This window comes from Arthrobacter sp. Y3224198, assembly GCF_059090025.1.
Genome location: NZ_JBNHFG010000004.1, coordinates 113,147 through 166,184, shown reverse-complemented (window position 1 = coordinate 166,184; position 53,038 = coordinate 113,147). Strand labels below are relative to the sequence as shown.

General features: G+C 65.9%; 60 protein-coding genes (1 of these 60 only partly in view). 33 read left to right on the top strand and 27 right to left on the bottom strand.

All coding sequences use genetic code 11. The annotated features are described in order from the left end of the window. The first annotated feature begins 420 nt into the window (after positions 1-420). Entirely contained in the window at positions 421-1,461 is a 1,041-nt protein-coding gene (locus AC5RUF_RS04080; protein ID WP_494129799.1) for a DUF2776 family protein, read from the top strand. A gap of 16 nt (positions 1,462-1,477) precedes the next feature. Here the strand turns inward: AC5RUF_RS04080 and AC5RUF_RS04075 are convergent, their stop codons facing one another. The 4 genes from AC5RUF_RS04075 to AC5RUF_RS04060 are packed head-to-tail and all read right to left on the bottom strand — an operon-like array spanning position 1,478 to position 4,011. Beyond that, positions 1,478-2,245, bottom strand: coding sequence for a tyrosine-protein phosphatase (locus tag AC5RUF_RS04075; RefSeq protein ID WP_494129798.1), 768 nt, complete (start codon positions 2,243-2,245; stop codon positions 1,478-1,480). Beyond that, entirely contained in the window at positions 2,238-2,813 is a 576-nt protein-coding gene (locus tag AC5RUF_RS04070; RefSeq protein WP_494129797.1) for a DUF2087 domain-containing protein, read from the bottom strand. Before AC5RUF_RS04070 ends, AC5RUF_RS04075 begins: the two co-directional genes overlap by 8 nt. Next, on the bottom strand, positions 2,800-3,645 hold the full coding sequence (locus AC5RUF_RS04065; protein WP_494129796.1) for a hypothetical protein: 846 nt from the start codon (positions 3,643-3,645) through the stop codon (positions 2,800-2,802). The genes AC5RUF_RS04070 and AC5RUF_RS04065 overlap by 14 nt, the downstream gene beginning before the upstream one ends. Before the next feature lie 27 nt (positions 3,646-3,672). Next, positions 3,673-4,011 (bottom strand): chorismate mutase, encoded by a 339-nt coding sequence (locus AC5RUF_RS04060; RefSeq protein WP_493998568.1) that lies wholly within the window; start codon positions 4,009-4,011, stop codon positions 3,673-3,675. A gap of 118 nt (positions 4,012-4,129) precedes the next feature. On the opposite strand from AC5RUF_RS04060, the gene AC5RUF_RS04055 reads away from it, so the two are divergent. Further along, a complete protein-coding gene (locus AC5RUF_RS04055) occupies positions 4,130-4,606 on the top strand; it encodes a VOC family protein (RefSeq protein WP_494129795.1) in 477 nt (158 codons plus the stop codon). 12 nt (positions 4,607-4,618) lie between these two features. Here AC5RUF_RS04055 and AC5RUF_RS04050 read toward each other — a convergent pair whose 3' ends face one another. Continuing rightward, the gene (locus AC5RUF_RS04050; RefSeq protein WP_494129794.1) at positions 4,619-5,383 is read right to left on the bottom strand and encodes an SOS response-associated peptidase; all 765 of its coding nucleotides are present in this window, start codon (positions 5,381-5,383) and stop codon (positions 4,619-4,621) included. A gap of 133 nt (positions 5,384-5,516) precedes the next feature. Between AC5RUF_RS04050 and AC5RUF_RS04045 the strand changes: the two genes are divergently transcribed. Next, positions 5,517-5,741: a mycoredoxin gene (locus AC5RUF_RS04045; RefSeq protein ID WP_493998718.1), complete on the top strand. Its 225-nt coding sequence runs from the start codon at positions 5,517-5,519 to the stop codon at positions 5,739-5,741. Positions 5,742-5,752: 11 nt separating this feature from the next. Here AC5RUF_RS04045 and AC5RUF_RS04040 read toward each other — a convergent pair whose 3' ends face one another. Then, entirely contained in the window at positions 5,753-8,005 is a 2,253-nt protein-coding gene (locus tag AC5RUF_RS04040) for an MMPL family transporter (RefSeq protein WP_494129793.1), read from the bottom strand. 206 nt (positions 8,006-8,211) lie between these two features. Between AC5RUF_RS04040 and AC5RUF_RS04035 the strand changes: the two genes are divergently transcribed. The 5 genes from AC5RUF_RS04035 (at position 8,212) to AC5RUF_RS04015 (ending at position 11,435) form a co-directional block, all read left to right on the top strand. Continuing rightward, positions 8,212-9,297 carry an S-(hydroxymethyl)mycothiol dehydrogenase gene (locus AC5RUF_RS04035; RefSeq protein WP_494129792.1) on the top strand — a complete coding sequence of 362 codons (1,086 nt, stop codon included), beginning with the start codon at positions 8,212-8,214 and terminating at the stop codon, positions 9,295-9,297. Next, positions 9,297-9,938: an MBL fold metallo-hydrolase gene (locus AC5RUF_RS04030; protein WP_493996346.1), complete on the top strand. Its 642-nt coding sequence runs from the start codon at positions 9,297-9,299 to the stop codon at positions 9,936-9,938. The genes AC5RUF_RS04035 and AC5RUF_RS04030 overlap by 1 nt, the downstream gene beginning before the upstream one ends. Positions 9,939-9,991: 53 nt before the next feature. After that, positions 9,992-10,543, top strand: coding sequence for a hypothetical protein (locus AC5RUF_RS04025; protein ID WP_494129791.1), 552 nt, complete (start codon positions 9,992-9,994; stop codon positions 10,541-10,543). Between the two features lie 64 nt (positions 10,544-10,607). Beyond that, the gene (locus tag AC5RUF_RS04020) at positions 10,608-11,135 is read left to right on the top strand and encodes a DUF427 domain-containing protein (RefSeq protein ID WP_494129790.1); all 528 of its coding nucleotides are present in this window, start codon (positions 10,608-10,610) and stop codon (positions 11,133-11,135) included. Between the two features lie 12 nt (positions 11,136-11,147). Then, on the top strand, positions 11,148-11,435 hold the full coding sequence (locus AC5RUF_RS04015) for a DUF427 domain-containing protein (protein WP_494129801.1): 288 nt from the start codon (positions 11,148-11,150) through the stop codon (positions 11,433-11,435). 13 nt (positions 11,436-11,448) lie between these two features. Here AC5RUF_RS04015 and AC5RUF_RS04010 read toward each other — a convergent pair whose 3' ends face one another. Beyond that, complete coding sequence (locus AC5RUF_RS04010; RefSeq protein WP_494129789.1) at positions 11,449-11,853, bottom strand: hypothetical protein; 405 nt, start codon at positions 11,851-11,853, stop codon at positions 11,449-11,451. A 169-nt stretch (positions 11,854-12,022) separates the two neighbouring features. On the opposite strand from AC5RUF_RS04010, the gene AC5RUF_RS04005 reads away from it, so the two are divergent. Both AC5RUF_RS04005 and AC5RUF_RS04000 read left to right on the top strand, forming a co-directional pair. Then, entirely contained in the window at positions 12,023-12,874 is an 852-nt protein-coding gene (locus AC5RUF_RS04005; protein WP_494129788.1) for an isocitrate lyase/PEP mutase family protein, read from the top strand. Continuing rightward, positions 12,871-14,496 (top strand): AlkA N-terminal domain-containing protein, encoded by a 1,626-nt coding sequence (locus AC5RUF_RS04000; RefSeq protein WP_494129787.1) that lies wholly within the window; start codon positions 12,871-12,873, stop codon positions 14,494-14,496. The genes AC5RUF_RS04005 and AC5RUF_RS04000 overlap by 4 nt, the downstream gene beginning before the upstream one ends. 71 nt (positions 14,497-14,567) lie before the next feature. On the opposite strand, the gene AC5RUF_RS03995 is transcribed toward AC5RUF_RS04000, so the two are convergent. Next, entirely contained in the window at positions 14,568-14,876 is a 309-nt protein-coding gene (locus AC5RUF_RS03995; protein ID WP_494129786.1) for an immunity protein CdiI family protein, read from the bottom strand. A 185-nt stretch (positions 14,877-15,061) separates the two neighbouring features. Between AC5RUF_RS03995 and AC5RUF_RS03990 the strand changes: the two genes are divergently transcribed. From AC5RUF_RS03990 to AC5RUF_RS03980, 3 genes are all read left to right on the top strand, one after another. Further along, entirely contained in the window at positions 15,062-15,913 is an 852-nt protein-coding gene (locus AC5RUF_RS03990; protein ID WP_494129785.1) for a phosphotransferase family protein, read from the top strand. 269 nt (positions 15,914-16,182) lie between these two features. Next, entirely contained in the window at positions 16,183-16,941 is a 759-nt protein-coding gene (locus AC5RUF_RS03985; RefSeq protein ID WP_494129784.1) for an ABC transporter ATP-binding protein, read from the top strand. Positions 16,942-16,943: 2 nt separating this feature from the next. Then, a complete protein-coding gene (locus tag AC5RUF_RS03980; protein ID WP_494129800.1) occupies positions 16,944-18,308 on the top strand; it encodes an FtsX-like permease family protein in 1,365 nt (454 codons plus the stop codon). Between the two features lie 267 nt (positions 18,309-18,575). Here AC5RUF_RS03980 and AC5RUF_RS03975 read toward each other — a convergent pair whose 3' ends face one another. Both AC5RUF_RS03975 and AC5RUF_RS03970 read right to left on the bottom strand, forming a co-directional pair. Continuing rightward, positions 18,576-18,965, bottom strand: coding sequence for a VOC family protein (locus tag AC5RUF_RS03975; protein WP_494129783.1), 390 nt, complete (start codon positions 18,963-18,965; stop codon positions 18,576-18,578). Between the two features lie 121 nt (positions 18,966-19,086). Then, on the bottom strand, positions 19,087-19,893 hold the full coding sequence (locus tag AC5RUF_RS03970) for a PIG-L deacetylase family protein (protein WP_494129782.1): 807 nt from the start codon (positions 19,891-19,893) through the stop codon (positions 19,087-19,089). 127 nt (positions 19,894-20,020) lie between these two features. Between AC5RUF_RS03970 and AC5RUF_RS03965 the strand changes: the two genes are divergently transcribed. Then, positions 20,021-21,451 carry a lipase maturation factor family protein gene (locus AC5RUF_RS03965; protein ID WP_494129781.1) on the top strand — a complete coding sequence of 477 codons (1,431 nt, stop codon included), beginning with the start codon at positions 20,021-20,023 and terminating at the stop codon, positions 21,449-21,451. On the opposite strand, the gene AC5RUF_RS03960 is transcribed toward AC5RUF_RS03965, so the two are convergent. The 3 genes from AC5RUF_RS03960 to AC5RUF_RS03950 form a co-directional block, all read right to left on the bottom strand. Further along, a complete protein-coding gene (locus AC5RUF_RS03960; RefSeq protein ID WP_494129780.1) occupies positions 21,448-22,239 on the bottom strand; it encodes a pullulanase X25 domain-containing protein in 792 nt (263 codons plus the stop codon). The two genes, AC5RUF_RS03965 and AC5RUF_RS03960, sit on opposite strands and share 4 nt — an antisense overlap. Positions 22,240-22,329: 90 nt before the next feature. Further along, positions 22,330-23,070 carry a lipoate--protein ligase family protein gene (locus AC5RUF_RS03955; RefSeq protein WP_494129779.1) on the bottom strand — a complete coding sequence of 247 codons (741 nt, stop codon included), beginning with the start codon at positions 23,068-23,070 and terminating at the stop codon, positions 22,330-22,332. 3 nt (positions 23,071-23,073) lie between these two features. Beyond that, complete coding sequence (locus AC5RUF_RS03950; protein WP_494129778.1) at positions 23,074-23,859, bottom strand: thioesterase family protein; 786 nt, start codon at positions 23,857-23,859, stop codon at positions 23,074-23,076. Positions 23,860-23,957: 98 nt separating this feature from the next. Here AC5RUF_RS03950 and AC5RUF_RS03945 point away from each other — a divergent pair, with 98 nt between their 5' ends. Beyond that, positions 23,958-24,932: an aldo/keto reductase gene (locus AC5RUF_RS03945; RefSeq protein WP_494129777.1), complete on the top strand. Its 975-nt coding sequence runs from the start codon at positions 23,958-23,960 to the stop codon at positions 24,930-24,932. 11 nt (positions 24,933-24,943) lie between these two features. Here the strand turns inward: AC5RUF_RS03945 and AC5RUF_RS03940 are convergent, their stop codons facing one another. Continuing rightward, positions 24,944-25,648: an SOS response-associated peptidase gene (locus AC5RUF_RS03940; RefSeq protein ID WP_494129776.1), complete on the bottom strand. Its 705-nt coding sequence runs from the start codon at positions 25,646-25,648 to the stop codon at positions 24,944-24,946. 98 nt (positions 25,649-25,746) lie between these two features. Between AC5RUF_RS03940 and AC5RUF_RS03935 the strand changes: the two genes are divergently transcribed. Beyond that, complete coding sequence (locus tag AC5RUF_RS03935) at positions 25,747-26,085, top strand: hypothetical protein (protein WP_494129775.1); 339 nt, start codon at positions 25,747-25,749, stop codon at positions 26,083-26,085. On the opposite strand, the gene AC5RUF_RS03930 is transcribed toward AC5RUF_RS03935, so the two are convergent. Next, on the bottom strand, positions 26,082-26,927 hold the full coding sequence (locus AC5RUF_RS03930; RefSeq protein ID WP_494129774.1) for an aldo/keto reductase: 846 nt from the start codon (positions 26,925-26,927) through the stop codon (positions 26,082-26,084). The two genes, AC5RUF_RS03935 and AC5RUF_RS03930, sit on opposite strands and share 4 nt — an antisense overlap. Positions 26,928-27,066: 139 nt before the next feature. Between AC5RUF_RS03930 and AC5RUF_RS03925 the strand changes: the two genes are divergently transcribed. Together AC5RUF_RS03925 and AC5RUF_RS03920 are read left to right on the top strand one after the other, a co-directional pair. Next, positions 27,067-28,062, top strand: a complete 996-nt coding sequence (locus AC5RUF_RS03925) for an NAD-dependent epimerase/dehydratase family protein (RefSeq protein ID WP_494129773.1) — start codon at positions 27,067-27,069, stop codon at positions 28,060-28,062. A gap of 182 nt (positions 28,063-28,244) precedes the next feature. Beyond that, positions 28,245-28,844 carry a TM2 domain-containing protein gene (locus tag AC5RUF_RS03920; protein WP_494129772.1) on the top strand — a complete coding sequence of 200 codons (600 nt, stop codon included), beginning with the start codon at positions 28,245-28,247 and terminating at the stop codon, positions 28,842-28,844. Between the two features lie 21 nt (positions 28,845-28,865). Here AC5RUF_RS03920 and AC5RUF_RS03915 read toward each other — a convergent pair whose 3' ends face one another. Both AC5RUF_RS03915 and AC5RUF_RS03910 read right to left on the bottom strand, forming a co-directional pair. Next, complete coding sequence (locus AC5RUF_RS03915; protein ID WP_493997660.1) at positions 28,866-29,012, bottom strand: hypothetical protein; 147 nt, start codon at positions 29,010-29,012, stop codon at positions 28,866-28,868. A gap of 161 nt (positions 29,013-29,173) precedes the next feature. After that, positions 29,174-29,452: a hypothetical protein gene (locus tag AC5RUF_RS03910; RefSeq protein ID WP_494129771.1), complete on the bottom strand. Its 279-nt coding sequence runs from the start codon at positions 29,450-29,452 to the stop codon at positions 29,174-29,176. A gap of 173 nt (positions 29,453-29,625) precedes the next feature. Here AC5RUF_RS03910 and AC5RUF_RS03905 point away from each other — a divergent pair, with 173 nt between their 5' ends. The 4 genes from AC5RUF_RS03905 to arfB all read left to right on the top strand — a co-directional run bounded on the left by AC5RUF_RS03905 (position 29,626) and on the right by arfB (position 32,387). Further along, complete coding sequence (locus tag AC5RUF_RS03905) at positions 29,626-30,042, top strand: LexA family protein (protein ID WP_493997662.1); 417 nt, start codon at positions 29,626-29,628, stop codon at positions 30,040-30,042. Then, the gene (locus AC5RUF_RS03900; RefSeq protein ID WP_494129770.1) at positions 30,035-31,348 is read left to right on the top strand and encodes a Y-family DNA polymerase; all 1,314 of its coding nucleotides are present in this window, start codon (positions 30,035-30,037) and stop codon (positions 31,346-31,348) included. Before AC5RUF_RS03905 ends, AC5RUF_RS03900 begins: the two co-directional genes overlap by 8 nt. A gap of 131 nt (positions 31,349-31,479) precedes the next feature. Next, positions 31,480-31,920: a hypothetical protein gene (locus AC5RUF_RS03895; RefSeq protein WP_493997664.1), complete on the top strand. Its 441-nt coding sequence runs from the start codon at positions 31,480-31,482 to the stop codon at positions 31,918-31,920. Positions 31,921-31,964: 44 nt separating this feature from the next. After that, the gene (arfB, locus tag AC5RUF_RS03890; protein WP_494129769.1) at positions 31,965-32,387 is read left to right on the top strand and encodes an alternative ribosome rescue aminoacyl-tRNA hydrolase ArfB; all 423 of its coding nucleotides are present in this window, start codon (positions 31,965-31,967) and stop codon (positions 32,385-32,387) included. Positions 32,388-32,389: 2 nt separating this feature from the next. Here the strand turns inward: arfB and AC5RUF_RS03885 are convergent, their stop codons facing one another. Then, complete coding sequence (locus AC5RUF_RS03885; RefSeq protein WP_494129768.1) at positions 32,390-33,766, bottom strand: CoA transferase; 1,377 nt, start codon at positions 33,764-33,766, stop codon at positions 32,390-32,392. A gap of 145 nt (positions 33,767-33,911) precedes the next feature. On the opposite strand from AC5RUF_RS03885, the gene AC5RUF_RS03880 reads away from it, so the two are divergent. Next, positions 33,912-34,745: an SDR family oxidoreductase gene (locus AC5RUF_RS03880; RefSeq protein ID WP_494129767.1), complete on the top strand. Its 834-nt coding sequence runs from the start codon at positions 33,912-33,914 to the stop codon at positions 34,743-34,745. Between the two features lie 56 nt (positions 34,746-34,801). After that, positions 34,802-35,347, top strand: coding sequence for a DUF1697 domain-containing protein (locus tag AC5RUF_RS03875; protein WP_494129766.1), 546 nt, complete (start codon positions 34,802-34,804; stop codon positions 35,345-35,347). A 53-nt stretch (positions 35,348-35,400) separates the two neighbouring features. Here AC5RUF_RS03875 and AC5RUF_RS03870 read toward each other — a convergent pair whose 3' ends face one another. Both AC5RUF_RS03870 and AC5RUF_RS03865 read right to left on the bottom strand, forming a co-directional pair. Continuing rightward, positions 35,401-36,066 carry a M15 family metallopeptidase gene (locus tag AC5RUF_RS03870; RefSeq protein ID WP_494129765.1) on the bottom strand — a complete coding sequence of 222 codons (666 nt, stop codon included), beginning with the start codon at positions 36,064-36,066 and terminating at the stop codon, positions 35,401-35,403. A 95-nt stretch (positions 36,067-36,161) separates the two neighbouring features. After that, positions 36,162-37,313, bottom strand: coding sequence for an epoxide hydrolase family protein (locus AC5RUF_RS03865; RefSeq protein WP_494129764.1), 1,152 nt, complete (start codon positions 37,311-37,313; stop codon positions 36,162-36,164). A gap of 91 nt (positions 37,314-37,404) precedes the next feature. Here AC5RUF_RS03865 and AC5RUF_RS03860 point away from each other — a divergent pair, with 91 nt between their 5' ends. From AC5RUF_RS03860 to AC5RUF_RS03840, 5 genes are all read left to right on the top strand, one after another. After that, the gene (locus AC5RUF_RS03860) at positions 37,405-37,971 is read left to right on the top strand and encodes an MOSC domain-containing protein (protein ID WP_494129763.1); all 567 of its coding nucleotides are present in this window, start codon (positions 37,405-37,407) and stop codon (positions 37,969-37,971) included. A gap of 61 nt (positions 37,972-38,032) precedes the next feature. Next, entirely contained in the window at positions 38,033-38,404 is a 372-nt protein-coding gene (locus tag AC5RUF_RS03855) for a DUF6507 family protein (protein ID WP_493996674.1), read from the top strand. Between the two features lie 2 nt (positions 38,405-38,406). After that, positions 38,407-40,569 (top strand): alpha/beta hydrolase, encoded by a 2,163-nt coding sequence (locus AC5RUF_RS03850; protein ID WP_493996673.1) that lies wholly within the window; start codon positions 38,407-38,409, stop codon positions 40,567-40,569. 55 nt (positions 40,570-40,624) lie between these two features. Beyond that, complete coding sequence (locus AC5RUF_RS03845; protein ID WP_493996672.1) at positions 40,625-41,137, top strand: hypothetical protein; 513 nt, start codon at positions 40,625-40,627, stop codon at positions 41,135-41,137. A 436-nt stretch (positions 41,138-41,573) separates the two neighbouring features. Further along, entirely contained in the window at positions 41,574-41,747 is a 174-nt protein-coding gene (locus AC5RUF_RS03840) for a hypothetical protein (RefSeq protein WP_493996671.1), read from the top strand. Here the strand turns inward: AC5RUF_RS03840 and AC5RUF_RS03835 are convergent. The 5 genes from AC5RUF_RS03835 to nrdH form a co-directional block, all read right to left on the bottom strand. After that, entirely contained in the window at positions 41,744-42,274 is a 531-nt protein-coding gene (locus AC5RUF_RS03835) for a DivIVA domain-containing protein (protein ID WP_494129762.1), read from the bottom strand. The genes AC5RUF_RS03840 and AC5RUF_RS03835 overlap by 4 nt on opposite strands. Positions 42,275-42,436: 162 nt before the next feature. Further along, complete coding sequence (gene nrdF, locus AC5RUF_RS03830; RefSeq protein ID WP_493996669.1) at positions 42,437-43,411, bottom strand: class 1b ribonucleoside-diphosphate reductase subunit beta; 975 nt, start codon at positions 43,409-43,411, stop codon at positions 42,437-42,439. 54 nt (positions 43,412-43,465) lie between these two features. Beyond that, on the bottom strand, positions 43,466-45,607 hold the full coding sequence (gene nrdE / locus AC5RUF_RS03825) for a class 1b ribonucleoside-diphosphate reductase subunit alpha (RefSeq protein ID WP_493996675.1): 2,142 nt from the start codon (positions 45,605-45,607) through the stop codon (positions 43,466-43,468). Then, positions 45,604-46,113: a class Ib ribonucleoside-diphosphate reductase assembly flavoprotein NrdI gene (gene nrdI, locus AC5RUF_RS03820; RefSeq protein WP_493996668.1), complete on the bottom strand. Its 510-nt coding sequence runs from the start codon at positions 46,111-46,113 to the stop codon at positions 45,604-45,606. The genes nrdE and nrdI overlap by 4 nt, the downstream gene beginning before the upstream one ends. A 105-nt stretch (positions 46,114-46,218) precedes the next feature. Beyond that, positions 46,219-46,464 (bottom strand): glutaredoxin-like protein NrdH, encoded by a 246-nt coding sequence (gene nrdH, locus AC5RUF_RS03815; protein WP_146361766.1) that lies wholly within the window; start codon positions 46,462-46,464, stop codon positions 46,219-46,221. 376 nt (positions 46,465-46,840) lie between these two features. Here nrdH and AC5RUF_RS03810 point away from each other — a divergent pair, with 376 nt between their 5' ends. Both AC5RUF_RS03810 and AC5RUF_RS03805 read left to right on the top strand, forming a co-directional pair. Beyond that, entirely contained in the window at positions 46,841-47,779 is a 939-nt protein-coding gene (locus AC5RUF_RS03810) for a LysR family transcriptional regulator (protein ID WP_494129761.1), read from the top strand. 40 nt (positions 47,780-47,819) lie between these two features. Continuing rightward, entirely contained in the window at positions 47,820-48,923 is a 1,104-nt protein-coding gene (locus AC5RUF_RS03805; protein ID WP_494129760.1) for an FUSC family protein, read from the top strand. Between the two features lie 44 nt (positions 48,924-48,967). Here AC5RUF_RS03805 and AC5RUF_RS03800 read toward each other — a convergent pair whose 3' ends face one another. Next, complete coding sequence (locus tag AC5RUF_RS03800) at positions 48,968-50,050, bottom strand: App1 family protein phosphatidate phosphatase (protein ID WP_494129759.1); 1,083 nt, start codon at positions 50,048-50,050, stop codon at positions 48,968-48,970. A 53-nt stretch (positions 50,051-50,103) separates the two neighbouring features. Beyond that, positions 50,104-51,246 carry a fatty acid desaturase family protein gene (locus AC5RUF_RS03795; RefSeq protein WP_493998374.1) on the bottom strand — a complete coding sequence of 381 codons (1,143 nt, stop codon included), beginning with the start codon at positions 51,244-51,246 and terminating at the stop codon, positions 50,104-50,106. Between the two features lie 205 nt (positions 51,247-51,451). Between AC5RUF_RS03795 and AC5RUF_RS03790 the strand changes: the two genes are divergently transcribed. Continuing rightward, positions 51,452-52,738 carry an alanine racemase gene (locus AC5RUF_RS03790; protein WP_494129758.1) on the top strand — a complete coding sequence of 429 codons (1,287 nt, stop codon included), beginning with the start codon at positions 51,452-51,454 and terminating at the stop codon, positions 52,736-52,738. Beyond that, positions 52,735-53,038, top strand: the 5' portion of a protein-coding gene (locus AC5RUF_RS03785) for a D-arabinono-1,4-lactone oxidase (protein WP_494129757.1). 1,016 nt of this gene lie beyond the right edge of the window; 304 of the gene's 1,320 nt are visible here — the first part of the coding sequence; it begins with the start codon at positions 52,735-52,737; its stop codon lies off the right edge, out of view. The genes AC5RUF_RS03790 and AC5RUF_RS03785 overlap by 4 nt, the downstream gene beginning before the upstream one ends.

The following is a 53,038-nucleotide window of genomic DNA, read 5'->3' as shown; positions in this document are numbered from 1 at the left end:
GGCGACCACCGGGCCGGCATTTCCAGGGGCGGCAGCCACCGGCGCGCCCGAACGGGCCGCCAAGGAGACGGTACTGACCGGGGCACCCATGGCCCCGGTCATGCCGGCGGCGGGGTGGGCTGCTGTTGTGCCACGGGCGGTGAAACGCTCTGCCATGCGCATCTCCTTGGAGATTCCGCCGGATGATGCAAGTGGACACTGCATCTTCCATTCGACGCCCGCTGTCCTGCCAAGTCAACGGTCGGGCTGCGGCTGCTCAGGGCGCTAAGTCTCTTCGGCAGGGGGCTGCTCCCCGCCCCTCCGTTGTTCCACGGGAGGGACAGATGTTCCATGGTTGGGACAGACGCAAACCGGCACTGACCGCAGACCGGACATGATGTCGAAGCCGCCCGGGATCCACGACTTTTTTCGGAGTACGCCATGAACCGTACGATGAGTATCGTTTTCCGCGCCATCCCGCTCCTGATGGGCGCGGTTTGCCTGTCCTACGGTCTCTACATCCTGGCCGGGCCGGACGATGCCGGACACTTTGTCGCCGGACACGTCAACGTCGGGCTGACCGCCATCTGCTATGCGCTGTTCACGACGGCGGCCACCATCATCAGGCAGCTCATCGACCGCTACGGGCGCGGGTGGAGTATCGCCCTGCCGCTCTCCGGCTACGTGGTTGCCGCCGCCGCCATCGCCTGGGGCATCGTCCTGGCCAACCTGGACAACACCGCGGAGAACCTCACGGCAGGCTTCGTGGTCATCGGCATCGGTTTCGTCGCCGCATGCGTCAGCACCGTTGCGGCCGCGTCCACGAAATTCACGCTGATCCAGTCGGCACAGCTCCTCGACCCCCTGGGCGGTCCGCCGCCCGGTGCCCACTCCCGCACCCTGGGCGCCGTGATGATCGCGGTTCCGGCTGTGGCCGCCGTCGTCGGTTTCTCCCTGGCGACCGGCCTGCTGGTGCGCGGAGACACTCCCGGATTCGTTGCCGGCCACGTCATGATCGGCCTGTCGGCGATCTGCGCGTCACTGATCGCCCTGGTCGCGAGCATCGTGCGCCAGGTCCGCAATGAATTCAGCGACGGCGAGCGCTTCGCCTGGGCCTGGCTCGTTGCTGCCGCGGGCACAGTCAACCTGCTGCTCGGCCTGTTCGTGCTGTTCAGCTCGGACGAGCCCTACCGGCTGGCCCCGGGATGCGTGCTGCTTGGCCTCGGGCTGATCTGCTTCAGCATCCTCTCGAAAGTGCTGTTGCTCGCCCTTGTCTGGCGCCGCACGTTTGCCCTGGCCAACCGCATCCCGCTTATGCCGATCGGCACAGCGCTCACCTGCCTGTTCTTCGCCGCGTTCCTCTTTGAGGCCGCAGGCACGGACCCGGCGTTCTTTGTCGGCGCGCACGTGCTGGTCGGACTGGGCGCCGTCTGCTTTACGCTCTTCTCCATCGTGTCGATCCTGGAAGAGGGAACGTCGTAGCAGCGGACCGGCCGCGTCAAGGCGTGCCGGACACTGCTCCCCGCCAGGTGCGGATGACGGTGCGGACAGCTTCCGGCAGCCCGGCGTCGTCAAACAGCTTTTCCACGTCCAGTCCGTCCACCGCCGCACGGAAGGCGCCGTCCATGCTGGTTCCGTGCTCGGCGCACAGCGTCTCGGACGCAGCTTCCGGGTTGGGCCGCCCCGATGCAGCCGCAAAGGCGTCGGCGTTGCGGACGGTTTCGAAGTAGTCCGCCCGGATTTCCTCCGGCTCCGCGTCCACGGCCGCGAGCAGGACCATCGCCGTCATTCCGGTACGGTCGCGTCCCGCCATGCAGTGGAACAGCACCCCGCCCTCAGGCGCGCCGGCCAGGGCGGTGAGCACGGCGCCCATGCGGTCCGGCAGCCGGGTGAGGTGCGGAAGGTAGTACAGCGGCGTGCCCATCAGCCCGTTCTCCCAGTACCCCGACCAGAAATCCGGGTTCTCGGCCAGTCCGTCCAGGTCCACGGGGATGGTGGTGAGCCAGTCCGGGCGGGTCCCGGCGTCCCGGGCGCGCTCGCCGGGCTGGCGGAGGTCGACGACGGTGCGGACCCCCAGCGCATACAGCCGGTCCCAGCCTTCGGGACGCACCCAGTCGACGGACTCGGAGCGGTAGAACACACCCTGCGGGGTGTACGAGCCGTCGCGCCGGCGCCGGCCGCCCAGGTCCCGGAAGTTCACCAACCCCGGGATGCCGGTCCCTGCCCGGTCAGCGACTAAATCCGGAGATTCCGTTGAGTCAGGCAAATTCAATTCCTTCCGCCGGGCGGGGCCGGACAAGCCAGTACTGGCTGCCGGCCGGGTCCCGCGCCACAATACCTTCATCCACCAGGTAGCGGCGGATGGCCACGGGATCGCCGGTGAAGGCGGACAGCCGTTCGGTCAGCTCCTTTTCCGCCAGGACCGGCCGCAGTCCCGGCTCCGGTGGCCGGGCATGTTCGAAGACCTCACCGGCCAGAAAATGGAGCAGCTCCAGCCGGTCGGAGCGTTTGCGCGGGTAGGCTTCGACTTTGCCGTTGGCCAGGAAGCGGCGGGCCGAGGTGTCGGGTGGGCGGACACCGGCGGCCAGCAGATCGGCGAAGACGGACGGCACGGGTTCCACTCCGCGCTCGCCGACACGGACCAGGCCGGCGTTCTGCAGCACGGCCAACGACTTGGCTTCCGCAGCGGTGAGGTCTCCCGGGTCCAGGCCTGCGCCGCCGTCGTCGGCTGCCAGCACCGTACGGGCGTACAGGTGCAGGCGGCGGCGGTCTGCGAGCGCTGCCGCCACCGGGCGCCAGCGGTTCCCCTCAGGTGTCCGGTCAGTATCCCCCATGGTGATCCTCTCCCTCGGCTTCGCCGTCATCGGCCGGGTCCCCGAAGACCTGCACATCAGGTACCTGGTGAAGCATTCCCATGGTCTCCAGCTCCTCATACAGATCCGCCACGGCAGCGGCCGTCCAGTCCTTCACGGAGATCAGTGTCCCTTCCGGCTCCTCCCTGACTACTGCATCGAGCGGGAAGGGGATCCGGCCGTAGCCGGTGAGCGAGAGCCAGTTCAGATAGCCGACGGACGGAGCGTAAACAGAGCGGTGCTCCAAGCCCAGCCGCTTTTCTTTTTCACGGCAGGAATCCATGGTTTCCGGGGTTGTCAGGCAGGCTGTTTCCGGCTGCCAGATCCGGACCAGTCCGCCGAACCAGTCCCGGGCCTCTTCGGGGGAACCAATAACGAAATCCGCGGGCGGCCGCAGCGGGATTCGGTTGGCCGGTGTACGCCAGACAGAACTGTGGCCGGCAGATATGTCGAACACAAAGAGTCCGTTGCCCGGATCCCCTGCCGCAGTCAGCGAAAACTTTGCCGTGAGGGTCCCGGTGTCCACATGGGAGTCCGAGACATCGCGCTGGCGGGGACTTTGAATCAACGCGCCCAGCTCTTCGGGCCCGTCGGGGATATCGGCCCATGGGGCTTTCCGGCCGAAAATGGTTTCCACCGACATCTGCCAGCGGGCATCATCAGCCTCCGGAAACCTGGCCCTGAACAGGGAAAGCGTCGGCAATATCCGTTCGGCCACCTGCACAGGAGTCTCCTTGCGTGATCCCCACTCCAGGGAAAGCCACGCATGGACCCGGCCGGTCAGCGGAAAGAGTTCACCCACGGTCTGTGCCATGGGTCACAACCTACCCGACTGCCCCGCCTAGCTGTTGCTGAAGGCATCCAGCTTCCGTTGGTTCTCGGCCTGGTGCCGGATCTTGAGTTCGTAGTCGATGAAGGCTTCGATCATGGCCTTGTAGGTCCGCTCCACCACGTTGCAGTCGCTCTCCTGCTCCTCGGCGGCCTGGCGGACATGGGCAATCACTTCCTCCATGCGCTTGGGCGAGCGGACCGCGGCGTCGCTCTCCTTGAGTCCCCCGGCAAGGCGGACCAGCCGCTCCCGCCGCCAGATCAGCGCCACGATTTCCTCATCGATCTCGTCAATGGCTGTCCGGACATCATCTAGCTGTCCCGAAACGGATTTCTGCTCAGCTGTTTCCATGCTTTAAGAGTATCCAGCACCGGCGGGCGGACCCCCCGCAATTGGCCTCCACCGGCGGGGCCTGCGGGATTTGGCGACACAATCGCCATACCCGTGCCTCCGGTGGCAGGATCAGGGCATGACCCCCCACGTATCCGTGGTCACCGTAGGCGTACGGGACCTCGAAATGACTTACGCGTTCTACGTTTCCCGACTGGGCTGGACCCCGCTGCAGTACGTCCCGGAGGAAGTGCTGTTTTTCCAGGTGAACCACGGCCTGGTGCTGTCCTTCTTCCGCGCGGACCATCTGGCAGCCGAGGCCGGAGCAGCCGGCGACATCCGCGATGCGCCCTTCACCCTGGGCCATAACGTGGGCTCCCCGGCGGAGGTGGATGCCCTCCTGGCCCGCGCCGCAGACGCAGGCGGGGACATCACCGCGCCGGGAACGCAGATGAGCTGGGGCGGGTACTCGGGCTACTTTACCGATCCCGGCGGCGTCCGCTGGGAGGCCTGCTTTAATCCCGGGCTCTCCGTGGACGACGCCGGCCGGGTCACCCTTACGGTCCTGGACACGGAATCTCCGGCCGGGCCCGCACTGGACTCACAGCGCCGCTAGGGCACATTCCCGCTAGAAAAGCGCCTCTTCAACGGGTGCTGGTTCCGGATGCAGCAGGTACGCGCCGTCGTTACGCACGTTCCCCACGCCCTGGTGGGCCGGCGCCAGCACCCAGTCCGTCGCGGCTGCATAGGCCTGGCCGGTTGCCAGGGCCACCAGCGGGGCAGCATCCGTCGCAACCGGGTCCAGCCACCGGGCCATCGCTTCCGGGGCCAGCGGCACCGGCAGCCGGTCATGCAGGGCGGCCAGTTCCCTCAGTACCGGCTCGGTGCTGTCCGGCGGCGGTGAGGCGACGGTGAGGATCGACGTCGAGAGCAGCCACCGGCCCGGGTCTCCGGGGGCTTTGGCCGGATCCCGCCACCACTCGTACAGGCCGGCGAAAAAGATCGGCCGCCCGTCGGCGCGGGAGACGTGGAACGGCCGGCGGGTTCCGCCGGGGCCGGCTTTCCATTCGTAATATCCGTCCACCGGCACCGCGCACCGGCGGGCGGCCACGGCATCGCGGAAGGTCGGCTTGTCCAGCACGGTCTCGCTGCGTGCATTGAACGCCCGCACGCCCACCGAGGGATCCGGCGCCCACCCCGGCACCAGACCCCACCGGGCCACGTGCACCTGCCGCACGCGCCGCCCGTCCACCAACCGCTCCAACACCACCGGCACGTCCGACGTCGGCGCCACGTTCCAGGACGCGCGCAGCTCAAGGTTCGCATCCGCCTCGGCCTCGGCCTCTGCCACGAGGTCGCCCACGGAGCGGGCCATCACGTATCTTCCACACATGCCTCCAGTCTGTCACCGGGAATGGGAGTGGCCCGGATACGGTTATACCGAGGCAACCAACCACTTCCCTGAAGGAGCATCAGCCGTGACTGCCACTGCCGAAGCGTTTACCCCCGCCACCGGAACCATCACCATGTTCTCCACCACCTGGTGCGGTTACTGCCGCCGGCTGAAGTCCCAGCTGGACGCCTCCGGCATCGGCTACACGGAAGTCAACATCGAAGAGGTTGAAGGGACCGCGGAGCTGGTCGAAGCCCTCAACGGCGGCAACCAGACCGTTCCCACCGTGATTTTCCCGGACGGTTCCTCCGCCACCAACCCGTCGGCGTCGGAAGTGAAGTCCCGGCTGGGACTGTAAGCCTTCCGCCGTCAGCGCGTGTCCGCCAGCACGGCCGGCCCGGACCCGTTCCGGGCCAGCCGCGACGGCCACCAGACCCGGCGTCCGATGTCGTAGGTCAGTGCCGGCACCAGCAGTGAACGCACCACCAGGGTGTCCAGCAGCACGCCGAAGGCCACGATAAAGGCCAGCTGCGCCAGGAAAAGCACGGGAATCACACCCAAGGCGGCGAAGGTGGCGGCCAGCACGATGCCGGCGCTGGTAATGACGCTGCCGGTGATCATCAGCCCGCGGATCACCCCTTCCCGGGTGCCGTGCACAATGCTCTCCTCCCGCACCCGGGTCATCAGGAAGATGTTGTAGTCCACGCCCAGTGCCACCAGGAAGATGAAGCCGTACAGCGGCACGGCCGGGTCCGCCCCCGGGAATCGGAAGACGTGGTTGAACACCACGGCCGAAACGCCCATGGTGGCCCCGAAGGACAGCAGCACCGTCAGGATCAGCAGGAACGGGGCCAGCAGGGCCCGCAGCAGGAGCATCAGCAGGAACAGGATCACCACCAAAACCACCGGGATGATCAGGTTCCGGTCATGGGCCGCCGCCGCGTTGGTGTCGATGGTGGTGGCGGTGACCCCGCCGACGAGGACATCCCCGATCCCGGCCACCTTGTCCCGCATTTGCCTCACCGTCTGTTCCGCGGAATCCGACTCGGCCGATTCCTTCAGCGTGGCTTCCAGCAGGACTTTGCCCTCCACCACCTTCGGTGCTCCGGACGCACCGGGGATGGGCGAGGCCTGCACGCCGTCGTCGGTCACCGGCAGGGTTCCCGCCGGGGTGCCCGTGGCATCCACCGCCAGGGCATCAACGCCGGGCGTGTCCAGCACTGCCCTGGCGACGGCGTCCAGTTCCCCCTCGGGGGCGACGATCAGCGCCGGGCTGCCCGAGCCGGAGGGGAAGTGCTCGCCCAGGACCTGCTGGCCTTCCTTGGCGCTGGTCTGGCCCAGCACAAAGTCGCTCTGCGGCACCCCGGAGGCACGCAGCTGCAGCAGGCCCGCCGCCGCCACCAGCAGAAGGACGGTAGGTATCACCCAGGTGCGGCGCGGGTGCCCCTTGACGGTCCGGGCCACGCGCGGCCAAAACCCCTTGGGCGAGTTCCCGTCCCGGTCCGGGTGGGGCGAGCCGAACGCCGGCCGGCGCGGCCAAAAGGCGGCCCTTCCGGTGAGCATCAGCAGCGCCGGAAGCAGCGTCATGGCCGCCAGGAATGAGAACCCGATCCCGATGGCCGCCACCGGCCCCAGGGCCTTGTTGGAATTGAGGTCACTGAGCAGCAGGCACAGCAGCCCGGCCACCACGGTGGCAGCGGAGGCAAGCACCGGCTCGAATGTGCCCTTCAGCGCCGCCTTGGTGGCATCCCAGCGCCCCTCGTGGTCCCGCAGGGATTCCCGGTACCGGGACACGTAGAGCAGCGAATAGTCCGTTGCCGCGCCGATGCCCAGGATGAACAGGATGCCCTGCACCTGCCCGTTCAACGTCAAAGCCCCGCCCTTGGCCAGATAGAAGACCACCAGGATGGCAGCCGAGAGGGCGAGGATGGACGTCAGCAGGACCAGGAACGGCAGCAGCGGGGAACGGTATACCACCACAAGGATCACCAGCACCGCCAGCGCCGCCACCAGCACCAACGAGGTGTCAATGCCCCCGAACGCTTCGGTGATGTCCGCCAGTTGGCCGGCCGGCCCGGTGACGTAGCTGTCCAGGCCGTCCGGAATGCCGTCCCGCACCACGCGGTCCAGATCCGCCACGGTGGTCGAGGCACTGTCATTGTCCTGCACCGGCACAAACAGTTCCGCCGCCTTGCCGTCCGTGGAGAACTGCGGCGGGGAGACCTGCCCGGTCACCCCGCCCACGTCCGCGAGGGCGGAGGCCCGCCCGGTGACAAAACTCCGGTCCGCCTCCGTCAGGCCGTCATCTCTCACGAACACCACGACGGCGGGAATCGCATCACTGTCCGTGAACTTCTCCTGAAGTTCCGCCACCTGGGTGGATTCCGAACTGGACGGCAGATAGGAGGTCTGGTTGTTGTCCGCCACCTCGCTGATTTTCCCGAAGTAGGGGCCGCCGATGCCGCCCACGGCCAGCCAGGCCAGGATCAGCAGCACCGGAAGCAGGAACAGGGACCGGGCCGTGCGCCGTCCGGACCCGGGACGGCTTCTCTTCGAAGAGACTGCGGAAGCCGTGCTTCCGGAAGATGCGGGCGTGGAGTCGCCGGGGTCTGAGTCGTTCATGGGCCGTCCTTGGCTAGGTGGCACCTGCAGGACCTTTTCCGTCTTCCATCGTAGGACCGCACTGCCGCAGGCGGCAGGTGTTACCGGGTTGCGCCGGAAGCGGAAGGGTAATTCCCGGCTTCGCACCCGGCGGCAACGCTTCATAGGATGGGAAGCGGAGCGCCGGACGTCGTCGTTCCGCCGAAATACCGCAGGAGGCAGCACTCATGGTTCATAAGGTTCAGGCCGTAGTCGTCAAGGAAAAGAACGCCCCCGTCTCCCTGGAGACCATCCTGGTTCCGGATCCCGGCCCCGGCGAAGCGCTGGTGGACATTCTGACCTGCGGTGTTTGCCACACCGATCTGCACTACAAGCAGGGCGCCATCAATGACGACTACCCCTTCCTGCTCGGACACGAGGCAACCGGTGTTGTCTCCGCCGTCGGCCCCGGCGTCACCGAAGTGGCCCCCGGTGACCGCGTGGTGCTGAACTGGCGTGCCGTGTGCGGCGAATGCCGCGCCTGCCGGAAGGGCGAACCGCAGTACTGCTTCAACACCGCCAACGCCACCCAGAAGATGACCCTGGAGGACGGCACCGAGCTGACCCCGGCCCTGGGCATCGGCGCTTTCGCTGAAAAGACCCTGGTGGCCGCCGGCCAGTGCACCAAGGTGGATGACGACGTCGATCCCGCCGCGGTGGGCCTGCTCGGCTGCGGCGTGATGGCCGGCATCGGTGCCGCCATCAACACCGGCAAGGTGCAGCGCGGCGAGTCCGTGGCCGTCATCGGCTGCGGAGGTGTGGGCATTGCCGCCGTCGCCGGCGCCAAGCTGGCCGGAGCCACCACCATCATCGCGGTGGACATCGACCCCGCGAAGGTGGAGATGGCGAAGGCCCAGGGCGCCACGCACGGCATCAACTCCAAGGAACAGGACCCGGTGGAGGCCATCCGCGCCCTCACCGGCGGCTTCGGCGCCGACGTCGTGATCGACGCCGTGGGACGCCCGGAAACCTACGAGCAGGCCTTCTACGCCCGCGACCTCGCCGGCCGCGTGGTGCTGGTGGGTGTGCCGAACCCGGACATGAAGATCGAGCTGCCGCTGGCGGACGTGTTCGGCCGCGGCGGGTCCCTGAAGTCCTCCTGGTACGGCGACTGCCTGCCGTCGCGGGACTTCCCCATGCTGGTGGAGCAGTACAAGCTCGGCCGGCTGGACCTGGACGCGTTCGTCACCGAGCGCATCGGCCTGGGCGACATCGAAGAAGCCTTCACCAAGATGCATGACGGCAAGGTCCTGCGTTCGGTGGTGGAACTGTAATGTTCCGCATCGACAACGTAGTCACCTCCGGGACGTTCTCCCTCGACGGCGGCACCTGGGACGTGGACAACAACGTCTGGATTGTCGGCGACGACGCACAGGTGATCGTCATCGACCCGGCCCACAACGTTGACGCGATTGCCAACGCCGTGGGCGACCGTGAGGTCATGGCCATTCTGCTCACGCACGGCCACGATGACCACATCCGCGCCGTCGAGCAGGCCCGGGACCGCTTCAGCGCCCCGGTGTTCCTGCACGCCGCGGACCGGATGCTGTGGGACGCAGTGTTCCCGGACGAAGGCCCGGACGACGTGATCGAGGACGGGGACACCTTCGAGGTCGCCGGCCACACCCTGCGCGCCCTGCATACCCCGGGGCACTCCCCCGGATCGGTCTGCTTCTCGCTGGCCGCCGGCGACGACGTGCCGGAGCCGGTGGTGTTCAGCGGCGACACACTGTTTAACGGCGGTCCCGGTGCCACCGGCCGGTCCTACAGCGATTTCCCCACCATCATCGAGTCCATCAAGGAACGCCTGCTGACGCTGCCGGCGGAAACCAAGGTACTGACCGGACACGGGGATGCCACGTCGATCGGCGCCGAGGGACCGCACCTGGACGAATGGATCGCCCGGGGGCACTAAGGCCCGCCGGATCTTCCATGCGCATACCCCGGCCCTGCGGTTAGGGTATGCGCATGGGGGATCACCGGGAAATGCTGCTCGACTTGTCCGTGGACGAGGCACACGCCGGTGCCCGGATGCGCGAGGTGCGCACATGGTTCCGTGCCACGGGCTGGAGTGAACCGGCACCGGACAACTATGACTACCTCCACAGCAAGCAGGTGTCCGACGGGCCGGGTCCCCGCCTAAAGCCGCAGCTGGATCCCCGCTCGCCGCACTTCGTCTTTAGCTTCATTCCCGGCCGGGGCCTCTACATCCTGGGCGACAGCACCGCAGGTCCGATGTGCCGGAAGTGCGGACAGGAACGGGACATTAATGAAGTGGCCGGTATGGTCGAGGACTGGCTGGACTCTGACCGGGAACCGGACCTGGCCTGCCCCGGCTGTTCCTGGCGTGCCCCCTGGGGAGACTGGGATCTTAGCTGGTCCCTGGGAGTTTCCTCCTTTGCCGTGGTTATCGACCAGAACTCCCAGACGCCGGATCCGCAGGATCTCGCCCGGCAGCTGAAGGAACAACTGCAGGCTGAGCTTGGCGGGCGCTGGGTGCTCATGCACTATCACGACTAAGGATCCATGCAGGCCGAGTCGTCAGGCCCTTGTTTCGGCCGGCACCGCGCAAGAGCATGGACACATGGCCCTGCAGATCAGCCCCGAATTCTTCAAGCTCCTGCCACACCTGCGTTTCGAACCGACGCCCCGGCGCATCCGGGCCCAGCTTGGCAACAACACGGTCCTGGACTCCAACAACGCCTATGTGGTCTTCGAGCCGAGACGGGTCACCCCCGTGTATGGCGTCCCGGCCCGGGACATCTCTGCGGAGCTGGTTGCCGCGAAAGTCCCGGAACAGGACCCGCTGGACGGCGTTCCGTCGGATGCCCTGATGGACCCGCGATACCCGTTCTCCGCACATACCGCCCGGGGGCGGGCGCTGGACCTTCGCGCCGGGTCGCATGAGCTTCCGGGCGCCGCGTTCAGCCCAGAGGATCCGGATCTGGCCGGCTACGTACTGCTGGACTTTGATGCCTTCGACCGCTGGCTGGAAGAAGACGAGGAAATCAAAGGCCATCCCCGCGACCCCTTCCACCGCGTCGACGCCCGGGAATCCTCGCGGGCGGTACGTGTGCACCTGGACGGCCTGGACGGCGAACTGCTGGCGTAAACACGGTCGCCGCTGTTCGTCTACGAAACCATGCTGCCGCGGCGCACGTATTTCCCGCGGGAGGACGTGAACTGGGACGTGCTCGCTTCCTCGTTCCGCCAGACGGTCTGCCCGTACAAGGGCACTACGTCCTACTGGTCGGTGACAGACCGGCCCGGGGGCGCAGATCTGGTCTGGTCCTATGAGACCGTCCTGCCGGACTCCGCGCAGCTGAAGATCCTGGTGTCGTTCTTCGACGAACGTCTGGACCTGTATGTCGATGACGCCAAACAGGAAATCGATTCCCTCTTTCGGTTCTGATCCTCCCCCTGCGTTATTTGGTGGTGGCATCGAGCCCTGCAATAGTTGCCGGGCGATTAAAGTGCCTGTTCTTCCGCGGCACCGAAAGTGGTGTATCCATGCCAATCATCGGGTCTCTGTAGGCCAGCAGCAATCTAAGCCAGGGCCTGTTTCCAGGCGTCTTTATTGCGTAGGACATAGTCAGCCGCCCCGCGCCAGTGATCACCGTGTCCGCTGACATACATTTCTGCCCAAGGCTGGAATCCGGTTTCATGTGAGGACTGCCACGGTTCAGAAATACCTGAAAGCTCTCCAAGCGGCTGGCGTTGACGTGCCCGAACCCAGAGTTTTCCTGCCACGGTTTGCGGACAGTTTCGCCAATACGAACGACACTCTCTGAGGCGTTTCCGCCTTCAAGTTCTTCAGCTTCCTCATTCACCCGAAGAAGGCTACTGCGTGAAAATAAGCTGGCCAAGCCATCTCCCGAGCGGACGGAACCAATACACGCCCACTAAGGGATCCCTGAGCGCGGCATACGATCAAAACTAGAGACTGGTGAGGTCCGATTTCCGCCGGACGGGTGCTACTGGATTTGATGTACTTCGATGGTGGATACAGCAAACAATCACAAAACAGCCCTCTTTCGCTCCCTTCATAAAGCGCAGCAACCGCTTAGATTGGCCAATGTATGGGACGTTGCCAGTGCGATGATCACGGAAGCCTCCGGTGCGCACGCCATCGCAACAACCAGTGCGGGGGTGGCATGGTCACTGGGTTTGCCCGATGGAAGCAAACTCGATCGAGGACAGGCCGTGGCTGCTGTGGCCCGGATCGTCGAGGCCGTAAATCTACCCGTTACCGCCGACATCGAGGATGGCTATGCAGATTCCTCGAAAGGCGTTTCACTGACAGTGACCGAGATCCTCAATGCCGGTGCTGTTGGCATTAACATCGAGGACGGCAATACGGACCCGGAATCCTTCAGTGAAAAAATTGCTGCGGCAAGGCAAGCCGCCAGCCATGCCGGTGTCGACCTGTTCATCAATGCCCGGACAGATGTGTTTCTGTCCGGGCATGGCACAGAAGAACAGAGAATTGAGGACGCGCTTAAGCGGTCAAACCGCTATGTAAACGCCGGAGCTGACGGAATCTTCGTGCCAGGTGCTACCAATAAGGCTGCCATCACCGCGCTCGTGGAAGGCGTCTCGGTTCCTGTCAACGTCATGGTCGGACCAGGATCGATCAGCGTCAGCGAACTCGGTAAGCTCGGGGTGGCACGTATAAGTCTGGGATCCGGCGTGGCGCAGGCTGCTTATGCAATAGCGCAGGCCGCGGCGGTGGAGTTATTCACTGTGGGAACCTATGACAGCGTCGCAGATGGTCTTGACTATGGAAGCATGAATGATCTCTTGGCTTCTTCTCCGGCATTAATCCAGTATTCGACGAGGACGAGACAGTGAAGACCGACCAGCGGCCTCCGCGTGGGACATATTCCGCGTGTACTTTGGGGCACTCCCTATTTAAGGAGCGCTACCGGGCGATCGACGCCCGCGACGTACGTTTCGACGGGCAGTTCTTCACGGCCGTTTCTTCCACCGGAATCTATTGCACCCCATCGTGTCCGGCACGAACGCCTAAACCGGAGAACGTCACGTTCTATCCCACGTCAGCGGCGGCTCAAACTGCAGGGTTTCGGGCCTGCAAACGCTGTTTCCCGGAAGCGGCGCCGGGCACCCCGGAATGGAATCTTCGGCACGACCTCGCGGGCCGGGCAATGCGGCTCGTCCTCGACGGAACTGTGGACCGTGAAGGAGTGGAAGGACTTGCCTCCCGCCTTGGCTACAGTGTCCGCCATATCAACCGAGTGCTGGTTTCCGAGCTCGGAGCCGGCCCGCTCTCGCTCGCCCGGGCACGTCGCGCCCAATCTGCCCGCACGCTCCTGGTCGACAGCGATCTAGCGTTGGCGGACGTTGCTTTCGCGGCAGGCTTTGGCTCCGTGCGGCAGTTCAACACCACCATCCAGGAAGTATTCGCCACAAACCCCGGAGACTTACGAGCCCGCTACCATCGGCCGCAGCCAACAGAAGGATCGCGGGATGAGACCGGTGGACACCCCTTAGCTGTGCGGCTAAGTGTCGACCTTCCGGTTCGACAACCATTCGATGCTGCCGGCGTTTTCAAATTCCTCGCAGCCCGTGCGGTTGCAGGGGTAGAAGTTGCCGACCTCTCGGCACCTGCCTGCTTGCGCTACGCCCGCACCCTTTTGCTTCCCGGGGGACCCGGCGCAGTCCAAGTCACAGCGACCCTCACCAAGACAACGTGGCAAGTTCGAGCCCGTCTCGAGTTAGCCACTCTTCCCGATGTCGCACCCGCCATTGCCCGAGTGCGCCGCCTGCTCGACCTGGACGCAGATCCCGTCGCCGTCGACACCGCCCTACGGCAGGATCCTGCGCTGGCACCGCTGGTAGAGCGCGCCCCTGGAATTCGAGTTCCCGGCGCGGTAGACCCGTATGAATTAGTCATCCGGGCACTCGTAGGGCAACAGATTTCCGTCGCGGCAGCACGCACGCACCTGGGCCGGCTCTCCGCCCGTACCGGTTCGGGCTACGTTTCAACCATCCCAGGCCTCACCCGGCTCTTCCCTACCGTTGACCAAATCATTGCCGGCATCCCCGAACCCGGTAACGATGAACCGCTGGACCCGGATCGTCCGCTCCGCCTGCCAGGCCAGGCCATCCGTGCCCTCCTAACACTGTCGCGTGCATTAAAGAGCGGGCAGCTACCGGTGGATGTAGGGGTGGATGCCGAGATACTTCGGGAACAATTGCTTAGCCGGCCCAGAATCGGACACTGGACGGCCGCATACATCGCCATGCGTGTCTTAGGAGATCCGGACGCATGGCTTTATGGCGATGTCGCTCTCGTCGCTGGGGCAAAGAGTGTCGGCCTTCTCAAGCACGACGTCGCGAAGACGGCGGGTCACAGGATACTAGCGGACAGGGCGACACAATGGGCCCCCTGGCGTTCCTACGCGGTCATGCACCTGTGGAGGATGTCAGAACGTGAGCCGGCCCGTCCCTGACGTGGCTACAGCCGCATGTTGAGGGCTGTCCAGACAAGGGTCTCCACGGGACATCTGTGGTGTTGGGGCCGCTACTCGTCGTATTCCACGTCAGCGAAGGCTTTGACCTCTGATCGAAGTTGCTCGGCGATACTGGCGCCCTCAGCCTTCCATGCCCGTTCCTTGGCGCGTGAACTCCAACCGTTTTCATAAAGGTTCTCGGCATCCCAAGCGTCGTACCAGGCGCGAAGTCGGCCAGTTAGGCTTTCTGACAGCCCGAAGTCTGCCGGCTCCATTGTGTATTTGCTCGGGTGGCCGGGGGTGCTGTTCCTCCAAAGCGGCCACCGGTGCCCGTAGTCAGGAAACAGGCGGATGACTCGACGGGCGGGGTCGTCTGGCATGACCGTATACTAGCCCCAAGCGGGCATCCTACTGCGGGCCTTCCGGTCTTGATCGGACTGCCTATAAGCCGATCGCCTTATGAGACGAGGCAGTCGGGAAGAAAGCGGTGCAACGCCATGCCCTTTACCGCTGCGACGCACAGGTAAAACGCCTACCTCAGACAGAGCTCTGTTAGTTTCGGGTCATGGGGAGTATGGGAAAGGGCAGCCTTCACTTGATTGTGGATCTCGCTATTGAAGGTCTGTCGCCGGCTGCACAGGCGGCTCAGCGCCAGGTCGTGGAGATCGGTTCAGCTCATATTGTCGTCCTGCTGGATGGGACAGCCGCTGTTCGGGTCGGACGCGATCCGAACATGGCAGTTGAGATGCGAAAGCGTCAGGAACTAGTCGATAGCATTCCGGCGTCGATCGGGTTCCAAGTACCTAGGTCGTTGGGCCCTGTCGTGGAGCTGGAGGAGTTTTCGGCAGTTGCGACTGAGCTGGTGCCCGGCGCGCCCTGTCCTGCAGGTGAAGGTGAACCATCGGCGCTCCAGGACTTGCTCGCCCAGGTGTCGTCCATTGCCACGGAACCGATTGCGGGGTTGCTGACTGAGCCTCTGGCGTTTTGTGGGGGGCCTGAGTGGTATCGGATCCAACGCGAAGAAGTACTTCCGCTCCTCGATCCGGACGTTCAGGGGCAGGCCACGGACGCGCTCTTGGCGCTCGTGAACCTTGAGCCGGGCAAGGAAGTGTTTGCCCACGGTGACCTCGGGGGTCACAACGTCTTCTGGGAGGGCGGGCGCATATCGGGTGTACTCGACTGGGACCTGTCCTCTCAAAGCGACCGATCCACCGACCTCGCCTGCGTGGGTGTGTGGAACGGCTGGGAAAAACTTCCACTGATTGCGAACCCTTCCGAGGTTCGCCGGGCCTCCGTCCGGCGGAATACTTTCCGGCTCCAGCAGCTCGCCTTCGCCATCCTCCATGATCGAGCTGCAGTTGAGATCGACAGGGCAGTTTCAAGAGCAAATGCCTGGTTCGCCAAACAGTCCTTTTGAGCGAATGACCTTAGCCAGCAGTCAGCACTTGAAGATAGGCCACATGTCGCGCTGGGGCCGGCTCACCGGACGGTAGATGCAGGGAGAGTTGCGTGGAGAGCACCGCACAACCAGTACTCTGACACTGGGAGCATGCCGGCGCAGCTCTGGAACCGCACCGATAGCCACAGAACGCGGCGCTCCTTACCCGGGACTGGTCCGAGTATGTCGAATACGCCGCACTGTCGTCGAAAAGCTCATCTATGGTTGATCGACGCTAGGGTAACGGCATGGGGAAACAACTGCTGGAAGCCTTCGACATCTTCAAGTCTTTCCACGGTCAAGGAAGCGCACCCATAACTCCTGTGCTGCGCGGAATGAGTTTGCAGATACGGCCAGGTGAACTCGTTGCAATAGTAGGTCCCTCCGGCTCAGGGAAATCGACCCTCCTGTATTGCTTAGCCGGACTGGAAACCTGCACGTCCGGAACCGTGAACCTCTTGGGCAGCCCGATCAACGGAATGTCACATAGCCAGCTGGCTGCCCTGCGGCAGCGATCCGTGGGTTTCGTATTCCAAACCTACAATTTGATCCCGTCGCTGAGTGCACGCGACAACGTGGCGCTTCCCGCACGCCTGGCAGGAGACAAAGAAGCACTCTCACGGGTTGACGGGGCCCTTGCAGCCGTCGGCCTGACCGACCGGGGAAGACATGCACCGGCCCAACTCTCCGGCGGGCAACAACAGAGGATCGCAATTGCCCGTGTATTAGCCATGGCGCCCCGGATCGTCTTTGCCGACGAACCTACCGGTGCTTTGGATTCACAGACCGGCGCCGGTGTGCTGGATTTGCTACGCGGCATCGCTGCCGGTGAGCGTTCAGTTGTTCTGGTCACGCATGACCTGGAGGCGGCAGCTTGTGCGGACCGGGTCCTGGTGCTGCGTGACGGCATCATCCATGAAGAACTCCATCACCCGGCCCCCAGGGAAATACTCGAATCCGTGGAACGGGCCAGGCTGGAGTCCGGCAGTACAGAACCAAGGCCGTGACCATGGTTCATCTCGTGCTTTCCGAACTGCGGCATAACCTCAGACTCTGGCTCGGCGCCTTCATCATCATCTCCGCTGCGGCTCTCTTCCTGACCCTGTCCGCAGGGATCATCTCCACAGGACTGACCCTGCGGGGAACAGGTCAGATTAGTGCGAAGGATTTTGAAGGAATCGTAGGGTTTGCAGCCACACCAGCAGCTCTGGCTACGGTAACCACGGCGGTGGTCATCACCTCGGTAGCCCAGCTCACCGTCCGCGAGCAACGCCACTCGTATGCGTTGTGGCAGCTGGCGGGAGTCCTGCCACGAAGAGTGACCGGTGTCGTGATGCGTCAGCTGGCCGTAATTTCGCTTCTCGCAGCTGCCTCAGGTGTCCTTGCGGGGTGGCCATTAGTTAGCCCTCTGTTCGATTGGTTAGGCGCACGGGTGCCGTCTCTGGCGGGCCTGGATTCCTCCCTGTCGCCGGCAGCTGCGGCAATCGTCGTCGCGTTCTCAGTTCTGCTGACTCTTACTGCGGGCCTCAGGCCAGCCCGGGCCGCGGGAAGAACGCCGCCGATCGCGGCGTTGCGTTCCCCTGAAACTCTCCGCGGCGTGGTGAGCGCCGTGCGTTGGATATGGTGCGCACTTTTAGTCTTTGCAGGAGTGGGACTGAGCATGGGGATCCAATCGATCCCGTTGCCCGGGATTGGTTCCAATGGTTTCCTCATCCCTTTCCTGTTCGGATGCGCTGTCGCCTGCGCCGGTCCCGTCGTTGTCCCGCTCGTCCTGAGGATCTGGACAGCTGCTTTTCCGCCCGCACTCTCGTCAGTCTGGTTCCTGGCCCGCAACGCCACTCGACACCGCGTTGGGCAAAGCGCCAGCACTGTAGTGCCACTGGCCCTGGGCCTCATTCTTGTATGTTCCTTTATCAGTGTCTTAACGATGTTCCAGCAGGCACTTAGCCTCACCTCCGGGACCCCAGGCACTCCCGTCGACGCTGCCGGAAATCTCCTCATCTACGGTGCCCCTCTGGTCTTGGCCACTTTGGCAGCAGCAGTCACCGTCTTCATGTCCGGACGGGCCCGAGAGCGTGAGAATGCCCTGGTCCTAGCTGCTGGAGGCACTCCGTCGACGATCGTGATCACCGCCGTGCTGGAAGCTGTTATCTACACAGCCACTGCGGCCATACTCAGTCTGCTTGTCCTCATCCCCACACTGGCAACTGTCTGGGCCGCCATGAACAGCATGGTTCCGGGCACACAGTTTGTGGTCAGTTGGACACCCTGGGCCACGGTGGCCGGCGCCGGGCTGATTGCCTTACTCGTCTCGACAGTTATTCCCACCCTCTACTCAATGAGGTCCAGCATTCAGGCGGCGCTCAGCGGCTAAGCCAAAGGGATGTTACCCCCCTGCAGTCCCACCACCGCGGCCCAAGAGTTCCTCCGCTCGACGTCCCGTAAGTCGGTCCTCCAGCGTTACACGCTGCCACCGCTTCCCGCAGCGGACACTCCTCTGTCGATGCTGGCACAGAAGATTTGCGAATACCCCGCCCGCGTGAATGCCCGGGCAAGGTAACCCAAACGCTACAGCGGGCGGATAAGTGTTGATATCCTCGAGCCTCGTCCCTCCACAGCCCCCGACGCGGCGGCAGAAAAACTATTCGTTGTTCGAGGCGATCTGGATCAGGTTGCCGACGGTGTCGGCGAACACCACCGTCGTCATGGGCCCCATCTGCACCGGCGGCTGGGTGAATTGCACGCCCAGGGCCTGCAGGCGTTCGTACTCGCGCTGGACGTCCTCCACTTCGAAGGATGTGAAGGGAATCCCGTCCGCCACCAGGGCCTGCTGGAAGGGCGCCACGGCGGGATGCGCGTTGGGTTCAAGCGACAGTTCGACGCCGCCGTCCTCCCCCGGGTTGCCGACCGTGAGCCAGCGGTAGCCACCCACCGGCACGTCGGCCCGCGGCTGGAAGCCCAGCACCCGCGTGTAGAAATCCAGTGCCTTGTCCTGGTCGTCCACGAAGATGCTGCCCACAACTATCCGCATGGCCCTTCTCCTGTCTGTTCCGGTTTTGCGCTCCGGTGACTCCGCCGGTGCACGGCCAGCATCCGGCGCAACAGGCAGATGCGGGAGGGTAGCTCCGGTAATCCCGTCACCGGTTATCCGTCTAATCCAACCCCTCGAAAACATCGCCCAGTACGGTTTGTCCCGGCTGCCGGGGCGGCCAGGCGATGACGAGCGGCTCCACTGAGACAGTACGGGCCCAACCGGCGTCGTCGTTGGCATCCGGCGGGACACCCGGGGAAAGCACGTGGCGCTGGGTCCGGTGTTCCATCAGTCCGGCCACGATCCGGTGTGCCACGCTGCCGACGTCCACCTCCATGCCGATCAGTTCGTCCGGAACCGGATGAATGTCATACACCTTGTCCTCATCCCAGGGTTCCAGTCCCCGCCGGACCCGGCTGCCATTCCACCGTTCCCAGGTGGAGCGGCGGACGGCCCCGTGCAGGAGGCGCTTTAGCCCCGGACCGCCCCCGGTCCGCAGATTCATGAAGGCGGCATCCGTGGCCGCGCCGACCGCGATGTGGTCCGGGTGCCCGGTGATGCCGTCGGGACCGAAAGTGCAGACGACGTCGGGCCGCTCCTGCGCCAGGATCGCCCCGATCCGCTCCGCCAGTTCCCCGAAGGGAACCTCGGCGACCGCACCGTCGTCGTAGTCCAGCCACTCATGGCGGTCCGGCGGCCTGCCGTGAGCTGTCCAGGCCGCATCCATTTCCCGTCGGCGGATCCGCCCGAGCGGCTCGTTTACCGGAGGATAGGACGGGTCGGTCTCCCCGGCTCCGCCGTCGGTGGCGTGGACCAGCACAAAGCGGAACCCCGGATCGTCCTCGTGCAGGGCCACAGTGCCCGCCAGCCCGTACGCGTCGTCGTCGGGGTGGGCGACAACGAGGGCAAGGACGCGTGAACCCGTCATTTCCGGCACCTCCCGCGCGTCGGGGTCTTGCTCCCGTTCCAGCGTAGGACGAGAGGCATACAAGAAGAACCGCCGGCGCAAAGCGGACGCCTTCGGTTCAACCTGCTGCCGGGGCTAGGCTCGGGGCATGGAGCTCTTTGGCGCCGAAGGGTATGGGTTCGCACGGCAGGTGCTGCAGCGCGGCATCGCCGCCGTCTTCCTGCTCGGCTTCCTGAACGCCGCCGCACAGTTCCCGGCGCTGCTGGGTGAGAACGGGCTGCTGCCGGCACCCCGGTTCCTGGCCCGGATCAAGGGCCGGGGTATTCCCACCCTGTTCCACTGGCACTATTCGGACCGGTTCCTGCTGGCCGTGGCCTGGACCGGGGCCGCCGTCTCGGCCCTGCTGGTGGCCGGGGTGCCGCAGGCCGGGCCATGGTGGCTGCCGATGGCCGCTTTCCTGCTGATCTGGGGCCTGTACCTGTCCATCGTGAACATCGGGCAGACCTTCTACGGCTTCGGCTGGGAATCGCTGCTGCTGGAAGCAGGCTTCCTGGCCGCGTTCCTTGGATCAAACGACGTCGCCGCACCCGTGACGGTGCTGTGGCTGTTCCGCTGGCTGGTCTTCCGGCCTGAATTCGGTGCAGGGCTGATCAAGCTGCGCGGCGACAAAGTGTGGCGCGACCTGACCGCCCTGTACTACCACCACGAGACCCAGCCGATGCCAAATCCGGCGAGCTGGTTCTTCCACCACCTGCCCAAGCCGCTGCACCGGGTCGAAGTCCTCGGGAACCACTTCGCGCAGCTGGTGGTGCCGGTGTTCCTGTTTTTCCCGCAGCCGGTCGCGTCGGTGGCGGCAGCCATCATCATCATTACCCAGCTGTGGCTGGTGCTTTCCGGGAACTTCGCCTGGCTGAATGTGCTGACCATCCTGCTGGCGTTCACCGCGGTCAGCGACTCGGCCGTGCAGGCGGTGCTGCCGGCCGCGGAGTTCGCCGCCCCGGAAGCCACCCCGGCGGCGTACGTCGCGGTGGTATTGGCCGCCACGGCGGCCATGCTCTACTGGGCCTGGGCGCCGCTGAAGAACCTGTTCAGCCGGAACCAGCTGATGAACGCCAGCTTCAACCGCTGGCACCTGTCCAACGCCTACGGGGCCTTCGGCAGCATCACCCGCCACCGCAGTGAAGTGGTGATCGAGGGCAGCAACGATCCGCCCGGGCCGGATGCGCAGTGGCAGGAGTATGAGTTTCGGGGCAAGCCCGGGGACCCTCGGCGGATGCCGCGCCAGTTCGCGCCCTACCATCTGCGGCTGGACTGGCTGATGTGGTTCCTGGCACTGGGTTCCTACGGCGCCTGGTTCCCGGAACTGCTGCGCAAGCTGCTCGCCGGTGACCGCCGGACCCTGCGCCTGCTGCGCAGGGATCCGTTCAACGGCACTCCGCCCCGCCGGATCCGCGCCCGGGTGTACCGGTACCGCTATTCCACGCCGGCGGAACTGCGCCGCGACCGGGTCTGGTGGGTCCGGGAACCGGCCGGGACGCTGGTGGATCCGATCGAGGCGCCCCGGCGCGGAACGGTTTAGGCGCCGGCCTCGGGCTTGGTGACCACGGAATGCGTGGCGTGGTCATACAGGAAGGTCACCGGACCGCCCGCATGCTGCATTTCGTAATTGCCGCCGTCGCGGTGGGCGCCGAAGCCGTAGTTCTCCTCCCAGGAGCCGTTCAGGGCCACCTTGTAGGCGTAGGTGCCCTCGGGCAGGTCCACGGTGAGCTTCCACAGTTCGTCATGCCGGTCAAACCCGAAGCGCAGGTCCGCTCCGGCGGGATCCCAGTCATTGGTGCCCAGGGCGCTGCCGAAATCGCCGGCGAGGATCACGGTCTCCGGCTGCGGGAAGGACGGCTCCGGGACATCGGTCTCCGGATGCGCCCCGTGCTGCTCGGCCGGGGCGACGGGCTCGGCGACGGCGTCGCGGACGGCCTCTTCCACCACTTCCTCAGCGGGTGAAACCACTTCGGGTGCTGCGGCGGCGGCGGGCTTACCGTTCAGGGCGGCGGCCAACTGCGCAGTGTCGGGGAAATCCTTCAGGGCCTGGCGGCCGGCGTTGGTGATGCTCCACCCGGACCGGGCTTCCTTGAGGATCCAGCCGGCCTTGACCAGCTTGGTGGTGGCGTTCACCAGGGCACGTTCGCCGCGGGCCGTGCCGCTGGCCAGGGTTTCGGCTTCGCTTCCGGTCAGCGGAACCCGGTCCAGGGCGGCGCCGAGGACCTTTCCCCGGCTGATCTTTCCGGTTGCCGACGGTTCCTCTGCGGCGAGGATTTCAAGGACCGCCCGCAGCCGCAGTGCAGTGTTTTCAACGGTGTCTGAACCCAATGGAATTCCTTTTGTGACGTGTGTGCTGATAAGCCTGCTGACAGTTTTCCACCTTAGCCGGGGGCACCGGAGGCAGGAAGCACCACGGCCCTAGTGTCGCGCAACCAGTCCCGCGAGGGGTGTGAAATCGCCCTCTTCCAAGGCGGCGTATCCGGCGTATGCGGCCAGCACGGCGTCCTCGACACTGCCGGTGTCCAGGCCCGGCACCAGGTCCCGGGCTGCTCCTGCGGTGCGCGGATCCCATCCGAGTCCCAGCTCGGCATAACAGTCGGTGAGCACCCTGCGCAGCGGCGTTCCGTTGGCCACCACCAGGACGGTGGAAAACAGCCAGGCCCCGGATACAACGCGCTGCGCGGTGCCGGCGAGCTTGATCCGTTCCCCCGCCGCGCCCTCGCCGTAGACGGTGAACTCTCCCGGGCAGTACTCCCCCGGGATTTCGCCGACGCCGGTCACCAGTCCCGTCTTGGCCAGTGCGCCGGCGAGCAGCTCGCCGAACTGCGCGAACCGCCGCAGGGACCCGGCCAGGGCATCGGCCTCGGGCTCCACATGGTCCAGCACCAGGCAGTCCCGGTGGTAGGCGGCGGCCCGGCCGCCGGCCCGGCGGACAAGCGGCTCAAACCCGTGACGCCGGCAGGCTGCTTCCGCAGCGGCAAAACCCGGCAGCTTGGCGTCCCGCTGGCCCAGGGCCACGGTGGGAGCGGGCCGGTAAATCCGCAGCGTGGGGCCGAGCTCACCGCGCCGCACGGCGTCGAGCATCGCGAGCGCAAAGTCCAGGTCCTCCGCGGCGCCGAGCGAGCGCTGCTGGCGAACCACCGTCAGGCCGGCGGACATGGCCTATGCTCCGCCCAGGGGCCGGACGGTGAGGATCTGCTCGCTGCGGCCGAACGGTCCCTGCAGGTCATGCAGGATGGCGGAGGTCAGTCCGATGCCGTCGGCGCCGAAGGTGACCTGTGTGTCCAGGCCCAGCCACTCGCCCCGGGGTTCGCGGTGCAGATGCAGCTGCAGGTCCACATTCGGGAACATGTAGCTGTCCCCGCCCGGGGGTACCCGGGTGGAGATTCCGTTGGCGGTGTCGGCCATGCCGATCATGCGGACCAGGTCGGAGGTAGGTGTTCCTTCCACCATTTCGTGCGGGGTGCGCAGCCAGCCCCGCCCCCGGCCTGGACGGATGCCCGGCAGGGCCCGCATTTCCAGCGACTCGATAAACGCACCGGGCCAGGAGGTGAGGCTCTCGCTGCTGCCGGCCTCGGAGGGACCGGGCATGGCGTCGTCTTCGACGGCGGCCACTTCCGGTGTTGACCCCCGGGCCAGGCGCCAGGCGGTGGCCCGGACGGCGGTACGCCCGTCAGCCACCATCTCCGCCTGCAGCAGTTCAATGGTCCGGCCCGGACGCAGCATGGTGGTCTTCACTTCAAAGGTGGTCCGCGGGATCAGGCCCAGGATGTCGTAGCTGATCCGCGCCATCCGCAGCTCGGGGCGCGGCTGGAATTCCTCCAGGCAGTGCGCCAGCAGGCCCGAGATGGGCGCCATGTGCTGCTCGTGCGGATTCCAGGCTCCCTGCGTATGGATGGTTGCCTCATAGGCACCGTTGCCAAGTGGGCGGTAATACGATTCAGCCACGTGCTTTGTTCTCCTGCCGGTCCTTGATTGGCCTTCAGGCTACATCAGGGGGGGCTGCCGGTCTGGCTCTGCGGCGTGTCCGGGGACACAATATCCGGATGGAATACACCCACCTCGGCCGCTCCGGCCTGTCCGTTTCCCGCCTCTGCCTGGGCACCATGAACTTCGGCCCCAAAACGGAGGAGGCGGACGCGCACGCCATCATGGACAGCGCCCGCGAGCGCGGCATCAACTTCTTCGACACGGCCAATGTGTACGGCTGGGGAGAGAACAAGGGATGGACCGAGCAGATCATCGGGCGCTGGTTCGCCAAGGGCGGCGGACGGCGGGAAGACACCGTCATTGCCACCAAGCTGTACGGGTCCATGAGCGATAAGCCCAATGACACCTTCCTTTCCGCCCTGAACATCCGCCGCGCCCTGGACGCCAGCCTGCAGCGGCTGCAGACGGACTACATCGACCTTTACCAGTTCCACCACGTAGACCGGAACACCCCGTGGGACGAGATCTGGCAGGCCATGGAGGTGGCCGTCCAACAGGGGAAGGTCATCTACAACGGCAGCAGCAACTTCGCGGGATGGCACATTGCCCGTGCCCAGGAGAATGCACAGCGGCGGAACTTCACCGGGCTGGTCAGCGAACAGTCCATCTACAACCTGATCAACCGGTCCGTGGAACTGGAAGTGATCCCCGCCGCGCAGGAATACGGGCTGGGGCTCCTGCCGTGGTCCCCGCTGCAGGGCGGGCTGCTGGGCGGGATCCTGCAGAAGGAGGCCGACGGCGGCGGGCGGCGCGCGGACGGCAGGGTGCGGGACCTGCTCGACAAACACCGGGAGCAGATCCGCCAGTACGAGGAATTCGCTGCTGAGCTGGAGATCGAACCGGGCATCCTGGCGCTGGCCTGGCTGCTGCACCAGCCCGCCGTCGCCGCTCCGCTGGTGGGACCGCGCACCATGCGCCAACTGGACGACGCGCTGACCGCCCTGGACGTCAGCCTGGATGAGCAGGCGCTGGAGCGGCTGGACGCGATCTTCCCCGGCCACCGGACCGCTCCGGAGGACTACGCCTGGTAGCTGCGCCGCCGTCAGGCGCTCGCCGGTTCGATCAGCTCCGGGCCGTTGTTGCGCACAGAGTTAACCTCATTGGAGACCACCCGCGGCGTCAGCGAAGGCTCCGGCACGGCGTCCAGCAGCTGCGCGACGTCGGCGCCGTCGGTCAGCTTCGGGTCCAGCCAGTCCGCGTACAGGTCCGGCGGAATGATCAGCGGCGTCCGGTCATGGATGTGGCCCAGGGCATCGGCTGCCTGGGTGGTGATGATGGTGACGCTGAGCAGCCACTTGTGTTCGTGGTCCTCGGGCAGTGCCGGATCCGGCCAGAACTCGTACAGTCCGGCAAAAGCCAGCGGGTCCTGCCGGTCGGAGTAGAGGTAGGTGGGGATCTTCCCGTCCGCGGACTTCTCCCACTCGTAGTACCCGTCAGCCGGCACCAGGGCACGGCGCTTCACCGCGGCCTTGCGGAAGGCCGGCCTCTCCAGGATGGTTTCCCGGCGGGCGTTGATCATCCGTGAGCCGATCTTCGGGTCCTTGGCCCAGACCGGCACCAGGCCCCACTTGGCTGTCGCCAACCGGCGTACCGGTTCCTCCGCAGAGAAGCGCTCGGTGACAATCCGCACGTCATCGGTGGGCGCAACATTCCAGGACGGCCGCACCTCGGCGCCCACCGTCTGCCCGACGGCGAACGCGGACACCAGGTCCGACGTCGCCCTTGCCATTACGTAGCGTCCGCACATGGCACCCATTGTGCACCATTCCGGTGCCGGTTTCCCGGGCGCCGCCGTTCTCCGCCTTCGAACAAATGTTCTATTTTTAAAACATAAACCAAGACGCCGTGCAGCGGCTCGCCGCAAGGTATGCCCGGCGGGCGGAGCCGATCGGCCTGACCCCGGAAGAACTGGATTTCGAGCACAACCCGGTCACCACATCGGTGCCCGGCCTCCCGGTGTGGGCCTGGATCCGTTTCCCGGGCACGGCCGAGCGGGTTCGGGGCGAGGCCTGCAGCTGGTCGGCCGAAGCCGTGCAGGTGCTTTGGGAGGACGCCGGAGTCCGCCGGTCCACCTGGGTCTGGGCCTCCGCCGTAACCCGCCGGGAGAACAACAGCCGCAAGGAGGCCCTGGGAAGCCGGACCGCGCCGGACCGCACGCGACCGCGCGGCACGGAGAACGGCTAAAGCTGGGTGAATGCGGCGGTGGCCGGATCGGCGCCGATCCGGCTGCCCGCCTCCAACCCGTCCAACAGCTCCAATTCCTCCTGCTCCAGTTCAAGTTCCGCGGCGGCCAGGTTTTCCCGCATCCGGCCGGAGTGGGCGGACTTCGGAATCACGATCCGCCCCTGCCCCAGATGCCAGGCGAGGACCACCTGCGCCGCCGTCGCCCCGTATTTGCCGGCGAGCGCCGCGACTTCGGCCGCCGCCAGGGCGCTCCCCTGCCCCAGCGGACTGTAGGCTTCCACCGCGATGCCGCGCGCCATGGTGTCGGCTGCGAGCGCAGCCTGCTGGAAGCCGGGATGCAGTTCAATCTGGTTGACGGCCGGCAGCAGCTGGCTCTGTTCCGCCAGGGCGTCCAGGTGTTCGGGCAGGAAGTTGGACACACCGATCGCCCGCATGTAGCCGTCGTGGTAGAGGCTCTCCAGTTCCTTCCAGGCCTGCACAAACAGCGCCTGCGAGGGCACCGGCCAGTGGATCAGGTAGAGGTCCACCACGTCCAGCTTCAAGGCACGCCGGCTGTCCAGGAACGCGGCCCGCGCCCGCCCCTGGTCTCCGTTGCGCAGCTTGGTGGTCACGAAGATTTCCCCGCGCGGTACGCCCGAGGCGGCTATGGCCGCGCCGACGCCGGCCTCGTTGCCGTAGGCCGCAGCCGTGTCAATGTGGCGGTACCCCGCGGCCAGGGCGTCTTCCACCACTTCCTGGGTCCGCTCGGGCGGAACCTGGAAGACCCCGAAACCCAGTTGCGGGATGCGCACGGCATTGCCCAGGGTCAGTTCGGGGGCAGGGTTATGCGGGCTCTCGGTCATGATGTTGCCTCTCCTTATGTGCCTTCCGTGCGGCCTGCGTGGCCTAGGCTTGGGTGCAGTTACGGGGCCGGGCACCTCCACCTAAGCCCGGCTCTTCCCCGCAGTCAAGGAAAATTCCGGTCAGGATAGTGATGCTCCCGTGGCACTGAATTTGCTCTTCATCGGCGGCACGGGCGTGATCAGTTCCGCCGCCGTCACCCGCGCCGTCGAGCTCGGCCACCGGGTGAGCGTGTTGAACCGCGGAGTCTCGACGTCGCGGCCGCTGCCGGACGGCGTCGAGTCCCTCTCCGCCGATGTCCGCGACCTAGCCGCGGTCCGGGCCGTCCTGGGGAGCCGGGAGTTCGACGCCGTGGCTGACTTCCTGTCCTTCACCGCCGACCATGTGGCCGCGGCGGTGGATTTGTACCGCGGACGCACCGGCCAGTACGTGTTCATCAGTTCCGCCTCCGCCTACCAGAAACCGCCGGCCCGGCTGCCGGTGCTTGAATCCACGCCGCTGCGCAACCCGTTCTGGCAGTACTCCCGGGACAAGATCGCCGGCGAGGACGTACTGGTCCGCGCCTACCGTTCCGACGCGTTCCCCGGCACCATCGTCCGCCCCTCCCACACTTATGACGCCACCATGGTGCCGCTGATGGGGCATTGGACGGATATCCACCGGATGCGGGCAGGGTTGCCGGTGCTGGTGCACGGCGACGGCACCGCCCTGTGGACGCTGACGCACAGCCGGGACTTTGCCAAGGCGTTCGTGGGGATGTTGGGCCGCCCCGAGGCGATCGGCGAAAGCTACACCATCACCGGTGACCAGTTCCTGCCCTGGGATGCCGTCTACCGTGCGCTCGCAGCCGCTGCCGGGGTGCCGGATCCGGAACTGGTGCATGTGGCGTCGGAAACCATTGCCGCCCATGATCCGGGGCGCGGTCCGGGCCTGCTGGGAGACAAAAGCCATTCGGCCGTTTTCGACAACAGCAAGATCAAGGCACTGGTTCCGGGCTATCAGGCATCCATCCCGTTCTCCGAGGGCGCCCGGGAGATCGTCCGCTGGCATGACGCCCATCCCGGGGCACGGCAGCTGGACGCAGACTGGATGCAGCTGAGCGACCGGTTGGCGGCTTGGGCGCGCGGAGCTGACTGAGCCGCCGCGGCCAACACCGGCGCGGCTCCCGACGCGGGCGACAAGCGGAGCGTGTGCTGCCAACCCAAGGCGTGGCCGGCTGTTAGAGTGCCACCATCCGCCACGGCACCGGTTCCGGTGGCAGGCGGCCAATTCGTTCATCCTTCGAAACAGTCCTCGGGGGAACTTTGTGAAAGGACAGCATGTCGGAGAATAAGCAGTACCCCGGTGAGGGACAAGGTCCCGAGTCGGGGGCAACCCCGACTGACGAGCAGTACAGCTACCCGCAGGCGGATCCCGCTCCGGAGCAGCCACAGGGCCAGACTCCTTCCGCACCGGGCTACGGCGAGCCGGCGGCCGGGCAGCAGTACCCGCAACCGGGCTACGGCCAGGACCAGTCAGGGCAGGCCCCCTATCAGCAGGGCCAGTACCCGCAGGCGCAGTATCCGCAGGCCCCCTATCAGCAGGGTCAGTACCCCCAGGCGCAGTATCCGCAGGCGCCCTACCCCCAGGGCCAGTACCCGCAAGGCCAGTACCCGCAGGCTCCCGGTCAGTTCGGGTACGGACAGGGGTACGGAGAGCAGAAGTCCAGGCTGGTGGCCGGCCTGCTCGGTATTTTCCTGGGCAGCCTGGGCATCCACCGCTTCTACCTCGGGAACATCGGTCTTGGCATTGCCCAGATCGCGGTGACCGTGGTGACGTTCGGCTTCGGCGGCATCTGGGGCTTCGTTGAAGGCATCATGATCCTTTGCAACACACCGTCCTTCCGCACGGATGCCAAGGGCGTACCGCTTAAGGAGTAGCCCGTGCCGGCTGGGACACCGTCAGCCCTGCATATTGCGGCGGTAGCGGTGTTCCAGCAGCAGGCGGGCACCGTTGACCACGAGCGTCTCCACCGGAACTCCCTGTTCCTCGGCAAGTTCCTCCAGTTCCCGTCCCAGCTTCTTCGGGATCTGCAGCTCAATGATCATGGCTTAAATCGTATAGCGGCCGCGGGCGTCTTCCGGACGCCCCGTGCGTCGGCTGCGTCACCTCCGGCATCGGCGCCGCCCTCCAAACCCATCAGCAGCGCCGTCGCCCCCGTAATTCACTGGTGTGCCGCCATCGGCGGTAGGTTCCCTGCTGTCCGGCCCTAGCCGACGATGAACGTCCACGCCGCCCCCGCCATAGAGAAACACCCGAAAACCAGGTAAAAGAACCCCAAAGACCTGACAGTGGACATATCCGCGATAGTGGACATATCCGCGATAGTGGACCTTTCGGGCGGGATCCCCCTGGTTTCGCAGTAGATGCCAAACCACACGTCCGCGGCACCGCGGACGTTGCGGAACACGCACCACCCGGCCACGGCGAAGGCGGCACCGGACAGCACCGCCGTGGCCAGCCCGATCCTCAGCTGCCCCGTGACCATACTGGCCAGGAAACCTGCGGGGAATACCGAATAGCCCAGCAACAGTGCTGTGCGGACAGGGTGGGGCAGCTCAACCAGCAGCCGGAGTTTCGTTTCAGCGGAGCCTAACAGTGCGGTGCTAAGCTGGTCATTCGAACATGTGTTCTAGTGAAACCAAGGTGGAAGGCGTCGGCATGGCCGTGTTTTCAGCAGACCGTTCCCGCAGGGCCGCCCCTCCGGAGGCCGACGCTGCCACGGCGGCAGGTTTCCCCAGCCCGGCCCGGGATTACTTCGACGGCCGGATAGACCTCAACCGGCACCTGATCCGGGACCCCACCTCCACCTACGTGGTGCGGGTTGAAGGGGATTCGATGGCCGGCACCGGCATCTGCAACGGCGACGAACTGATTGTGGACCGCTCGCTCACGCCCCGGGACGGCGCCGTCGTGGTGGCCGTCGTGAACGGCGAGCTGGCGGTGCGCCGGCTGCTGCTGGACGGCGGCAGGATCCTGCTGCGCGCCGAAAGCCCCGGATATCCGGAGATCGAAGTGGCCGAGCCGTCGGAGCTGTCGGTGTGGGGCGTTGTGACCCGGTGCCTGCACCATGTCTGAGGAACCTGCCGCCGCGCATGCCTCCAACGGCTCACGGATTGCCCTGGTGGACGTTAACAGCTTTTATGTCTCCTGCGAGCGCGCCTTTGACCCGAAGCTGGCCGGGGTGCCCGTGGTGGTGCTGTCCAACAACGACGGCTGCGTGGTGGCCCGCTCGGATGAGGCCAAGGCGCTGGGCATCAAGACCGGCACGCCCTGGTTCAAGTTGGCCGAATCCGCAGCTCAGGTGAGCCTGGTCCAGCGCTCGAGCAACTACGAACTGTACGGCGACCTGAGCGCGCGGGTGATGGAACTGCTGGGCCGCTACGCCCTGTGGCAGGAGGTCTACTCCATTGATGAGTCCTTCCTCGGCCTGGCCGGCACCCCTGCAGAGCTTGAAGCCCAGGGGGCAACCATTCGCAGCGCCGTGGCCCGGCACACGGGTCTGCCGGTGTGCGTGGGCATTGGCAGCACCAAGACGCTGGCGAAGTTCGCCAACCGGATAGCCAAACAGAACCGGCACCTGCAGGGCGTGTGCAACCTGGACACCATGGACCCGGCGGTGGTGGACACCATCATGTCCCGGGTGCCCGTCACCGGCCTGTGGGGCGTGGGGGCGCGGCTGGGGACCCGTCTGGCGGCCTTGGGCATCGAATCCGTGGCGGACCTGCGCGCAGCGGACCCGGCGATGATCCGGCGGAAGTTCTCGGTGATCCTCCAGCGAACCGTGCTCGAACTCAACGGCACCTCCTGCATCCCGCTCGACGACGAGCGCGCAGACCGCAAACAGCTGATCTTTTCCCGCAGCTTCTCCACCCCGGTGACCACGCTGGCCGAGATGCGCCAGGTCATGAGCATCTACGCCCAGCAGGCCGCAGCCAGGCTCGCGCGGGAAGGACAGCAGGCGAGCGTGCTTACCGCCTATGCGGGCACGTCCCACTTCAGTTCCAAAGCGGCGTCATTCCCCTCCGCCACGGTACGGCTGCCCGCTCCGACGTCGGATCCCGTGGTGCTCAGCCGGGCCGCCGTGGGCGCCTTGGAGACTGAGATGGTGGAGGGCATTTCCTACACGAAGGCCGGAGTCATGCTCACCGGCTTGGAAGCCGCCGGTGAACAGCCGCTTTTTGATGCCTTCGTGTCCGACCAGGAGCGCCGCAACCTCGGCGACCTGCTGGGCCGGGTCACGGACAAGTACGGGGCGTCCAGCATCGGCCTGGGCCTGGCCGGCATCACCACCGCCAAGCCGGAGTGGACCATGTCCCGCAAGTACTCCTCGCCCCGTTACACCACCGAGTGGAGCGAACTGCCCGTGGTCCGGGCACTCTGAGCGGATACCCGGAACCGCAGGCAGGAACAGGCAGTCTCCGCCGCTGACGCACGCTCCCCGCCGGTTTACGCTCTAATCCTGCAATTGTTTGTCCCGCAACCGCTTGTCTAGCAGCCATCCCGGGGGTTCGCATGGATGTTTTCTGGCCAGGCGCCGTCATCGGCCCGGTTGTCGTAATACTGTGCCTGATCGGTATCCGGAAACGGGAGGCGCTCGCCCAGGCCATGTTCTCCGGGCAGGAAGCGCTCTACGGGACAAAGTGGGCCAACCGGTCCATGGGCGATCCCAAGATACGTCCGGCCCGACTGATAGCTCCTTTCATCGCCGGCACCGTCATGGGCGCTGCGTTCTTTGTCCTCTCGCTCACCGGCGTCCTTGAGCTGGACGGCACGCAGAACCCGCCTCCACCCCCGGGCTTTGTGCTCGCGGCACTCACCGGAGTCGGGTTCGGCTTAGCGGCTGCCGTCTACCTGTTCACCCGCAAGGGCCGGCAGCCCTCCCGGAAGCTGCTGTGGGGCCTGATCCTCGCCGGCATGGCGTGTATGGCCGGTGCAGCCGTCTTCCTCCGCTGACCCCGGTGGATCCGGCGTCCTCCGTTTCGTGGGACGCTGGATATATGGACCTGGTCGTGTCGCCTGCGCTGACGATTCCCGCAGCGGAGTTTAACTGGCGGTTCTCCCGTTCCTCCGGGCCCGGTGGCCAGCACGTGAATACCTCGGACAGCCGCGTTGAGCTGTTGTGGGATGTTGCCGGGTCGGCAGTGCTGACGGAAGAGCAGCGCGCGATGCTGCTCGGGCGCCTGAAGAACCGGCTGGTCGCCGGCGTGCTGACCGTGACGGCGTCGGAACAGCGCTCGCAGCTGCGCAACCGGGAGAGCGCCCTGGCCAAACTCGCCGCCCTCGTGGCAGACGGTCTGGCACCTGCACCGCCCAAGCGCCGCCAGACCAAACCCACCCGGGGCTCCAATTACCGGCGCCTGGATACCAAGAAACAGCGGTCAGTGACCAAACAGCAGCGGCAGCGCCCGCCGCGGGACTAGCGTCACTGCCAGGCCAGGTCGGCGCTGCCGTAGGGCGGCGGTATCCAGGGATACTCAAGCCGCACGCCGCCGACCAGCAGCGGCGGCGGAACATAGGTCAGCTCACCGAAGGCACTGGCTCCGCGGCGCAGGACCGGTTCGGGCAGCGCCGACGCTTTGGTCCCGGGCGGCGGGCCGGGCAGGCGCAGCAGTTCCAAAGCGGTCCGGGCCAGCGACAGGTGCGCTGTTCCCACAATGCCGCGCGATCGTGCCGCAACCAGGGCGACGGCGGCGGCGGACATTCCCAGCCCGGTGGCGTAGTCCAGCGCCTGGACCGGCAGCGCCCCGGGCCGCCACGCGCCGTCGTCCCCCGTGCTGCCATACAAGTGCGCAATGCCGGTGGCAGCCTGGACAATACTGTCGAAGCCCCGCCGCTCCGCCCACGGGCCGGAGTCGCCCCAGGCATCCAGGCACACCACGGCCAGGTGCGGATAGTCCGTCCGCAGCGAGACCGGGTCCAGGCCCAGCCGGTCCAGCGACCCGCCGCGGTAGGCGGTAAGGACGACGTCGGCCTCCGCGAGCAGGGCGCGCAGCCGCGGCTGGACGTCCGGATCGGACAGGTCGGCCACCGCGCTGCGCTTGGCGAACCCGGTGTCCACGTACTGGTCCTCCAACTCCGGGAGCGCCGGAGGATCCACGCGCAGCACGTCCGCGCCCAGGGCGCCCAGGATGCGGCTGCCGGAAGGGCCGGCGATGACCCGGGTCAGGTCCAGCACCCGGAGGCCCGACAACAGCCCGCCGTCCCCGGATTTCGGGGCTAATCCGGGACCGGAATCGCGCAGATCCAAACGCAGCCATGGTTCAGCTGTCACCGCCTGGCCTGCCGCGGACACGGACCACTGCTCCGGGGTCCGAACCTCGGCCGCCAGTCCCCCGCGGGCGGTCACCGCTTCCTCCACCTCGGCGGCTGTACGGCTGCGCAGGGCATCGTCCACCTGCTCCGGGCCCTGCACACCCAGGGCCGCAAGCAGGGCGGCCTCGTGGTGCGGATAGTTGGCGTGCAGGCGGATCCAGCCGTCGGCGGTGGGTCGGAACCCGGACAGCGGGGCGAACCCCTGTATCGGCTTGTTGTTGATCCGCAGGTGCGTGAACGAGGCAAAAGCTGCCGCGACGCCGTCGGAGGTCAGACCAATCCTGGCCCGGCGTCCGGCGGATTCTGCGTAGGAGGTGACTGCTGTGGCCAGCATCTGCGCTGAGCCCAGTGCCAGCCCTTCAACATCCAGCCGCCCGCCCCACCACCAGCGCGGGCCGGCCCAGGGAGCGGGCCCCACGTTTTCCGCCAGCAACGGAGAAAGGCTTTGGGCCAAGGGCGGGACGGGATTTTCCACGGAGGTGGCCATACCGGAATTATGCGCGTGGGAGCTGATTCCGGCCAGCAGCGCATAGCCGACGGCCGCCCTCCTAGGGCGGCGCGGACGTGCAGGGGCTACGCTTGGCACCGGGGATCCCGTCCTCATCAGCAGCATTTGTGGACAAAGGAGCATCATGGCAGCGGACGTACTGGTCATCATTGGCGTAGGCGGCATGGGACAGGCGGTAATGCGCCGGCTCGGTGCGGGCCGGAAGGTCCTGCTGGCGGACTTCAACGAGCAGCTCCTGGCCGGCGCTGTCACCGCGGCTGTAGGTGACGGTTACGACGTCGTCTCCGCGAGGGTTGATGTCTCTTCCCGTGAATCGGTCCAGGCACTGGCCGCCACCGCCCGGGAACTGGGCAACGTCACCGGGGTGGTGCACACCGCCGGCCTCTCCCCCGTCCAGGCCCCGGTGGAGGCCATCTGGAAGGTAGACCTCTACGGCGTGGCCGTGGTGCTCGAGGAATTCGAAAAGGTCATCGCCCCGGGCGGCGCCGGCGTCGTCATCGCCAGCATGGCCGGCTATCTGGGCGGCGGGAGCATTCCCGCGGACACGCTGGCCAGCCTCGCCGCCGTGCCGGCCGATGATCTGTTGCTGATCCCCTTCGTGGCGGAAATCGACAATGCCGGGCAGGCCTACAGCGTGGCCAAGCGCGCCAACCAGGTCCGGGTACAGGCTGCCAGCCTGCGCTGGGGCGCCCGCGGCGCCCGGGTCAACAGCATCAGCCCCGGCGTGATCTCCACGCCCATGGGCCAGCAGGAACTGGCCGGCGAGTCCGGGGCGCAGATGCGCGCCATGATCGAGGGATCGGGCACCAAGCGGGTCGGCACCCCGGCGGATATCGCCAATGCTGCCGCGTTCCTGCTCAGCAGCGATGCCAGCTTCGTCACCGGAACGGACTTGCTGGTGGACGGCGGCGTCGTGGCCGCGGTCGATACCGGTTCCCGGATCCGGACGGCGGGCTAAGGCGTTCCGCCCGGGGGCGTTGCCGGGGAATGCGCCGCTGTGGTCGAATCGGGAGCATGACTGAGTATCTGGTCCTGCTGCGCGGCATCAACGTGGGCGGCCGGAACAAGGTGCCGATGAAGGACCTGCGGGCACACCTGGAGCAGCTGGGCTACGACGACGTCTCCACGTACATCGCCAGCGGCAACGCGTTCCTCACCTCGGATGAGCCCGCGGACCTGGTGACGGAGCGGATCGAGGATTCGCTGGTGCAGGCGTTCCACCTCGATGACGAGCTGATCCGCGTTCGGGTCCTGGACCGCCCCGGGTTCCAGGGCGTCATCGAGAACAAGCCGGAGAACTTCGGGGAAGAGCCGGACACCTACCATTCCGACGCGATTTTCCTGATGGGCATCGACACCGGGACGGCGCTGGCCGCGTTTAATCCGCGCGAGGGGGTAGACGCGGTCTGGGCGGGCGAAGGCGTCATCTACTCCCGGCGCCTGAGCGCCGAGCGCACCAAAAGCCGGCTCAGCAGCATCATGGCATCCCCGTTGTACAAGTCCATGACCATCCGCAGCTGGAGCACCACTATGAACCTCTGGGACCGGTTTCAACCCTGACCGGCACAATGCCGCCGGTTGCACGGACCGCGCCGATCAGTGTGCGGGGGCGGTCAGTAAGCGGGCGCGGCCGGAAGCCCGACGAACTGCTCCAACGTCACTCCGGTGTCATGGACCATCTGCGCATATTCAGTGCCCACATAACGCAGGTGCCAAGGCTCGTAGGCATAGCCGGTGATGTGTTCGGCACCGGCGGGATACCGGATGACGAATCCGTACCGGTGGGCATTTGCCGCCGCCCAGGTGCCCGCGGCCGTTCCCGCGAAGCACCCCTCCAGGGCGCAGGTGCCGTCCGGGTTGCCGATGTCGATGGCCAGTCCGGTCTCGTGCTCGCTGTATCCGGGCCGGGCAGAGATGGAGTCTGCCACCTCCGCGCCGTAGCGGGCGGTGTAGTACTCGTAGAGGCGGGCCTGCTCGGCCCGGGACCGGAAAGCGCTGACCGCCGTAATGGGGACTCCGGCTGCGGCGGCATCCGCCACCAACCGGGCGTAGGCAGCGGCCGCTTCGGCCCGCAGCGGCACTCCCCCGGCGTCGGCAAGGTCCTGCGGAATCCCGGCGTCGGGCAGGGGCAGGTTCTTGTTGACCACCACCACGGCGGGAGCACCCGGCGGCGCCTGCACCGGCACAAGGGCCGCCGCTTCCTGCGGGGTCTCCTCGGGGGGACGGCCGGTGTAGCCGTAAAAGGAAATGATCAGGCAGAGGAAAAGACATGCGGCCATTTCCGCATATGTCCTGCCCCGACTGCGCTCTTTCGTACCCCCCACGCGGTCGATTATCCCACGCCGGTAAATTGGCGGCGACGCGACGCGGCGGATCAGGCCGGCATCGGCCCCAGGGCCCGGCGCAGTTCGTCCACATAAAGCTCCGGAACCTCAAGCATGGGAAAGTGTCCGCCGTGCCCGGCCACCCGGAAGGACCGCAGGTCCGTGAAGCGGCTTTCCACCCACGGCCGGGGAATCTTTTCGATGTCGGCCGGGAAAACAGTTACTGCCGCCGGTACCCCTACCGTGCCCGAATTGTCCGGCGGAAAGTTCTCCCAGTAGAACCGGGTCGAGGACGCCGCCGTTGCGGAGAACCAGTACCAGCTCACCAGGTCCAGCATCCTTTCCCGGGGAATCGCATCGGCCGGGTCGCCGTCGTTATCCGTCCAGGCATGGAACTTGTCCAGCAGCCAGGCAAGCTGTGCCACCGGTGAATCCGTCAGCACATAACCGACCGTCTGCGGCCTGGTGGACTGCTGCAGGGAATAGCCGCTGCCGGTGCGCCGGAATTCCTGCATTCCGGCCGCCCACTGCCGCTCCTGGTCGCTGAGGGGTCCGAAGCCCTCCGGATCCGACGGATCGGGTACATAGGGAGTGTAGGTGTGCACTGCCGCAACACGGTCCGGATACCGGCGTCCCAGGTCTGCCGTGACCCGCCCGCCCCAGTCGCCGCCGGCCGCGAGGAAACGGTCATAGCCCAGGCGGGCCATCAGTTCAGCCCAGGCCTGCGCCGTCCGGTCCACGGTCCACCCCGGGGCTCCCGGCTTGCCGCCGAAGCCGTAGCCGGGCAGCGACGGGGCGACCGCGTGGAAGGCCGGCATTCCGGGATCCGGCGGGTTCGCCAGGGCATCCATCACCTCCAGCGGTTCCAGCACCGCACCGGGCCACCCATGGGTCACCACCAGCGGACGCGCATCGGGGCGGGGCGAGCGGACCTGCAGGAACTGGATGTCCAGACCGTCGATCCGGGCCAGGCCGTGGCCGTGCGCGTTGATCCTGGTTTCCAGCTTCCGCCAGTCGTGGTCCTGCCACTCTTCCGCCAGCGTGCGGATGTAGTCCAGCGGCGGCCCCTGCGACCAGCCTTCTCCGCCCGAAGCAGCCGTGGTTTCCGCCTCCGGCCAGCGGGTGCGCTTCAGCCGGTCCCGGAGGTCGGCCAGGGCGTCCTCCGGCAGGTGGAGTTCAAAAGGACGCACCGCATCGGACATGTCTTCCTCCTTCGACGCCGGGGCGCCCGGTTGCTTCCGGCAGGCACAGCCTAGTCCCGGGCTGCGGCAGGCGGCAGGCTAGCGTGGAGGCATGAGCTATGAGTACGACGTCGAGATCCTGCACCTGCTGGTATCGGGCGGACACGCCTACTTCGGGCGGGCGAAGGACGGGCCCGCCGACGTCGCCACTACGGACGCCGGGCAGGTGGACGTGGTCGCGGGCAAGGGGATCGTGGGTGACCGGTTTTTCGGCAAGGCAGCCCATATGGACGCCGCGGTGACCCTGTTCGCCGTCGAATCCCTGGAGGCTATCGCCGCCGAACTCGGTGCCGGCCCCTTCGACCCGCTGCTGACCCGCCGGAACGTGGTGCTTCGCGGCGCCGAACTGGTGCCGCTCATCGGGCAGGACTTCACCCTGAAGACCGTGGAGGGCAGCGTGTCCTTCCACGGCGGCCGGCACGCCCATCCCTGCGCCTGGATGGACACGGTGCTGGCGCCCGGTGCGCACAAGGCGATGCGGGGGCGGGCCGGCCTGCGCTGCCGCCCGCTGAGCAGTGGAGCGCTTGTGCGCGGACCGGCGGTGCTGATCAGCCCCGTTCCGCTTGATCCTTCCAGGGCAGGGCAGGCTTCGCTGCCCAGGCCCGGCCGTCTTCCCTGAGTCTGTCCATGGGTAGTTCTCCCCATGGACACGTCGGCCGTCCGGTACTAGATTTCCGGACATGGGGGAAAACTGGAATGTACAGGTGCCGGGCGTACTGTCCCTGCTCCACGACACCGAGAGCCTGCTGGCTGACTGCGAGCCGGCCAAGGACAACGCGCAAAAGGCATTGAACGCTATTGAAACTGCGCTGATGCACTGCCCTGAACTTGCGGAAGCCGTTGACCATCTGCGTTTTGAAGTCATCGCCAATGACATGACGGACATACTTGTCCGGTGCAACAACGCCGTGCAGGCGACGGGCGAGACCGTCCACGCATACACCGACGGTGACCGGGAGATGGCCGATCTGGCCCACAAAGCAGCGTCGCTGGCGATGCCCGTTTCGATGCCACCGGCTCCGGCCGGCGGCGGACCCCGGATGGTGAACTAGTAATGGGTTACCTTGCCATTGACCTCTCGGCCACCCAAAACACTCCCGATCCCGTGGTCCTCCAGGAACAGGCACCGTTGCTGTCCGCAGCCGGCCAGGCGTTCGAGGCATCGGTTTCGGACGCCGCCGGCAAGTGGCGGGCTCTGGAGGGCCTTTATGAAACTCCCCAGAGCTGGCTGGTCCTGAACGCCCTGGCAGCGCCGTCGCGGCAGGCCCTCACCCTGGTCAGCAGCACCGCCACTGCAGCCAAGACCATCAGTGCCTTTGCGACGGCCGTGCAGGAGCTCCGTGCCGCCAGGACCGCGTTGCAGCTTGAGATCAACGCCGCGGATAACCACCTGGCGTCCCTGCTGGGCAGCGAGGAAGATCCGACCGGCGGACAGTTCGAAAACGCTCTCTTCAGCTACCAGTCGGAGTTCAGCAAACGAGCGGATGCTCTCGCGGAATCCTATTCGCAGGCCCGCGCCGCCTGCCTCGCCGGCTTGTCCGGGATCACCCGCGCCTCGTCCGACGTGCCCTCGTACTACACCTCCGGCACCTTGGACCTGGTCGGCAACGACGTGGAACGCCTCCACCGGCAGGCGATCCTGCCCGGCGCCTCCGCCGAGGATGTGCAGGCATACTACGACGCCCTCGCCGGCATGGATCCGGCAGATTACGGGGAATTTGCCCGCGACTACCCGGAATCCGCCGTATATCCGCCGCGGATCGGCCTGGCGGCGGAGCACCAGGCGGCCTTCTGGCAGTCCCTGACCCCGGAACAGCAGGCAGCGATGACCGAGGCCCTGCCCGCCGTCGTCGGCAACACCGAGGGTGTGCCGTACGGCATCCGCGCTGCCGCCAATGCCGCCGTCCTGGCGCTGGTCATGAAACCGAACTGGCCCAAGACCGACGCCCAACGGGCTGCATACGAGAGCATCAGTGCCGCGTTAGGGAAGAACCCCAACTCAGGGAAAAGGAACTCCAAGGACCCGGATGCACGCAGCCTGGTTGCTTTTGATCCTGCCGACCCGCCGCTGGCCGCTGTCGCCATCGGCAACATGGATACCGCAACCAATGTGACCGTGAACGTCTCCGGTATGGGCAGTTCCACGCAGGACATGGAAAGCGCGGTGTCCGCAGCCGACAACATCTATACCCAGCAGGGGCGCCTGACCACCAACCATGCCGTGCTCGCGTGGATCGGGTACGACGCCCCCGGCATGTTCCCCGAGTCCACTGAAGTCCTTTACTCGGACAAGGCCCAAACCGGCGGAGCCAAGCTCGCGACAGTCATTGACGGGCTGTACTACACCCGCAGCGGCGAGCCGCCGGCAGTCAGCGTTGCCGCTCACTCCTACGGCACCACAACCGCAGCCTATGCCCTCAGCCAGACCGCCCATACGGTGGACACTGTGGTGTTCTACGGCTCCGCCGGCATTGACCCTGAAGCCGCACGGACGGCAGCCGACCTCCACGCCCGGGAGGTCTATGCAACACAGGGCAGCCGGGACTTTGTTGCTCCCGGGGGCATCGCCGGTTCGGAACTGGGGGACCCGCGTGTGAGTCCTACGGCGGAAGCGTTCGGGGCAAAGGTCTTCAGTTCCGAGGCGGATGAATATGGGCGTCCAAACGGCGGGCACGGCCAGCGTGAATCGGGTGGCGGCTACCTGGACTTCGGTACGTCGAGCCTGATCCAGATTGCCGAAGCCAGTACGGGTAACGGTGCTTCCCTTGACCTGATTCCCCAGTCCCGCATGGATGACCGGGTCCAGTGGGCCAAGGAGACCGGCGAAGCCGTCTACTACGGTCCCGGCAGAGTGGTTGACAGTGCGCAGGCGGCCGGCGATCGCACGATCGACGCCCTTCAAGAGGGGCATAACCGTGCAGCTGAAGCGGTGCAGGACGGCCTCGGGGCGGCGGCCGATGCCTTGCAGGATCACTACCTACCGGATATCGGGCCCTTTGCCAATCCCCTCGATCCCGTTGTTGATGGAGTACAGCAGCAAGCCGGGGAAAATGCAGATGAGTTGCGGCGGCGGTTCAATGCGGCTGTTGACGGATCGCAGCATATGTTTGAACGCGTCATCGATACCCAGCAGAAAGCGGCAGATGAATATTTCAAGCACCAGATGCGCGCGCTGGAATTCCAGGCAGAAAAACTCGTTAGTCTTTTCCGTGATTAGCGGCGGCATAATTGCCTTGTTCACCCTGAGTTCATGCGCCCAAGGAGACCCATCCATGCCGGACAACACGCCTTCCGCTACCAAGCCCGCCTCCGAAGCCGGAGGCAAGGCGCAGCCGGCCGGAATGGTCTTTGACAGCATTATCGCCATGGCGGACGAGGCAGTCGGTGCCACCGGCACGTCCGGCTGGACGTACGAGGACGGTTCCCCGTGGGCCCCGTCAGCACCCGACATCATTTTCTCCGGTGAACCCTGCGGGCCAACGGACGACAGTGAGGCGGGACGGTTCCTGGAGTTCGGGCTCGTCGGCCCTCCGGCGTCCGTGGAGCCCGGCGACGCCCGGGACCAAATGCGCGGATATCTGGAAAAGAACGGTTACGACGTAACCCGGTCCATGGATCCCCCACCCGGCAACGAGCCCAAAAACACGTACATAGTGACCGGCCGGCGCGCAGACGGAGCGTTTGTGGACTACGGCGCCAACAATGCCGAACAGCTCCTGACGCTGCGGAGCCAGTGCTCGGCCCATCCCTCGATGAAGGGCGACGTCAGCGCGGAGACGCCGTAGCAGGACTTAAGCGGCGTCAGGTCCGGGCCAGGACACGTCTGCCGGCGGGTCCTCCCCCACCAGTCCGTCCAGCAGACAGCGGCAGATGAATATTTCAAGTACCAGGTGCGCGCGCTGGAATTCCCGGCAGAAAAACTCGTTAGCCTTTTCCGTGATTGGCAGCGGACTATTTGCCTTGCTGACCCTGAATTCATGTGCCCAAGTAGACCCATCCATACCGGAGAACACGCCTTCCGCTACCAAGCCACCCTCCGAAGACGCAGGCAGTGCGCAGCCGGCCGGAACGGTCTTTGACAGCTTAATCTCAATGGCCGACGAGGCAGCGGGCGCAACGGTACGGCGGGGTGGACGTACGAGGACGGTTCCGAGTGGGATCCTGCGTCGCCGGATATCGTGTTCTCTCCCGGTCCCTGCGGGACGCTGGCCGCCGGCGGGGATGGACCCCCCACCGGGGAACGAGCCCAAGAATACCTACGCAGTCGCCGGCAGGCGGACCGACGGCGCCATTGTCGACTACGGCGCCAATAATGCAGAACAGGTCCTGAACCTGCGCAGCCAGTGCTCGGCCCATCCCTCGATGAAGGACGACGTCAGCGCGGAAACCCACTAACGGATGTTTCCGGAGATGCGGCCCCTGATCTCTCCATTCCGGGCGGTCCAAGTCCGGAGGCCAAGCACAATCTTGTCCAGGAAATCATCCACTTCGTTCTGCTCGTAACCTGCCCGGAATTTCGTCTGCTGGAACCGCTGTTGAATCACCTGGTCCGGTGTCAGCAACGGGTCGGTCATAAACACGGGCGGGCTGAGCGGATCAAGCTGCAGGCGTTGGAGACCTTCGTTTTCCGCCTGGAGCCGCTGCAGCTCCTGTACCGCGCGGTCAAGCAGCTGGTCTACTTCGTCCTGGTCGTAACCGGCCCTGACTTTCGTCGGCTGGAACCGCTTGGCAACCACCTCCTCCGCAGTGATGACGGGCTTCCACTCCGCCTTTTTCCGCGGACCCTTGGTCCGCTTGGAACTGATCATTTTGAAGACCAGGTAAACCAAGGCCCCCGCCGCAACCAAAAGCACCAGGGTCAGGGAAAAGTTGTTTCCCTGACTACTGTCCTGTGTGGCCGCTGAAAGTCTTTCGAAGAACACTGTTATCCAACTCCCCCGGTTTTGGACGGCATAAAACGCCATGTCCAGCACAGTATAAAGTCCCTGCCCGCGCAATTGCCGAACGCCGGCAAACGAATTCCGCGGGCAAAACAAAGGAGGCCCCGCAGGTTTTCCTGCAGGACCTCCTTATGGAGCCGGGTACTAGAAGTCCCAGTCCTCGTCTTCGGTGTTCACGGCCTTGCCGATCACGTAGGACGAGCCGGACCCGGAGAAGAAGTCGTGGTTCTCGTCCGCGTTCGGGGAAAGGGCGGAGAGGATAGCCGGGTTCACGTCCGTCAGGGTGGACGGGAACATGGCTTCGTAGCCCAGGTTCATCAGCGCCTTGTTGGCGTTGTAGTGCAGGAACTTCTTGACGTCCTCGGCCAGGCCGACGCCGTCGTACAGGTCATGCGTGTACTGGACTTCGTTTTCGTACAGCTCGAACAGCAGCTCGTACGTGTAGTCCTTCAGCTCCTGCCGGCGCTCCTCCGGCAGGGTCTCCAGTCCGCGCTGGAACTTGTAGCCGATGTAGTAACCGTGCACGGCCTCGTCACGGATGATCAGGCGGATCAGGTCGGCCGTGTTGGTCAGCTTGGCGTGCGAGGACCAGTACATCGGCAGGTAGAAGCCCGAGTAGAAGAGGAAGGACTCCAGCAGGGTGGAGGCAATCTTGCGCTTCAGGGGATCGTCGCCGCGGTAGTACTCGGTAACGATCTGGGCCTTCTTCTGCAGGTTCTCGTTCTCCGTGGACCAGCGGAACGCCTCGTCAATCTCCTTGGTGGAGGCCAGGGTGGAGAAGATCGAGGAGTAGCTCTTGGCGTGCACGGACTCCATGAACGCAATGTTCGTGTAGACCGCTTCCTCGTGCGGGGTCAGCGCGTCGGGGATCAGCGAAACGGCACCCACGGTGGCCTGCACGGTGTCCAGCAGGGTCAGCCCGGTGAACACGCGCATGGTCAGCTGCTGCTCTTCGGGGGTGAGCGTGTTCCAGGACTGGACGTCGTTGGACAGCGGCACCTTCTCCGGCAGCCAGAAGTTATTGACCAGACGGTTCCAGACTTCCACGTCCTTGTCGTCCTGGATCCGGTTCCAGTTAATCGCCTGGACGCCGTCGATCAGCTTCAGCTTCTCGGTCATGAATGATTCCTTGTCTTCAAAAATTCAGGGGAAGGGGTGCGGCAGGTGCAGGCGTTACAGCATGCAGGAAACGCAGCCCTCAACCTCGGTACCCTCCAGCGCGAGCTGGCGCAGGCGGATGTAGTAGATGGTCTTGATGCCCTTGCGCCAGGCGTAGATCTGCGCCTTGTTGATGTCGCGGGTGGTGGCGGTGTCCTTGAAGAACAGCGTCAGGGACAGGCCCTGATCCACATGCTGGGTGGCAGCGGCGTAGGTGTCGATGATCTTCTCGTAGCCGATTTCGTAGGCATCCTGGTAGTACTCCAGGTTGTCATTGGTGAGGTACGGGGCCGGGTAGTAAACGCGTCCCAGCTTGCCTTCCTTGCGGATCTCGATCTTGGCCGCCACCGGGTGGATGGAGGAGGTCGAGTTGTTGATGTAGGAGATCGAACCGGTGGGCGGCACGGCCTGCAGGTTCTGGTTGTAGATGCCGTGCTCCATGACCGAAGCCTTCAGCGCCTCCCAGTCAGCCTGGGTGGGGATGTGCACGTTGGCGAACAGTTCGCGCACCCGCTCGGTCTGCGGCACCCACTCGGCGTTGGTGTACTTGTCGAAGTACTCCCCCGAGGCGTACTTGGACCGCTCGAAGCCGGCGAACTTGCTGCCGGTCTCGATGGCCAGCAGGTTCGAGGCCCGTACGGCGTGGTAGGCCACCGTGTAGAAGTAGATGTTCGTGAAGTCGATGCCCTCTTCGGAACCGTAGAAGACCCGTTCGCGGGCCAGGTAGCCGTGCAGGTTCATCTGGCCCAGGCCGATGGCGTGGGACATGTCGTTGCCCTTGGCGATGGACGGCACGGAGCCAATGTGGCTCATGTCCGAGACCGCGGTCAGTGCACGGATGGCCGTCTCAATGGTGCGTCCGAAGTCCGGGGAGTCCATGGTCTTGGCAATGTTCAGCGAGCCCAGGTTGCAGGAGATGTCCTTACCGGTCTCGTCGTAGGACAGGTCGTCCTTGTACGTGGTGGGCTCGGAGACCTGCAGGATCTCGGAGCACAGGTTGGACATGATGATCTTGCCGTCGATCGGGTTGGCCCGGTTCACCGTGTCTTCGAACATGATGTACGGGTAACCGGACTCGAACTGGATCTCGGCGAGGGTCTGGAAGAAATCGCGGGCACGGATCTTGGTCTTCTTGATCCGGGCGTCGTCCACCATCTCGTAGTACTTCTCGGTGACCGAGATGTCGGAGAAGGGCATGCCGTAGACCTTCTCGACGTCGTACGGGGAGAACAGGTACATGTCCTCGTCGCGCTTGGCCAGTTCAAAGGTGATGTCCGGGACGACGACGCCGAGGGAGAGGGTCTTGATGCGGATCTTCTCGTCCGCGTTCTCGCGCTTGGTGTCCAGGAACCGGTTGATGTCCGGGTGGTGGGCGTGCAGGTACACGGCACCGGCACCCTGGCGGGCACCGAGCTGGTTGGCGTAGGAGAAGCTGTCTTCAAGGAGCTTCATCACGGGGATAACACCGGAGGACTGGTTCTCGATCTGCTTGATGGGTGCGCCCACCTCGCGGATGTTGGTCAGCGCGAAGGCGACGCCGCCGCCGCGCTTGGACAGCTGCAGCGCGGAGTTGATGGAGCGTCCGATGGACTCCATGTTGTCTTCGATACGCAGCAGGAAGCAGGAGACCAGCTCGCCGCGCTGGGCCTTGCCGGCGTTAAGGAAGGTGGGGGTGGCCGGCTGGAAGCGGCCGTCCATGATTTCATCCACCATCTGGGCGGCAAGCTGCTCGTCGCCGCGGGCCAGGTGCAGGGCAACCATGCAGACGCGGTCTTCGTAGCGCTCCAGGTAACGCTTGCCGTCAAAGGTCTTCAGCGTGTAGGAGGTGTAGAACTTGAACGCGCCCAGGAAGGTCTCGAAGCGGAACTTCTTCTTGTAGGCCCGGTTGTACAGGTCCTTGATGAAGTTCATGGAGTACTGGTCGAGGGTTTCCCGCTCGTAGTAGTCGTTCTTGACCAGGTATTCCAGCTTCTCTTCCAGGTCGTGGAAGAACACCGTGTTGTTGTTAACGTGCTCAAGGAAGTACTGGCGCGCAGCAGCGCGGTCGGCGTCGAACTGGATCTCGCCGTTCTTGCCGTACAGGTTCAGCATGGCGTTGAGCTCGTGATAGCCCAGCCCCTTGTAAGCCTCCGGGAGCTCCTTCTTGGAGTCCGTCATGCCGGCTTCTGCGACTGATGTGTCCAAAACTTTTCCAATCCTTCGTTAACCTTGGCGACGTCCTCGGACGTGCCCATGAGTTCAAATCGATACAGCACGGGAACTTTGCACTTCACGGCGATGATGTCGGCCGCGAGGCAGTAGGAGTCCCCGAAGTTGGTGTTGCCCGCTCCGATCACGCCCCGGATCAACGAGCGGTTGTGCTCATTGTTGAGGAACTTGATGACCTGTTTAGGCACCGCGCCCTTGGCAGCGGCTCCGGGCTGCGCAGCGGTTCCCCCGTAAGTGGGGAGCAGCAGCACATAGGGCCGGGTTGCCAGCAGCGTCGGCTGGGCGGTGTGGAGCGGAAGCTGGGCCGCGGGGATTCCGAGCTTTTGCACAAAGCGTCGGGTGTATCCGGAGGCCGAAGAGAAGTAGATCAGGGACGCGTCCGTTTCCGGTTGCCTCTCCCCTGCGGATGCCGATGCCGGCTGAATGCCGGCCTGGTCTGCCATCCCCAGTGTCATGGTTGCTGCGCTCCTGACGGGTTCTGCGCGGGTGGTGCGTTGGTGATGCGGGGGGCCGCGCCTCCCGTTGCCGGGCAACGGAAGGCAGGGCGGACCGGGAGATGCCTAGGCTACGGAGGAAACCTGCGCCTGGGCCAGCTCTTCGATCTTGTCCGGACGGAAGCCGGACCAGGAGTCCTGCTCGGTAACCACAACGGGGGCCTGCATGTATCCCATGGCGCGGACGCGCTCGAGGGCCTCGGGATCCTGCGACATATCCACGCTCTGGTACACGATGCCCTTCTTGTCGAGGGCGCGGTAAGTGGCGTTGCACTGTACGCAGGCGGGCTTGGTGTAAACCGTGACGGTCATGGCGTGGTCTCCCCTAATGAAGCGTGAAATCTGGTTCTGTGAAGCTCAAAGTCTGTTCCTAGATACTACATCCAGTTACATGCCCAGACACTACATCTAGTGCAGCCCCATCGGTGGAACCCCTACATGATGTATTACAAGTATGTCATTACAGGAGGCCTCCGTCCACAGTTTTTGCACAGGTCCAGCCGCGGAAATCCCGGGGATTTCCGCACGCCCGCGCGGGTTCTCCACAGCCTGTGCAGAACGCTTCCGGGATGTGACGAGACAGGCAAGATTCATGCGTGTCGCGTACCGTGGGCGTGTCGGGCCTAGTACCCCCTGACACTAGATATTGTGGTCGGCCCCCGCCGGGGCGGAAAAGGAGGATGCCGGGATGGTCAATCCGGTCCATTTGAAGACCCTGCTCGAGGTGATTCGCACCGGTTCCTTTGCCGCCGCGGCCCTGCGCCTGGGGTACACCGCCTCCGCCGTGTCGCAGCAGATGTCCGCGCTGGAGAAGGACACCGGCGCGGTGCTGTTCGAGCGGTCGGCACGGACAGCCTCGCCCACGGAAGCCGCCGTCGTGATGGCCCGGCATGCCGTCAAGGTACTCACCGACATGGATGCCCTCCTGGCTGCGGCGGCGCGCACCGGCGCCGGCCGGGGGCACGAACTGCGCCTGGGCATCTTCCCCTCCCTGGCCACCTTTGCCCTGCCGGAACTGATGGCTTCGCCCGAGTGGCAGAACCTGGGCATCGACCTCCGGCTATCCGTGGCCGAACCGGCCCAGACCATCCAGGGCCTGCGCACCGGCGGGGACCTCGACGTCGCGCTGGTGTACCAGGTGGGCCAGGGCGGGCTCGCCTGGCCGTCCACCATCAGCAGGCGCTGGCTGGGGGACGACAATTTCCGGGTGGTCCTGCCCGAGTCCTGGGGCATCCGCAGCGGGTCGGAGGTCACCGCCGAGCAGCTGGCCGGCATGCCGTGGATCATGCACCACCCGGGCACCCCGGACGCCCTGGTCATCGAACGGCTCTTTGCAAGCTGCAGCCTGCATCCGCAGGTGGCGGCCTGGTGCGACGACTTCAACGCAAGCCTGGCGATGGCAGCCGCCGGGCTGGGCGCCGCGCTGGTGCCGGAACTGGCAATGCTGAACCGGCCGGCCGGAACGGTGGTACTGGACGTGCCCGAGATCCGGCTCGCGCGCAGCATCTTCGCCCTGCTCATCCACGAACAGAACGTGCAGGTCCGGCTGTTCCTGGACCGGCTGGCGGATGTCCTGGGCAGCCGGAGCATAGTGCCGCTGCCCACATCCGCTCCCGGCCGGGGCTGAAAAATCGCGCTTCCCGCCCGGCAGGGGCGATACTGGCCAGATGGCCACAGGTGAAAAGACTTTGCCCCGACGGTCATTAAGTACCGTTACCAACCGCGTCACCGGATTCCTGCGCTACACCCGGCTGCAGCTCGCCATCAAGGCGACCCTCGCCGTCGGCATAGCCTGGACCATCGCCCCGCACGTACCGGGCGTAGCCTCGAACTACCCGTATTACGCTCCGCTGGGGGCATTGGTCAGCATGTATCCCACGGTCTCGGGCTCCTTCCGAACGGGCATGCAGACCCTCGCCGGACTTGTCACCGGCATGCTCCTCGCCCTGGGTGCGCTGCTGCTGGGAGCCCCGAATGTCTGGACCATCTCGCTGATCGTGGGCCTGGGCGTCCTGCTGGCCGGGCTGCCGCACCTGGGGGCCTCCGGCAGGGACTACGTGCCGGTCGCCGCGCTGTTTGTGCTGGTGCTCGGCGGTGACGATCCGGACGGGTATTCCTTTGGCTACGGCGTGCAGATGTTGGTGGGCGTCGCCGTCGGGCTGGCCGTCAACGCTGCGGTCTTCCCGCCCCTGCACCTGAACGGCGCCGTGAACGGGCTGGTCTCCCTGCGGCAGTCGCTGGCCCGGCAGCTGCGGGACATGGGGACGGCACTGGAGGAAACCTGGCCGCCGGAACACGAGGAGTGGTCCCAGCGTGAGAGTGAACTGGACAAGCTCACCGGGGAGGTCCGGGAATCGGTGGAACTGGCCGATGCCAGCCGGCGGGGGAACATCCGCAGCCGGAAATACCGCAGGGATTTCAGCGCCGACTACCGGGCCCTGCGTGCGATGGAGCGCGCCACCGCGCATGTGAAGGACATGACCGATGTCCTGACCGACGCCATCTGGCGCAATCCGCAGAACGTGGCTGTTCCCCTGACCCTCATTAACCCGCTGGCCGCCGCCGTGAACGCCTGTGCCGATGCCGTGGAGAAGTGGGATCCCGAAAGCGGGGAGCACGACGACGCCCGGCGCGCCGTCCTGGAACTGGTGCGGCTGGTCAACACCTCGGGTTCCACCGACAACCCGGTGGACGCCACCGCCGCCTTGGCCATGGACCTGCGCCGGATCCTGCGGACGATCACCGCGGCTGCGGACAGCGACGCCGCCTAGGACGCGCCGGCGGGAGCCGGCCGGGCCTTCCCCGCCTGTCGGGCCTACTCCGCTTGCCCCGCGTCGGGCAGCAGGCCCAGCTCAGCGAGCTGGCGGGACATCCCGGCGCCGTCCGGTGCGTAGATCCAAGGCACTTCGACCGGGGTCTCCCCCGGCCTCCCCGTGCGGCCGCCGGCCAGCACGGCTTCACCGGCCGAGAGCTGGCGGATGGCAATGGCACGGACCTTGTCCGGGTGCCGCTGGGCGAAGTCGGCGTAGATTTCTTCGTCATGCTGGCCGTTGTCGCCGATCAGCAGCCACTTGATGTGCGGAAACTCCTCGGCCAGCCGTGCCAGCTGGGTGCGCTTGTGCGCCTGGCCGCTGCGGAACCAGCGGTCCGTGGTGGGTCCCCAGTCGGTCAGCAGCAGCGGCCCCGCCGGATAAAGGTTCCGGGAAATGAACCGGGTCAGGGTCGCTGCCACGTTCCAGGCGCCGGTGGAGAGGTAAAAGACCGGTCCCACGGGGTTTTCCCGCGCGAGCCGGTCCATCATCACGGCCATGCCGGGGGTGGGCGTGCGGGCATGCTCGTCCAGGACAAAGGTGTTCCAGGCCGCCAGCATGGGCCGCGGCAGCGCGGTCACCATGATCGTGTCGTCGATATCGGAGACCACACCCACTTCGGTGGCGGGATCCACCACATAGACCGGGGCGGTGCTTTCCACGCCGTCGGACGAGCGCAGGGTGATGCTGCTCCATCCCGGCGCCAGCGCGGCGGGGAGAACTACGTCGACCACTCCGCCGCGGTCCGCCGTCACCTCGTGCTTTTCACCGTCCACCTCCACGGTGACCGTGGCCTTGTTGACGGGCGGGCTGATGAAGTTCCGCCAGCCGCGGATGCCGTCGGCGATGGCCTTGGAGGCCGGCGTTTTCCGGGTGTCGCTGAAGTAGCCGGGCTTGGCCAGGACCACGCGGCCGAGCACCCGGACCCACTCCGTGGAGCCGTAGCCCGTGAACGGAAGGACGGTTTGGACATCCCCGCGTTTGCGGGCCCGTTCCTCCCGCCAGGCATGCGAGGCATCTTCCAGGCGCATGCCGAGGTGGGCTGCCGGAGTCTTGCCGGCCGGACGTTCCGCGGTGTTGTGTGACATCTTCCCAGTCTGTCAGAAACCCGCGGACGGCGTATCCGCCGCGGGCGGTCAGGCTAGACCCGGTACTTGGCCGTGACGGGGCAGTCGAACGGGTCGCGGGCCGAAAGGCCCACCCGGTTGAGGTACTGGACCACAATGCCGTAGGAACGCACCAGGGTGGTCTCGGTGTAGGGAATCGAGTGCTTGGCGCAGTGTTCCTTGACGAGTTCGCTGGCCCGGGCCAGGTGCGGCCGGGGCATGCTCGGGAACAGGTGGTGCTCCACCTGGTAGTTCAGTCCGCCCATCAGCGTGTTCATGCCACGGCCGACGATGTTGCGGGAGGTCAGCACCTGCCGGGACAGGAAGTCAACCTTCGAATCCCGCGGAATCAGCGGCATGCCCTTGTGGTTCGGGGCAAAGGAGGCGCCCATATACACGCCGAAGACCGCCATCTGCACGCCGATGAAGGCGAAGGCCATCCCCACGGGGAGGAAGAAGAAGACGGCACCCAGGTACAGGCCCAGCCGGAGCAGGACGGTGCTGATTTCCGAAACGCGGCCCTTGACGGCGTTCTTGGAGAACAGGTGCCGGATGGAGGTGGCGTGCAGGTTGATGCCTTCCAGCAGCAGGAGCGGGAAGAAGAGGTAACCCTGGCGGCGCGTGAACCATGCGGCGAAGCCCCGGCGTGTTTCGGCCTGCTCCACCTGGAAGGAAATGGTGTCCATATCGATGTCCGGGTCCTTGCCCACCGTGTTGGGGTTGGCATGGTGGCGGCTGTGCTTGTTCATCCACCACTGGTAGCTGATGCCGACGACGGCGTTGGCCAGGAACTTTCCGGCGCGGTCGTTGGCGGGGCCGGAATCGAAGACCTGACGGTGCGAGGCCTCGTGCGAGATGAACGCCAGCTGCGTCAGCAGGATGCCCAGTGCGGCGGCAATCAGCAGCTGGAACCAGCTTTCACCGATGAAGAAGGATCCCGTGGCCGCGGCCACCAGGCCCGCACAGAGGAACACGAAAGTGGTGATGTAAAACGAGCGGCGCCGTTTCAGCAGGCCTTCGTCACGGACGGCCTTGAGCAGTCCGGAGTAGGTGCTGGTGATGTTGTTGCGGCGGGGTTTGTTCCCGCGCGGCTGCGCATCGGGGGTTGCAGTGTCCACGGAGAGTACGTCCTTGAATACAGGGTCAACGGAGACGGAGGAGGAAGCGGTTGTGCTCATGCGGCCTTCTGGTGGTGTACGACTTCCCAGCCGGCGTATCGAGCGGATCCGCTCTACAGATGTGACCAGCCTAACCCGGAAGCCTGATGTTTGTCTGTGACCCTTCCGTAACCGTGCTCTGCTCCGGGTCCCGGCGGCGTGCGCGCGTCCGGCTCCCCGGCGGCCGGAACCGCGTCTAGGGTGTTCCTCAACGAAGGAGGGCACCATGACGCTGAACTTGTTCCCACCGCCGGACAGCGGGGCCAAAGAGGTGGACGGGGCGGGCCCGGATGCGGCCGCGGATGCCGTCCGGCCATGGCAGGAACCGGAGGCCTACTGGCCCGCCCTGGCCGGCGCCGTGGCATCCAAGCCCGCCCCGGTGGCCGTGCTGGGGCTCGAAGCGCTGCGGTTCAACGCCGCGCAGCTGCTGCGCCGCGCCGGGGGTACGCCGCTGCGGATCGCCAGTAAGTCGCTGCGGGTACGCGGGGTCATCGAGGAACTCCTGCAGTGGCCCGGTTTCCACGGCGTTTTTGCCTACACACTGGCCGAAGCCCTGTGGCTGGCCGAACACTGCAGCGATGTCCTGGTCGGCTACCCGAGCACTGACCGGGCCTCGCTGGCCCGGCTGGCGGCCGATGAACGACTCGCAGCCCGGGTAACGCTGATGGTCGATGACGAGTCCCAGCTGGATCTGGTGGACACCGTATGCCCGCCGGGCCGGCGGACGGAGCTGCGGGTCTGCGTGGACGCCGACGCGTCCTGGCAGGCACCCGTCCTGGGCTTCATCGGCACCCGCCGCTCCCCGCTGCACCGGCCGGATGACGCAGTGCGGCTGGGCGCCCGCGTGGCCTCCCGTCCCGGCTTCCGGCTGGTGGGGCTGATGATGTACGAGGCCCAGGTGGCCGGCATCGGGGATGCAGTGCCCGGCGCCCCGGCCATGAACGCCCTGATGCGCAGGGTCCAGCCCCGGTCCATGGCCGAGCTCCGGGACCGCCGGCAGCAGATTGCGGAGGGCCTGCGCGGACTTGCGGATCTGGAGTTCGTCAACGGCGGCGGCACCGGATCCATTGAAACCACCCGCAGTGACCCGGCAGTCACCGAAATCACCGCCGGATCCGGCCTCTTCGCCGGGCATCTCTTTGACGGCTACCGCTCCTTCAGCCCGGCACCCGCGGCCGCCTTCGCGTTCGACGTCGTGCGCCGTCCCGCGCCGGACACCGTGACGGTGCTGGGCGGCGGCTGGACGGCTTCCGGACCCCCTGGGGCGGACCGGGTGCCGCAGCCGGTCTGGCCGCAGGGACTGCGCCTGCTGCCCCGGGAGGGCGCCGGCGAGGTACAGACGCCCCTGCGCGGCCCGGCCGCCGGGGCACTGCATGCCGGGGACCGGGTATGGTTCCGCCATGCCAAGAGCGGTGAACCCGCCGAGCACGTAACGGAGTACCAGGTGGTGGAGGCCGGCCGGGTCGTGGCCGCGCTGCCCACATACCGCGGTGAAGGAAAGGCATTCCTATGAGCACTGTCCCGCCCAAACCGTCGCGCCCCTGGCGTAATTGGGGCCGCAACGTGTCCGCCACTCCCCTGCGCGTGGAGCGGCCGGACACCACGGCGGCCCTGCAGCGGATCGTCGCGGCAGCGGCTTCCGCCGGGCACCGGGTCAAGGCGGTGGGAGCAGGGCACAGTTTCACCTCCATCGCGGCCACCGACGGGGTGCAGCTGGACCTCGGTGCGTTGCAGGGGCTGGTGGCCGTCGATGCCGCCAGCGCCAGGGTACGGCTGCACGCAGGCACCCGCCTGCACCGGCTGCCGGAGCTGC

Bases quoted from the DNA above. Each gene is read 5' to 3' on its own strand.
- AC5RUF_RS04050 (WP_494129794.1), bottom strand. From the start codon at position 5,383: ATGTGTGGAAGATACGTGATGGCCCGCTCCGTGGGCGACCTCGTGGCA.
- AC5RUF_RS03920 (WP_494129772.1), top strand. From the start codon at position 28,245: ATGTCGGAGAATAAGCAGTACCCCGGTGAGGGACAAGGTCCCGAGTCG.
- AC5RUF_RS03970 (WP_494129782.1), bottom strand. From the start codon at position 19,893: ATGACGGGTTCACGCGTCCTTGCCCTCGTTGTCGCCCACCCCGACGAC.
- AC5RUF_RS04025 (WP_494129791.1), top strand. From the start codon at position 9,992: ATGGGGGATCACCGGGAAATGCTGCTCGACTTGTCCGTGGACGAGGCA.
- nrdH (WP_146361766.1), bottom strand. From the start codon at position 46,464: ATGACCGTCACGGTTTACACCAAGCCCGCCTGCGTACAGTGCAACGCC.
- AC5RUF_RS03790 (WP_494129758.1), top strand. From the start codon at position 51,452: ATGACGCTGAACTTGTTCCCACCGCCGGACAGCGGGGCCAAAGAGGTG.
- arfB (WP_494129769.1), top strand. From the start codon at position 31,965: ATGGACCTGGTCGTGTCGCCTGCGCTGACGATTCCCGCAGCGGAGTTT.
- AC5RUF_RS03930 (WP_494129774.1), bottom strand. From the start codon at position 26,927: ATGACCGAGAGCCCGCATAACCCTGCCCCCGAACTGACCCTGGGCAAT.
- AC5RUF_RS04020 (WP_494129790.1), top strand. From the start codon at position 10,608: ATGGCCCTGCAGATCAGCCCCGAATTCTTCAAGCTCCTGCCACACCTG.
- AC5RUF_RS04035 (WP_494129792.1), top strand. From the start codon at position 8,212: ATGGTTCATAAGGTTCAGGCCGTAGTCGTCAAGGAAAAGAACGCCCCC.
- nrdF (WP_493996669.1), bottom strand. From the start codon at position 43,411: ATGACCGAGAAGCTGAAGCTGATCGACGGCGTCCAGGCGATTAACTGG.
- AC5RUF_RS03895 (WP_493997664.1), top strand. From the start codon at position 31,480: ATGGATGTTTTCTGGCCAGGCGCCGTCATCGGCCCGGTTGTCGTAATA.
- AC5RUF_RS04060 (WP_493998568.1), bottom strand. From the start codon at position 4,011: ATGGAAACAGCTGAGCAGAAATCCGTTTCGGGACAGCTAGATGATGTC.
- AC5RUF_RS03955 (WP_494129779.1), bottom strand. From the start codon at position 23,070: ATGTCCGCCGGCCTGACGGTGGTTCGCCAGCAGCGCTCGCTCGGCGCC.
- AC5RUF_RS03850 (WP_493996673.1), top strand. From the start codon at position 38,407: ATGGGTTACCTTGCCATTGACCTCTCGGCCACCCAAAACACTCCCGAT.
- AC5RUF_RS04045 (WP_493998718.1), top strand. From the start codon at position 5,517: ATGTTCTCCACCACCTGGTGCGGTTACTGCCGCCGGCTGAAGTCCCAG.
- AC5RUF_RS03855 (WP_493996674.1), top strand. From the start codon at position 38,033: ATGGGGGAAAACTGGAATGTACAGGTGCCGGGCGTACTGTCCCTGCTC.
- AC5RUF_RS03865 (WP_494129764.1), bottom strand. From the start codon at position 37,313: ATGTCCGATGCGGTGCGTCCTTTTGAACTCCACCTGCCGGAGGACGCC.
- AC5RUF_RS03965 (WP_494129781.1), top strand. From the start codon at position 20,021: ATGGAGCTCTTTGGCGCCGAAGGGTATGGGTTCGCACGGCAGGTGCTG.
- AC5RUF_RS03800 (WP_494129759.1), bottom strand. From the start codon at position 50,050: ATGTCACACAACACCGCGGAACGTCCGGCCGGCAAGACTCCGGCAGCC.
- nrdI (WP_493996668.1), bottom strand. From the start codon at position 46,113: ATGACACTGGGGATGGCAGACCAGGCCGGCATTCAGCCGGCATCGGCA.
- AC5RUF_RS04065 (WP_494129796.1), bottom strand. From the start codon at position 3,645: ATGGCACAGACCGTGGGTGAACTCTTTCCGCTGACCGGCCGGGTCCAT.
- AC5RUF_RS03860 (WP_494129763.1), top strand. From the start codon at position 37,405: ATGAGCTATGAGTACGACGTCGAGATCCTGCACCTGCTGGTATCGGGC.
- AC5RUF_RS03880 (WP_494129767.1), top strand. From the start codon at position 33,912: ATGGCAGCGGACGTACTGGTCATCATTGGCGTAGGCGGCATGGGACAG.
- AC5RUF_RS03905 (WP_493997662.1), top strand. From the start codon at position 29,626: ATGGCCGTGTTTTCAGCAGACCGTTCCCGCAGGGCCGCCCCTCCGGAG.
- AC5RUF_RS03885 (WP_494129768.1), bottom strand. From the start codon at position 33,766: ATGGCCACCTCCGTGGAAAATCCCGTCCCGCCCTTGGCCCAAAGCCTT.
- AC5RUF_RS04030 (WP_493996346.1), top strand. From the start codon at position 9,297: ATGTTCCGCATCGACAACGTAGTCACCTCCGGGACGTTCTCCCTCGAC.
- AC5RUF_RS03805 (WP_494129760.1), top strand. From the start codon at position 47,820: ATGGCCACAGGTGAAAAGACTTTGCCCCGACGGTCATTAAGTACCGTT.
- AC5RUF_RS04080 (WP_494129799.1), top strand. From the start codon at position 421: ATGAACCGTACGATGAGTATCGTTTTCCGCGCCATCCCGCTCCTGATG.
- AC5RUF_RS03985 (WP_494129784.1), top strand. From the start codon at position 16,183: ATGGGGAAACAACTGCTGGAAGCCTTCGACATCTTCAAGTCTTTCCAC.
- AC5RUF_RS03870 (WP_494129765.1), bottom strand. From the start codon at position 36,066: ATGGCCGCATGTCTTTTCCTCTGCCTGATCATTTCCTTTTACGGCTAC.
- AC5RUF_RS04040 (WP_494129793.1), bottom strand. From the start codon at position 8,005: ATGAACGACTCAGACCCCGGCGACTCCACGCCCGCATCTTCCGGAAGC.
- AC5RUF_RS03845 (WP_493996672.1), top strand. From the start codon at position 40,625: ATGCCGGACAACACGCCTTCCGCTACCAAGCCCGCCTCCGAAGCCGGA.
- AC5RUF_RS03990 (WP_494129785.1), top strand. From the start codon at position 15,062: ATGGGGAGTATGGGAAAGGGCAGCCTTCACTTGATTGTGGATCTCGCT.
- AC5RUF_RS04055 (WP_494129795.1), top strand. From the start codon at position 4,130: ATGACCCCCCACGTATCCGTGGTCACCGTAGGCGTACGGGACCTCGAA.
- AC5RUF_RS03975 (WP_494129783.1), bottom strand. From the start codon at position 18,965: ATGCGGATAGTTGTGGGCAGCATCTTCGTGGACGACCAGGACAAGGCA.
- AC5RUF_RS04070 (WP_494129797.1), bottom strand. From the start codon at position 2,813: ATGGGGGATACTGACCGGACACCTGAGGGGAACCGCTGGCGCCCGGTG.
- AC5RUF_RS03810 (WP_494129761.1), top strand. From the start codon at position 46,841: ATGGTCAATCCGGTCCATTTGAAGACCCTGCTCGAGGTGATTCGCACC.
- AC5RUF_RS03840 (WP_493996671.1), top strand. From the start codon at position 41,574: ATGGACCCCCCACCGGGGAACGAGCCCAAGAATACCTACGCAGTCGCC.
- AC5RUF_RS03940 (WP_494129776.1), bottom strand. From the start codon at position 25,648: ATGTGCGGACGCTACGTAATGGCAAGGGCGACGTCGGACCTGGTGTCC.
- AC5RUF_RS03795 (WP_493998374.1), bottom strand. From the start codon at position 51,246: ATGAGCACAACCGCTTCCTCCTCCGTCTCCGTTGACCCTGTATTCAAG.
- AC5RUF_RS03995 (WP_494129786.1), bottom strand. From the start codon at position 14,876: ATGCCAGACGACCCCGCCCGTCGAGTCATCCGCCTGTTTCCTGACTAC.
- AC5RUF_RS03980 (WP_494129800.1), top strand. From the start codon at position 16,944: ATGGTTCATCTCGTGCTTTCCGAACTGCGGCATAACCTCAGACTCTGG.
- AC5RUF_RS03875 (WP_494129766.1), top strand. From the start codon at position 34,802: ATGACTGAGTATCTGGTCCTGCTGCGCGGCATCAACGTGGGCGGCCGG.
- AC5RUF_RS03900 (WP_494129770.1), top strand. From the start codon at position 30,035: ATGTCTGAGGAACCTGCCGCCGCGCATGCCTCCAACGGCTCACGGATT.
- AC5RUF_RS03910 (WP_494129771.1), bottom strand. From the start codon at position 29,452: ATGGTCACGGGGCAGCTGAGGATCGGGCTGGCCACGGCGGTGCTGTCC.
- AC5RUF_RS03945 (WP_494129777.1), top strand. From the start codon at position 23,958: ATGGAATACACCCACCTCGGCCGCTCCGGCCTGTCCGTTTCCCGCCTC.
- AC5RUF_RS03915 (WP_493997660.1), bottom strand. From the start codon at position 29,012: ATGATCATTGAGCTGCAGATCCCGAAGAAGCTGGGACGGGAACTGGAG.
- nrdE (WP_493996675.1), bottom strand. From the start codon at position 45,607: ATGACGGACTCCAAGAAGGAGCTCCCGGAGGCTTACAAGGGGCTGGGC.